The 56,226-nt window shown below is 59.7% G+C and carries 49 protein-coding genes and 1 pseudogene; 26 read left to right on the forward strand and 24 right to left on the reverse strand.

Annotated elements, in window-relative coordinates:
- Positions 1-220 precede the first annotated feature (220 nt).
- The 5 genes and pseudogenes from ACNKH3_RS08730 to ACNKH3_RS08750 all read left to right on the forward strand — a co-directional run.
- Positions 221-1,297 carry a DUF4469 domain-containing protein gene (locus tag ACNKH3_RS08730; protein ID WP_420208947.1) on the forward strand — a complete coding sequence of 359 codons (1,077 nt, stop codon included), beginning with the start codon at positions 221-223 and terminating at the stop codon, positions 1,295-1,297.
- Between the two features lie 385 nt (positions 1,298-1,682).
- A complete protein-coding gene (locus tag ACNKH3_RS08735) occupies positions 1,683-2,006 on the forward strand; it encodes a hypothetical protein (protein ID WP_420208948.1) in 324 nt (107 codons plus the stop codon).
- Positions 2,007-2,467: 461 nt separating this feature from the next.
- Complete coding sequence (locus ACNKH3_RS08740; RefSeq protein ID WP_420208949.1) at positions 2,468-4,012, forward strand: S8 family serine peptidase; 1,545 nt, start codon at positions 2,468-2,470, stop codon at positions 4,010-4,012.
- Between the two features lie 96 nt (positions 4,013-4,108).
- A complete protein-coding gene (locus ACNKH3_RS08745) occupies positions 4,109-4,525 on the forward strand; it encodes a hypothetical protein (protein WP_420208950.1) in 417 nt (138 codons plus the stop codon).
- Positions 4,483-4,888 (forward strand): annotated as a pseudogene (locus ACNKH3_RS08750) (Hsp70 family protein); the annotation flags it as partial. The gene ACNKH3_RS08745 and the pseudogene ACNKH3_RS08750, both read left to right, overlap by 43 nt.
- A gap of 97 nt (positions 4,889-4,985) precedes the next feature.
- Here ACNKH3_RS08750 and ACNKH3_RS08755 read toward each other — a convergent pair.
- The gene (locus ACNKH3_RS08755) at positions 4,986-5,723 is read right to left on the reverse strand and encodes an ElyC/SanA/YdcF family protein (RefSeq protein ID WP_420208951.1); all 738 of its coding nucleotides are present in this window, start codon (positions 5,721-5,723) and stop codon (positions 4,986-4,988) included.
- A 237-nt stretch (positions 5,724-5,960) separates the two neighbouring features.
- Here ACNKH3_RS08755 and ACNKH3_RS08760 point away from each other — a divergent pair, with 237 nt between their 5' ends.
- Together ACNKH3_RS08760 and ACNKH3_RS08765 are read left to right on the forward strand one after the other, a co-directional pair.
- Entirely contained in the window at positions 5,961-6,737 is a 777-nt protein-coding gene (locus ACNKH3_RS08760) for an ABC transporter ATP-binding protein (protein ID WP_420208952.1), read from the forward strand.
- Complete coding sequence (locus ACNKH3_RS08765; protein ID WP_420208953.1) at positions 6,734-7,576, forward strand: metallophosphoesterase; 843 nt, start codon at positions 6,734-6,736, stop codon at positions 7,574-7,576. The genes ACNKH3_RS08760 and ACNKH3_RS08765 overlap by 4 nt, the downstream gene beginning before the upstream one ends.
- Before the next feature lie 600 nt (positions 7,577-8,176).
- Here the strand turns inward: ACNKH3_RS08765 and mraY are convergent.
- The 14 genes from mraY to ACNKH3_RS08835 all read right to left on the reverse strand — a co-directional run bounded on the left by mraY (position 8,177) and on the right by ACNKH3_RS08835 (position 24,906).
- Positions 8,177-9,256 (reverse strand): phospho-N-acetylmuramoyl-pentapeptide-transferase, encoded by a 1,080-nt coding sequence (mraY, locus tag ACNKH3_RS08770; protein ID WP_420208954.1) that lies wholly within the window; start codon positions 9,254-9,256, stop codon positions 8,177-8,179.
- The gene (locus ACNKH3_RS08775) at positions 9,256-12,288 is read right to left on the reverse strand and encodes a UDP-N-acetylmuramoyl-L-alanyl-D-glutamate--2,6-diaminopimelate ligase (RefSeq protein ID WP_420208955.1); all 3,033 of its coding nucleotides are present in this window, start codon (positions 12,286-12,288) and stop codon (positions 9,256-9,258) included. The genes mraY and ACNKH3_RS08775 overlap by 1 nt, the downstream gene beginning before the upstream one ends.
- Positions 12,170-14,155 (reverse strand): hypothetical protein, encoded by a 1,986-nt coding sequence (locus ACNKH3_RS08780; protein ID WP_417917136.1) that lies wholly within the window; start codon positions 14,153-14,155, stop codon positions 12,170-12,172. Before ACNKH3_RS08780 ends, ACNKH3_RS08775 begins: the two co-directional genes overlap by 119 nt.
- A gap of 5 nt (positions 14,156-14,160) precedes the next feature.
- A complete protein-coding gene (locus tag ACNKH3_RS08785; protein ID WP_417917137.1) occupies positions 14,161-14,556 on the reverse strand; it encodes a hypothetical protein in 396 nt (131 codons plus the stop codon).
- 2 nt (positions 14,557-14,558) lie between these two features.
- Positions 14,559-15,458 (reverse strand): 16S rRNA (cytosine(1402)-N(4))-methyltransferase RsmH, encoded by a 900-nt coding sequence (rsmH, locus tag ACNKH3_RS08790; protein WP_417917138.1) that lies wholly within the window; start codon positions 15,456-15,458, stop codon positions 14,559-14,561.
- Positions 15,459-15,523: 65 nt separating this feature from the next.
- Complete coding sequence (panB, locus tag ACNKH3_RS08795) at positions 15,524-16,354, reverse strand: 3-methyl-2-oxobutanoate hydroxymethyltransferase (protein ID WP_417917139.1); 831 nt, start codon at positions 16,352-16,354, stop codon at positions 15,524-15,526.
- 9 nt (positions 16,355-16,363) lie between these two features.
- Complete coding sequence (locus ACNKH3_RS08800) at positions 16,364-16,969, reverse strand: hypothetical protein (RefSeq protein ID WP_417917140.1); 606 nt, start codon at positions 16,967-16,969, stop codon at positions 16,364-16,366.
- Positions 16,970-16,984: 15 nt separating this feature from the next.
- A complete protein-coding gene (locus tag ACNKH3_RS08805; protein WP_420208956.1) occupies positions 16,985-18,688 on the reverse strand; it encodes a hypothetical protein in 1,704 nt (567 codons plus the stop codon).
- Between the two features lie 21 nt (positions 18,689-18,709).
- On the reverse strand, positions 18,710-19,087 hold the full coding sequence (locus ACNKH3_RS08810) for a hypothetical protein (RefSeq protein WP_420208957.1): 378 nt from the start codon (positions 19,085-19,087) through the stop codon (positions 18,710-18,712).
- The gene (locus ACNKH3_RS08815; protein ID WP_420208958.1) at positions 19,068-19,901 is read right to left on the reverse strand and encodes a polysaccharide deacetylase family protein; all 834 of its coding nucleotides are present in this window, start codon (positions 19,899-19,901) and stop codon (positions 19,068-19,070) included. The genes ACNKH3_RS08810 and ACNKH3_RS08815 overlap by 20 nt, the downstream gene beginning before the upstream one ends.
- Positions 19,902-20,211: 310 nt before the next feature.
- Positions 20,212-21,207, reverse strand: coding sequence for a GGGtGRT protein (locus ACNKH3_RS08820; RefSeq protein WP_417915926.1), 996 nt, complete (start codon positions 21,205-21,207; stop codon positions 20,212-20,214).
- A 5-nt stretch (positions 21,208-21,212) separates the two neighbouring features.
- On the reverse strand, positions 21,213-21,905 hold the full coding sequence (locus tag ACNKH3_RS08825) for an iron-sulfur cluster assembly scaffold protein (protein ID WP_417915927.1): 693 nt from the start codon (positions 21,903-21,905) through the stop codon (positions 21,213-21,215).
- Between the two features lie 136 nt (positions 21,906-22,041).
- The gene (locus ACNKH3_RS08830; protein WP_417915928.1) at positions 22,042-23,352 is read right to left on the reverse strand and encodes a pyridoxal phosphate-dependent aminotransferase; all 1,311 of its coding nucleotides are present in this window, start codon (positions 23,350-23,352) and stop codon (positions 22,042-22,044) included.
- 183 nt (positions 23,353-23,535) lie between these two features.
- A complete protein-coding gene (locus tag ACNKH3_RS08835) occupies positions 23,536-24,906 on the reverse strand; it encodes a sigma-54-dependent transcriptional regulator (protein WP_417915929.1) in 1,371 nt (456 codons plus the stop codon).
- A 280-nt stretch (positions 24,907-25,186) separates the two neighbouring features.
- On the opposite strand from ACNKH3_RS08835, the gene ACNKH3_RS08840 reads away from it, so the two are divergent.
- The gene (locus tag ACNKH3_RS08840) at positions 25,187-26,920 is read left to right on the forward strand and encodes a hypothetical protein (protein ID WP_420208959.1); all 1,734 of its coding nucleotides are present in this window, start codon (positions 25,187-25,189) and stop codon (positions 26,918-26,920) included.
- On the opposite strand, the gene ACNKH3_RS08845 is transcribed toward ACNKH3_RS08840, so the two are convergent.
- Genes ACNKH3_RS08845 through ACNKH3_RS08870 form a run of 6 tightly spaced genes read right to left on the reverse strand, consistent with a single transcriptional unit; the run spans position 26,872 to position 36,369 of the window.
- Positions 26,872-27,429 carry a chemotaxis protein CheB gene (locus ACNKH3_RS08845; RefSeq protein WP_417915936.1) on the reverse strand — a complete coding sequence of 186 codons (558 nt, stop codon included), beginning with the start codon at positions 27,427-27,429 and terminating at the stop codon, positions 26,872-26,874. The genes ACNKH3_RS08840 and ACNKH3_RS08845 overlap by 49 nt on opposite strands.
- Positions 27,429-28,277, reverse strand: coding sequence for a CheR family methyltransferase (locus ACNKH3_RS08850; RefSeq protein ID WP_417915931.1), 849 nt, complete (start codon positions 28,275-28,277; stop codon positions 27,429-27,431). Before ACNKH3_RS08850 ends, ACNKH3_RS08845 begins: the two co-directional genes overlap by 1 nt.
- Positions 28,274-32,338, reverse strand: a complete 4,065-nt coding sequence (locus tag ACNKH3_RS08855; protein ID WP_420208960.1) for a response regulator — start codon at positions 32,336-32,338, stop codon at positions 28,274-28,276. Before ACNKH3_RS08855 ends, ACNKH3_RS08850 begins: the two co-directional genes overlap by 4 nt.
- Complete coding sequence (locus ACNKH3_RS08860) at positions 32,328-33,317, reverse strand: diguanylate cyclase (protein ID WP_417915933.1); 990 nt, start codon at positions 33,315-33,317, stop codon at positions 32,328-32,330. Before ACNKH3_RS08860 ends, ACNKH3_RS08855 begins: the two co-directional genes overlap by 11 nt.
- Positions 33,318-33,341: 24 nt before the next feature.
- Positions 33,342-34,355, reverse strand: a complete 1,014-nt coding sequence (locus ACNKH3_RS08865) for a polyprenyl synthetase family protein (RefSeq protein ID WP_417915934.1) — start codon at positions 34,353-34,355, stop codon at positions 33,342-33,344.
- A 58-nt stretch (positions 34,356-34,413) separates the two neighbouring features.
- The gene (locus ACNKH3_RS08870; RefSeq protein WP_420208961.1) at positions 34,414-36,369 is read right to left on the reverse strand and encodes an ATP-dependent DNA helicase; all 1,956 of its coding nucleotides are present in this window, start codon (positions 36,367-36,369) and stop codon (positions 34,414-34,416) included.
- Positions 36,370-36,496: 127 nt separating this feature from the next.
- On the opposite strand from ACNKH3_RS08870, the gene ACNKH3_RS08875 reads away from it, so the two are divergent.
- Complete coding sequence (locus ACNKH3_RS08875; RefSeq protein WP_420208962.1) at positions 36,497-38,326, forward strand: ATP-binding protein; 1,830 nt, start codon at positions 36,497-36,499, stop codon at positions 38,324-38,326.
- A 91-nt stretch (positions 38,327-38,417) separates the two neighbouring features.
- Entirely contained in the window at positions 38,418-39,629 is a 1,212-nt protein-coding gene (locus tag ACNKH3_RS08880; RefSeq protein WP_417917036.1) for a pyridoxal phosphate-dependent aminotransferase, read from the forward strand.
- A gap of 15 nt (positions 39,630-39,644) precedes the next feature.
- On the opposite strand, the gene ACNKH3_RS08885 is transcribed toward ACNKH3_RS08880, so the two are convergent.
- The 3 genes from ACNKH3_RS08885 to trpD all read right to left on the reverse strand — a co-directional run bounded on the left by ACNKH3_RS08885 (position 39,645) and on the right by trpD (position 42,159).
- Positions 39,645-40,292, reverse strand: a complete 648-nt coding sequence (locus tag ACNKH3_RS08885; protein ID WP_417917037.1) for a phosphoribosylanthranilate isomerase — start codon at positions 40,290-40,292, stop codon at positions 39,645-39,647.
- Positions 40,293-40,300: 8 nt separating this feature from the next.
- Entirely contained in the window at positions 40,301-41,065 is a 765-nt protein-coding gene (gene trpC, locus ACNKH3_RS08890; protein ID WP_417917038.1) for an indole-3-glycerol phosphate synthase TrpC, read from the reverse strand.
- A 68-nt stretch (positions 41,066-41,133) separates the two neighbouring features.
- A complete protein-coding gene (gene trpD / locus ACNKH3_RS08895; RefSeq protein ID WP_417917039.1) occupies positions 41,134-42,159 on the reverse strand; it encodes an anthranilate phosphoribosyltransferase in 1,026 nt (341 codons plus the stop codon).
- A gap of 370 nt (positions 42,160-42,529) precedes the next feature.
- On the opposite strand from trpD, the gene ACNKH3_RS08900 reads away from it, so the two are divergent.
- The 16 genes from ACNKH3_RS08900 (at position 42,530) to ACNKH3_RS08975 (ending at position 56,092) form a co-directional block, all read left to right on the forward strand.
- The gene (locus tag ACNKH3_RS08900) at positions 42,530-43,636 is read left to right on the forward strand and encodes a porin (RefSeq protein WP_420208963.1); all 1,107 of its coding nucleotides are present in this window, start codon (positions 42,530-42,532) and stop codon (positions 43,634-43,636) included.
- Between the two features lie 99 nt (positions 43,637-43,735).
- Entirely contained in the window at positions 43,736-44,437 is a 702-nt protein-coding gene (locus ACNKH3_RS08905; protein WP_420208964.1) for a response regulator transcription factor, read from the forward strand.
- On the forward strand, positions 44,434-46,188 hold the full coding sequence (locus ACNKH3_RS08910) for an ATP-binding protein (protein WP_420208965.1): 1,755 nt from the start codon (positions 44,434-44,436) through the stop codon (positions 46,186-46,188). The genes ACNKH3_RS08905 and ACNKH3_RS08910 overlap by 4 nt, the downstream gene beginning before the upstream one ends.
- Positions 46,189-46,356: 168 nt before the next feature.
- Positions 46,357-46,614 carry a hypothetical protein gene (locus ACNKH3_RS08915; protein WP_417917152.1) on the forward strand — a complete coding sequence of 86 codons (258 nt, stop codon included), beginning with the start codon at positions 46,357-46,359 and terminating at the stop codon, positions 46,612-46,614.
- A gap of 107 nt (positions 46,615-46,721) precedes the next feature.
- Positions 46,722-47,012 (forward strand): ArsR/SmtB family transcription factor, encoded by a 291-nt coding sequence (locus ACNKH3_RS08920; RefSeq protein WP_417917151.1) that lies wholly within the window; start codon positions 46,722-46,724, stop codon positions 47,010-47,012.
- A 21-nt stretch (positions 47,013-47,033) separates the two neighbouring features.
- Positions 47,034-49,655, forward strand: a complete 2,622-nt coding sequence (locus ACNKH3_RS08925) for an efflux RND transporter permease subunit (protein WP_420208966.1) — start codon at positions 47,034-47,036, stop codon at positions 49,653-49,655.
- Positions 49,656-50,119: 464 nt separating this feature from the next.
- A complete protein-coding gene (locus tag ACNKH3_RS08930) occupies positions 50,120-50,368 on the forward strand; it encodes a DUF4160 domain-containing protein (protein ID WP_420208967.1) in 249 nt (82 codons plus the stop codon).
- Positions 50,369-50,372: 4 nt separating this feature from the next.
- Positions 50,373-50,624 (forward strand): DUF2442 domain-containing protein, encoded by a 252-nt coding sequence (locus ACNKH3_RS08935; protein ID WP_420208968.1) that lies wholly within the window; start codon positions 50,373-50,375, stop codon positions 50,622-50,624.
- Between the two features lie 14 nt (positions 50,625-50,638).
- Positions 50,639-51,634: a hypothetical protein gene (locus ACNKH3_RS08940; RefSeq protein WP_420208969.1), complete on the forward strand. Its 996-nt coding sequence runs from the start codon at positions 50,639-50,641 to the stop codon at positions 51,632-51,634.
- 23 nt (positions 51,635-51,657) lie between these two features.
- Positions 51,658-52,263 (forward strand): hypothetical protein, encoded by a 606-nt coding sequence (locus ACNKH3_RS08945; protein WP_420208970.1) that lies wholly within the window; start codon positions 51,658-51,660, stop codon positions 52,261-52,263.
- Between the two features lie 14 nt (positions 52,264-52,277).
- Entirely contained in the window at positions 52,278-53,066 is a 789-nt protein-coding gene (locus tag ACNKH3_RS08950) for an outer membrane lipoprotein-sorting protein (RefSeq protein ID WP_420208971.1), read from the forward strand.
- A 14-nt stretch (positions 53,067-53,080) separates the two neighbouring features.
- The gene (locus ACNKH3_RS08955; protein WP_420208972.1) at positions 53,081-54,361 is read left to right on the forward strand and encodes a hypothetical protein; all 1,281 of its coding nucleotides are present in this window, start codon (positions 53,081-53,083) and stop codon (positions 54,359-54,361) included.
- Between the two features lie 12 nt (positions 54,362-54,373).
- Positions 54,374-54,619: a DUF2892 domain-containing protein gene (locus tag ACNKH3_RS08960; protein ID WP_420208973.1), complete on the forward strand. Its 246-nt coding sequence runs from the start codon at positions 54,374-54,376 to the stop codon at positions 54,617-54,619.
- A 176-nt stretch (positions 54,620-54,795) separates the two neighbouring features.
- Positions 54,796-55,533, forward strand: coding sequence for a formylglycine-generating enzyme family protein (locus ACNKH3_RS08965; RefSeq protein WP_420208974.1), 738 nt, complete (start codon positions 54,796-54,798; stop codon positions 55,531-55,533).
- 61 nt (positions 55,534-55,594) lie between these two features.
- Entirely contained in the window at positions 55,595-55,759 is a 165-nt protein-coding gene (locus ACNKH3_RS08970; protein ID WP_420208975.1) for a hypothetical protein, read from the forward strand.
- A gap of 24 nt (positions 55,760-55,783) precedes the next feature.
- Positions 55,784-56,092: a transposase gene (locus ACNKH3_RS08975; RefSeq protein WP_420208976.1), complete on the forward strand. Its 309-nt coding sequence runs from the start codon at positions 55,784-55,786 to the stop codon at positions 56,090-56,092.
- Positions 56,093-56,226: the final 134 nt, after the last annotated feature.

Below are 56,226 nucleotides of genomic sequence, written 5' to 3' on the forward strand. Positions count from 1 at the left end.
CTTCCGCCATATTCTCCTGATTTGAACCCCATAGAGCATAAATGGGCGCAAGCAAAGGCACTCAGAAGAAAACTTGGCTGTTCGACAGATGAGATTTTTCAGCAACCATGCTTATAGTCAATTTATTGTGCTACGGCTATATCGTCCGCAGCAGCCTTCAGCGAACAAGCAGTCAGCCGCTTGTCCGGCCCCTTCCTTTCTTCTGCGCAGGAGAACAGTCATGCCGACGATTCAATGGCGGCCCGCCGTCAACGCCCTCACCGTTCCCCAGTCCTACAAAATGCTTTTTGTGCCGCGCAACACAGTCGGCTACAGCGAGCTGGCCGCTGAAATTGCAGCGGAAAATCCGAACTGGAACGCGGAATTAGTCGAGGCTGTTATGCGGGCGGAGCGCAAGGCGATTCAGCGGCATCTGATCAACGGCGACCAAATCACGCTGGAGGATGCCTTCAGCTATCGTATTTCTTTTGTTGGTAAATTGGCCGCGCCGGATGCTCCGCTGCCTAACCGCGACGACTTGATCCAGGTCAATATCCACGCTTCAGTGCCGTTCATGCGCGAGCTGCGTCATGCGGCCCAGCTCGAACGCCTCCCGCCTGAGCAGAAGCAACCGCTGATCGCCGCTGCCGAAGACACCAAGCTCAAGCTGAAGGACGTGCTTAATCCCAAGGGCGTGCTGAAACTGACCGGCACGAATCTCTTTTTTGAAGAAGGCGAGGAAGGCTGCGGCTGCGTCATTGAGGGCACTCAAAGCGGGCGGGCCGCGCAGAGCCAATTTGCCGTGATTGCTAATGCTTCCGTGCTGCTGGTGCCGGAAATCCCGGCGCAGGCGCATCCGTGGAACAATGAGTATATCCTCTCCATCAGCACCCAGTACACCGAGCACGGCACGGTGCGCAGCGGCATCTACGGCCGCAAGCTGCGCTCGCCGCTGACCCTGACGAACTTCGGCCATCCCAATCCGCCGGATGTCGGCATCCTTACTGGCAGCGCGGACAGTCCGTATGTGAGCGTGACCGGCGGCAGCGTGAGCGCGGACAAAACCCTGCGGATTCAGGCGGTTTTAGATATCCACGCGGGTCATCTGCTCTTCAGCCTGCTCGATATGGAGGAGGGCGGGAAAGCAGGCGCAGTCGTGACGGTCACAGCGAACGGGCCGCTCACCTTGCAGGGCTTTGCTGGCTCGGCGGTCAGCAGCTTGGAGATTCGGGTGAACAGTTTTGCTGACTTGGTGAAGATGGCGAGGAATGTGTATTCAAGCAGGGTGGTGGATGTGCTGGAGGTGAGGGTGGAGTGAAAAACGAAGCTGGCTTCGCTGGAAACAGCTTGAAGCGAAGCCAGCTTCGGCAAGCCGCAAAAGAGCATTACGAGATAATCTGCAAAATCAGCTTGATATGCTCTTGGTAGTTCTGGCACGTTTATTGCTTTATTCTGCACATAGAGTGACCTTGCCGGATCGACGGTCAGCAGCTTGGAGATTCGGGTGAATGATTATGCCGCGCTGGTGAAGATGGCGAGGAATGTGTATTCGAGCAGAGTGGTGGATGTGCTGGAAGTGAGGGTGTGAGGGTAGACACTTCAACTCTATCTGGTTAAATTTGTTTTGCAACTCAACACAGGCGTGTCATTTGCCGCGCTGATAACGCCTGTTCCATCAAGCGGCTTTAAAAGGGGAGAGCATCATGGCTGTTACTGGAAAATGGACACTATTCTACGATTGGCACTGCGATGGCAGTTACAGCAGCGTGACGATGGACATTAAAGCCGATGGCACTTGGAGCGATGGTCACTACAACGGTCTGTGGGTGCAGGTCACCGGAATGTTCATGTTCACTTTCAACAACTCTGAGACGACCTACTCTGGTAACCTTGCCAGCAAATCCATCACCGGCATCATGACGACATTCAGCGGGTTGCAAGGCTGTTTTTACATGCTGCGGGAGGGTGTGCCGGTCTCATTCGCTGTACGGCAGATCAGCGAGAAAGCAGATTCAGCAGGAAAATAAAAAAAGCTCTGCTCTAATCTGACCGACAACGGCAAGGCAGGCCCGGCAGTGCAATGATGAATACACGCTGCCGGGCTTTGAAGGTTCAGCAGTCTGGAGACATGGCTTTGCTGACTTGGTGAAGATGGCGAGGAATGTGTATTCGAGCAGGGTTGTGGATGTGCTATAGGTGAGGGTGGGGTGAAAAACAAAGCGAGCTTCGCTGAAAGCAGCTTAAATCGAAGCCAGCTTCGGCAAGCCGCAAAAGAGCATGACGAGATAAGGTGTAAAATCAGCTTGATGTGCTCTTGGCAGTTCTGGCACGTTTTTTGCTTATGCTGGATTGGCTCAGATAAATGCGTACTCAGGCAATCTGGCTGGCGATTTGCTGGAAGCGAAGGGTAGGTATCGTATGCTTGTTTTTGGCTGCACCGCCGCATGACACATGTCATGCGTAAATATCATTAATAGGAGTTCTCAAAATGCCTGAAAAAGAGTATGAAGTCATTGGACATGTGTCTCCACGTTCATTGGGGCCAAGATCTCTGTTCGCGAGCGACACCACTATTACCGCAAAGAATATAGATGAGTTCCGATCAGACGCTGCTGATGTGCGCGACGCAAAACGCGCATTGACCGAAGCGGGATTCCATGTGTTTGAAGAGGGAAGCAGTGACACAACGATCTCGATAGGAGGCACGGCTAAACTCTTCCAAGAGTTTTTCAATGCTCACCTGACCACAAGATCAACAGAGAACAGTCATGGGAATGAAGTTAGTTTTTTCAGTGCCGCTGCGGATGAGAATGGCACGGAAGTAATGAACGCGCCAGGAGAATTGGCACAGTTAATTGAAGGTGTTGTTATAGCAAGACCGCCTATCTATTTCTCAGCATCTCCTTTACCTCCGATAGCTCAAATTCATAGCTCTGCCTACAGGTATTTATTCGTCCCGGACGAAGTCGCCGTGATCCTCAAGGCCGCAAGAGTGCACCGCCTTGGCATCACTGGAAAGAATGTTGTTGTAGGCATGATAGACACAGGCTTCTTTCGCCATCCTTTCTTCAGTTGGCGTGGATATCGTGTTTTAGACACACTCCTTGGCCCTGGTGCTGTCAATCAAAACGAGGATATTAATGGACATGGCACTGGGGAATCAGCAAACATTTTCTCGTGCGCTCCTGATTGCCGATTGCGTCCTGTAAAAGCTGGAAACGATGCAGTCGGAGCAATCAATACAGCACTGAACAGCTCCCCTAAGCCTCAGATTCTCACGAACAGTTGGGGATACAATGTAGATAGAAATGGATTAATCCCAGACTGGTTGAAACCTTTAGAGGCAGCTGTTGCCAATGCTGTTGCAAGCGGCGTTACTGTATGCTTTTCTGCTGGAAATGGGCATTATGGATTCCCAGGAAGTCATCCAGATGTAATATCTGTTGGCGGAGTGCATGTAAATTATCCTGGCCTTGAGCTTGAAGCATCCAGTTATGCGAGCAGCTTTGTAAGCTCATTCTATCCAGGCCGCCGTGTTCCCGATCTTTGTGGGTTAACTGGCAAACGAGTCGATATCAACGGAGGAAAAGCTCCAAGTATCATGCTGCCAGTTCAAGAAGGTGCACAGCTTGACGGTATTGAGCCGTCAACAGGGGCGGCAAATGATGGGTGGGGCCTCTTCAGCGGAACGTCTGCGGCTTGTCCTCAGATTGCCGGCATCTGCGCTCTCATGTTAGAGAAAGATCCAAATCTTACGCCTGTCCAAGTGAAGCAGAAGCTCATATCCAGTGCCCGTGATGTTACTGCTGGCACCACTCATATGGGTGACGCAGCAGGCCCCGGAAACGATCTGGCCACTGGTGCTGGGCTTGCTGATGCCAAATGGGCGTATCTCAAGACGATGGGGGATGTTGCCGCTGCCTTTTTTGCTGCCTCGAAAGAAGAGCAAATAAGCATGATGCACAGCGGGGCGATGCCGGAAGTGCCAAAAGAGTTCATTGATGATTTGATTGACACTCTTCGTTCGAGGTAAGTGCTGCTGGTTGGTTCCGGCCTCTAAGTTGAAATCTTGCTGCCTCGATAGTATCGAGGCAGCAAATACATCCTCTTCAAGCAATAGGTTAGAAAAATGAATCTATCTGGCCAAGTGATCCTCAGAAAGGCTGACGGCACATCTATTCTGAACGCGACTGTCCCGCTGACTTCAAGGAATGTAGCTGAATTTTATGTCGAGGAAGAGCGCATATTGGAAACTAAACAAAAATTAGAGCAACTTGGATTTTTTGTCGGCGCGAATGATCGCATGTCTTTATCAATAACAGGAACGAAGGAAATTTTCGCTCAGACATTCGGTATTGATGAAGCAACCATTACAAACTCCAGCGAAAACTATTCTGTCCATGCAGTTGTTATCCCAGAACCTCTGGAAGAGTTCATATCTGATGTTATCATCACGAAATCTCCTGAGTATTTTGAGGAAAACAATGAGAATCAACCTTCTTCTGCCGAACCGCGCTCAAGGATGCCAAACTTGATGATGATGTGATTCTGGTCGGCGGCATGACCCGGATGCCGAAAGTGCAGGAGAAGGTGAAGGCGATCTTCGGCAAAGAGCCGCACAAGGGCGTGAACCCGGACGAGGTCGTTGCGGTCGGCGCGGCGATTCAGGGCGACGTGATGACCAAGCTGATCGAGAAGAACACCACGGTCCCGACCAGGTCTTCTCCACCGCTGCGGACAGCCAGCCTGCCGTGTCCATCCACGTACTTCAGGGTGAGCGGAGATGGCTGCCAACAACAAGACCATTGGCCGCTTCGAGCTGAAGGACATTCCGCCTGCGCCGCGCGGTGTGCCGCAGATCGAAGTCACCTTTGACCTCGACGCGAACGGTATCCTGCATGTCTCGGCCACAGGCTGTCCTCAATGCGCAGAGCAGGGACGAACCTTTCTTTTCTGAAAGCGTTCCCAATCTGCATAACGGTTCCTCTTGTCCATCGTCAGACTGTTTATTCCGAAACCCAGCTCCACAGGCTGCCCAGCCATTCATACACAACCTGCTCGGACACCCCCAAATTGAAGCTGGACGGCAGCAGGCTGCCGGACGAGAGCCGCTGCCGGTCTTTCAGGATGAAATCGGTCGGCGCGGCCAGCGGCTGCAAGCCTTGCTTCTGAAAAATTTGCATCGCCCGGCCCATGTGCGCCGCCGAGGTGACGAGGATGAAGGGCGCGTCCTTCAGCAGCGGCGCGAGCAGCCGCGCCTCCTCCACCGTGTCGCGGGGCCGGTCCTCAATCACCAGCCTGCCGCCGTCCACGCCAAGCTGCTGCGCTGTCCTCCCGACCACCGCCGCGTTGGCCAGCGGATCTTCCTGGCTCGCGCCGCCGCTGACCACCAGCCAAGACTCCGGCAGCTCCCGGTGCAGCCGGATTCCCTCAACAAGGCGGTAGAGCGAGGCCGTGCCAAGCTGGCCGGTTTCCGGCACCGCCGGATCGCTGACATGGCCGCTGCCTAAAACCACCACAAACTTGATCTGCTGCCGCTGCTCGTCCGGCAGCTGCGCCAGCTGGAGAGGCGGATACTGCCGTTCCATGTCATGCAGTCTGCTGCGGCGGGCAGGCAGTCCGTAGCCGAAGACCAGAAAAATCGCCAAGCTGCACAGGAGCGACAGTGCTGCTATCTTGCGCAAACCGAACAGAATAAAAAATAGACCGAGCAGGATGAACAGCATCCCCAGCGGCAGAGGCATCAGGAAAGGGGTGAAAAAACGGGCAAGAGCGATCATTCGCAAAATATCAGGGCAGGAGGTTTGTTTTCCGCCAGCGTAACAAGCCCTGCGCAGGATGCGCAACAGAAAAATCGGCGGGGCCGCGAAAGATATTTCTGCCGGACGCGCACGAGCCATTGAAATTGAACGGCAGGCTGGATACAGTTCAGATGCGGCAGCGCGTTGCCGTCTCACATAAATTCTGAGCAAGAGCGTCCTATGAACCCCGTCCTGCAAATCCAGAATCTCTGCAAATCCTTCGCTGATTTCACGGCGGTGAACAATATCAGCCTTGAGGTGGAAGCCGGGGAGATCTTCGGCTTTCTCGGCCCGAACGGCGCAGGCAAGACCACCACGATCAAGATATTGGCCGGGCTGCTTCAGCCGGAGAGCGGCACGGTCATGATCAACGGCAAGTCGCTGGCCGAGCAGCCTCTTGCCTGCAAGCAGGACACCGGCTATGTTCCCGACCGGCCTTGGCTTTTTGAAAAGCTCACCGGCAGCGAGTACCTGAAGTTTATCGCCAGCCTCTACCGTCTGCCGGAAGAGCGGTTTAAGGCCGCGTCAGCGCAGTATCTGGAGCTGTTCGACCTGAGCAAGTGGCAGGATCATCTGATTGAAAGCTACTCGCACGGGATGCGGCAGAAGCTGATCATGACCTCGGCCTTCATGCTCGACCAGCCGCTGCTGATCATTGACGAGCCGATGGTCGGGCTGGATCCGAAATCCGCCCGCATCGTCAAGGAGCTGTTCAAGCAGAAAGCGGCGGCGGGCACGGCGATCTTTCTGTCCACGCATTCTCTTGAAATTGCCGAGGAACTCTGCCGCCGCATCGCCATCATCACCAACGGCACCCTGCGCGTCATCGGCACGATGGAGGAACTGCGCAGCCAGGCGGGCAAAAGCGGCCAGGCGATTGACCTGGAGGACATCTTCCTGGAGCTGACCGGCGCGTGGGAGATGCGGCAGGTGATTGAGGCATTAAAAAGCAAATGAGCGCGATCAGCCGAAGAGCCGCGCTCCGTCTGGCTGCCTACGGCCTTGCCGCCGCGCTGGCAGGCAGCTACACGGTCTTGATTGAACGTAACATCGTTCTCGTCAACCGCTATCAGATTCCGCTTGCCAATCTGCCGCCCGCCTTTCACAGCTTCACCATTGCTCACCTGACTGATCTGCATTTCGGCTCGCTGGTTTCCTCCGCCTTCATCAAAAAAGTGATGGAGCGCACCAACGCCCTGCGTCCTGATGCCATCTTCTGCACCGGCGATTATGTTCATGCCAAGAACACCACGGCGGAGATTGATCAGGTCTGGCCGCTCCTCATGCAGCTGCAAGCGCGGCATGGCGTGTTCTCGGTTTTAGGCAATCATGATCATTGGGCGGACACCGAACGCTCTCTGTATTGGCTGGAGCGCAGCGGGCAGAACCTCCGCCATCAGCACAAGGTGATTGAGCGGGGCAAAGAGCGGCTCGCCCTCGGCGGCGCAGGCGATTTGTGGGAAGATCAATTGAAGATCGACCAAGCCTTTGCGGGTACTGAGGAAAACGACTGCCGCATCCTCCTTTCCCACAATCCCGATTCTGTGGACACGCCGTTCAAGACATCGCTCGCGCTGGTGATGAGTGGCCACACGCACGGCGGGCAAGTGCGGTTGCCGTTCTACGGCCCGCCTGTGCTGCCGGTGAGCAACAAAAAGTACTCCAGCGGCCTGATTGACACGTCGAAGACCAAGCTCTTCATCAGCCGGGGCATTGGCTGGGCGATTTATCCGGTGCGCTTTAACTGTTACCCGGAAATCGCTGTGCTGGAATTAGTCAGACCGTCCGCAGCGTGATCAGTTTTTGCCGTCAGGAATGCAGGGCCGCTCTTTTTTCGGAAACTGTGCGCCAGCAGGCAACCTTTCTCAGCTATTTTTCCTGCGTGGCCTTGACCGACCTCTTGGCCATACTTCTGGGCCATCTGCTTCTTGCTCTTTGTTCCGTCTTTGTCTCCCATTTTCATCTTTTTTGGCGGCGGCATGCCAATTATTGCAAATTTATAGTTGGAGCACTATAGAATGCCTTTCGACTTCGCTCAGGGCACTTGCACAAACAAAGCACTCTGAGAGGAGTCGAAGATTGCTCAATTCCTGAGATTGCCGAAGAATGAGTTTTAGAATTATTCTGCTCCAGCTATAATTTTCTGTCTATGATTTTGGAGCGGTAACCCGAAGATGCATTGCTAATCTACCGTATTTCCTCTCGCTATGCGCCGATGATTCTGAATTTAATAAAGCGAATAAACACCTGTTTCTAAAAAATCTTTTTACTGAGGAAGGCGGTGAACCGGTGTTCCCTTGAAAAATAGCACAGCGTCTTTCACTAATTCAACAAAAGCGTCGTTGCGGAAGACATGCTTGCTGCGGTCAAACGGCTGCTGCATCATAGATTGTCTCTTACCTCAGCTTCAGCGTCGCCAAAGCCATCAAGCCAAGAATAATCGAGATGATCCAGAAACGCACCACCACTTTCGGCTCTGTCCAGCCCTTCTTCTCAAAATGATGATGAAACGGCGACATGAGGAAAATGCGCCTGCCGCCGCTGGCCTTGAAATAGCCGACCTGAATGATCACTGACAAGGCTTCCATGACAAAAATGCCGCCGACAATCGCCAGCAAAATTTCCTGTTTGATGATGATCGCCACTGTGCCCAGCGCGCCGCCTAAAGCTAAGGAGCCGACATCGCCCATGAAAACTTGCGCCGGATAGGCGTTGTACCAAAGAAAGCCAAGGCAGGCGCCGGCCAAGGCGGCGCAGAACACCGCCACCTCTTCTGCGCCCGCAACATGCGTGATTTGCAGATAATGCGCCATGCCCGCGTTGCCGACCGCGTAGGCGAAGATCAAATAAACTGAGGAGGAAATCATCACCGGCCCGGCGGCGAGGCCGTCCAGTCCGTCGGTGAGATTGACTGCATTCGACGCGCCGACGATCACGGCCACGGCAAAGGGGATGTACCACCAGCCGAGATCAGGCCGCACGCCTTTCAGGAAGGGCAGGCTCAGGCCGCCGTCGTATGCCGGATGCAGATGCAGGTACAGGCCGACCATCAGGCCGCCGAGAATTTGCAGAATCAGTTTTCCCCGTGCGGACAGCCCCTTGCTGCTGCTCTTCGTCACCTTGCGCCAGTCGTCCACCGAACCGATCAAGCCGTAAAAAAGGGTCAGGCCGAGGCAGACCCAGACCAGTTCATTGCGCAAATTGGCCCAAAGCAGCGTGGCCACAGCGATGGCGACAAGGATCAGCAAGCCGCCCATGGTCGGCACGCCGCGCTTGCTGAAATGGCTTTCCGGGCCGTCGTCGCGCACCACCTGGCCAATGCGCTGACTTTTCAGCCAGCGAATAAAGGCCGGTTCAAAGAGAAAAAGGATGAGAAAAGCGGTGAGCGCGCTGCCGATGGAACGGAAGGTCACATAACGGAAGACATTGAGCGCGCTGAAATATTCGTGCAGAGGAAAGACGAGATTATAAAACATCAGCGGGCCTCTCCGTTCAGCCGGGCCTGCGCGGCCTCCAGCACCTTTTCCATCCGCATTCCCCGCGAGCCTTTGAGAAGGAGCCAGTCGCCCGCCGTGATTTGTTTTTTATCGATTGCACCAAGCAGCCAAGCGGCCATCGCGCTGGTGTCAGAAAAAAGATGAATTTTGTCCGCCGCCATGCCCGCCCGCCGCGCTCCTTGGGCAACATATTCAGCAAAATTGCCAACAACAGCCAGCGCATCATAACTGAGTTCCGCAGCTTCGCGGCCAATTTTTTTATGCGCCTCGGCTGAAGATGCGCCCAATTCCAGCATGTCGCCAAGCAAAGCAATGTGCTGGCAATCCTTGCCGAAACCGCGCAGGGTCTTCAAAGCTGCGGACATTGAGCCGGGATTGGCGTTGTAGCAGTCATTGAGCACCTGCACGCCGCCCGGCAGCGTGACAAGCTGCATCCGCTTGTCCGTCACGCCCTGCTGGGCAGACAAAGCAGCGGCGATGGTTTCCGGCGCAATGCCAGCGGCATAAGCGACCGCAGCGGCAGCGCAGCAGTTGCTGACACTGTGCAGGCCGGGCAGAGAAATCGTGATTTCCTGCTCCCAGCCGCTGATGCGCAGGATGAAGCGCATTCCCTTTTCGCCGAGATCAGCAATGCTCGCCGCGCTGACCTCCGGCTTGAAACCGAGTCCTTCCGGCGTGATTGCGAAGCCGATGATTCGCGCTGAATTCGTCGGCAGCTTGCGCACCTGCGGATCATCCAAATTCATCACGCTGACCGTGTCTGGCCGCATTCCGGCGAACAGCTCGCCTTTGGCCTTGGCCACGCCTTCAATGCTGCCCAAGCCTTCCAAGTGCGCGGCCTGCACGTTGGTGATGCAGGCGATGTCCGGTTCCGCCGACGCAACAAGCCGGGCAATCTCGCCGGGATGATTCATGCCCATTTCCAGCACCGCCGCACCATGACCAGCCGCAACCGGCAGCAGCGAGAGCGGCATCCCGACCAAATTGTTGAAATTGCCCTGCGTCTTCAGCACCGGATTGATGCCGGTCTTCACCTCAGCAAAATGACGGCTGAAGATTGCCGCGACTAATTCCTTGACCGTGGTCTTGCCGCAGCTGCCGGTGATTGCGGCTACGATGCAATTTTTTCCAAGCAGCCTGCGGCGGTATGCGGCCAGATCGAGCAGGGCTTGCAAAGTATCCTCTACGTGAACAAGCAGCACATCGGCAGGAACCTGCACTTCTCGATGAACAATAACCGCAGCGGCTCCGGCTTTGACCGCCGTCTGCACGTAATCATGGCCATCGAATTTCTCCCCGGCTAAAGCGATAAAGACATCTCCCGGCGCAAGGCTGCGCGTGTCAGTGGAAATCTTGCCAAACGTAAACGCAGGGGAAGGCTCCCGTGCCTGCCCTCTTATTTTCCCGCCAGTTGCTTCAAGCAAATGCCGCAGATTCCAGCGCAGCAGCCCGTTGACCGCTTCAATCCGGTCATCAAAAAAATGCCGCTCTGCGCCAATGATCTGATAATCCTCATGGCCTTTGCCCGCCAGCAAGATAATGTCCTCCGACCCTGCCAAGGCGCAGGCCGTATGCAGGGCGGTTCTGCGCTCGCTTATGCAGATGAAGCCTTTAGCTGGCACGGCAACCAGCTCCTCCGGCGCGAATTCAGCCAGACCTGCGGCGCGGCAGCCCGCCGCTGCCTCGCGGATGATCGTCTCCGGCTCTTCCGAGCGCGGATTGTCCGAAGTGACGATGATCAAATCGGCATATTGCGCCGCAATTGCGCCCATCTGAGGCCGCTTGCCTTTGTCGCGGTCGCCGCCGCAGCCGAAAACGCAGAACAGCCGCCCGGCAGCTAACGGACGCAGCGTTTGCAGCACATTTTCAAGGGCATCCGGGCTGTGGGCGTAATCCACTAAAACCACCGGCTGCTGCTCATCAGGCAGACCCGGCAGCCGCACCCGTTCCAAGCGGCCCGGCACCTGTCTATCCTTTGATAAACCAGCAATAATTTGCTCTGGATTCAACCCTAAAGCCAAACCGGCTCCGGCTGCGGCAAGAATATTCAGCACATTGTGCCGCCCGGTCAGACGGGAGCTGAAAGGAAACGCCCGGCCTTTCAAACTGAGAGTGCAGGAAAATCCCCGGATGTCCTGCTGCAAATCAGCGGCGGAGACGGTGTTTGCCGGATCAAGACCGCAGGTGAATTGCGGCAGCGAAGGCAGCTCCGCCGCCAATTCCCGGCAAAGCTGCTGGCTCCAGTCAGAATCGGCGACAATCACTGCCTTGCCGTTCTCCTTGAGATAACGGGTGAAAAGCAGCTTTTTGGCGGCGAAATACGCCTCCATCGTGCCATGAAAATCGAGGTGGTCGCGGGTGAGATTGGTGAACAGGCCGAGATCGAAACGCAGTCCGGCCAGCCGCCCCTGCTGAAGGGCGTGCGAGGATGTCTCCATCACCACGTGCGTCACGCCTGCGTCGGCCATCGCCCGCAGCGTGGCTTGCAGCTCGACCGGGCCGGGCGTGGTCAGCTTGGCAGGCTCGGCGATCAGTTTGCCGGAAGAATCCGGCCAGCGGCTGTTCACTGTGCCAATCACGCCGACCCGGCAGCCGCTCTGCTGAAGCATCTGCTCAATCAGCCAGGAAATCGTGGTCTTGCCGTTGGTGCCGGTCAGGCCGATCAGCGTCATGTCTTGCGCTGGAAAATCATGCAAGGCGGCGGCCAGCCAGCCCAAGGCGGCGTGGCTGTCGCTGACCTGCACTACCGTTGTGCCGTTTAACGGGCCGGGATCATCCTCGACCACCACGCAAGGGCAGCCTTTGGAAATTACCTGCGGAATGAAACTGTGGCCGTCCGCTTTGCTGCCCTTGACCGCGACAAAGACGCAGTCTGGCCCGGCTGCGCGGGAATCAGGGCTTATTCGGCGTATCCCGTTGTCCGCTTTTCCGTGCAGGACTTTTGCGTTGAGTTCGGGCGGCAGGCTTTGCAGCAGCAGGCGCAGGCTTTTCATGGCGCGGAAAGGGTTCAAGGGTCAGTTCGCAGGTTTCAATTTTTGCCAAAGCAGTGCCGGGGGCGGGCTTTTGGGCCACGATCATGCCGCTGCCCCGGATTTGCACCCGGATGCTGCGCAGGTTGATGTGCTGAAGACCTTGGCGCAGGCTCAGGCCGACAAGGCGGGGCATGGTTTCAGCGGCAGCCGGATCGTAATTTTTTTCCTCCGCCACAGGCCGGTTCAGCTTCCGGCTGAGGAGAAAACGGCGCAGGTTGGCCTCGTTCTTTGTTCCCGGCGGCGGCGAGGGCGGTTTGTCCTCGGCTGTGAAGTCAGCCAGCAGCTCCAACAGACGGCGGCCTTGTTCCATCAGCGCGGTCTTGTCCTCAGCCTGTTCCGCATCAGGCGGCAGCGGACGCAGCGAACCGCTGTCTGCCGCCATGACCAGCAGAATGCGGGGCAGCTCCTGCGGCGCGGCGGCAATGAGAATATCTTGCAGATGCTGCTCGCTCAAGCCGTTCCGCTGTGTGGCCGCCGCAATGCTGTTGACAAAAAGAAAGCCTTCTTTGCCGCTCCAGACGGATTGATGAAGGAGCTGGCGGCGCAGCTGCACCCCGGCGGCGGGAGGCAGGAGCCGCTGCGGCGCGGCGCGGCTGAGATCACGGCTGAAAAGCCGCTGCTGATCAGGGGCATAGACTGCTTCGAGAAACCAAGGACTGATCCGTTTGCCGCTGTTGAACAGGCTGGCTGCGCCGACTGCAATATCCGCCGCGCTCAGTCTGCCGCTGTTTTCCGCCACTGAGGGCTTGGGATCAAGCGAGAGCAGATCCGGCACAGAGCGGTCAAAACCGAATTCATGCCAGCAGCGGGCCAGAGCTGCGTTCTCTTCGCCGGAGCCGGGCTGCGGGGCGCGGATTCCTGTCGGCAGAATTTGGCCGCCGCCGCTCTCCTGCGCCGCCGCCGCTTCCTCCAGCAGAGGATGCAGCAGTTCTGGAAGAAATTCAGCAGGAAAAAGCGGCCCGTCTTCTTTAGGCAGGGCTTGACCGCTGGTCTGCCAAAAATAATTCGGATCAAGACCGGGCTGCCGGACAGCGGCGAGCAGCCGTCCGGTGTCAGGATCAAGGACAACAGCCGAGCCGGAGGCCGCGCCTTTCCGCCGCCGCCATGCTTCCAGCTCCCCTTCCAGCCGTTTTTGCAGGCTGAGGTCAAGAGAAAGCAGAATGTCCGCCGCCTGCGGGCCGAGATGGGTTGCACCGGAAAAATTGATTTCTTCTGTCGCCGCAGGCCGGAATGCGCCGGGCTGGAGCAGAGGATCGAACACCGCCTCCGCGCCGCTGAGTCCTGCTCCATCGCTGACAAAGCCGAGCAGGCGGCCAGCCGCCGTGTGGCCGGGATAATAGCGGATTTCAACCGGCAGGCAGGACACGCCGGCAAGATCCAAGGATTCCGCCGCCTGCGCCTGCGCTGCGTCAATGCCGACAATCAGCTCCACCACCGGCTCTTTGCTTTCCAGCCGCCGCTGAAAGTCCTCAGCTTCGGCGCCCACGGCCAAAGCCAGCAGCCGCGCCGCCTCCTGCCGGTCAGACAGCTCCGCCGGATGCACCCGAAGAGTGTGCAGCTGATAGGAAACAGCCAGCTCCTCCATATTCCGATCATAAATGGAACCCCGCAACGCAGGCGGAGCAGACGGCGCGGGCCGCTGCGCCGCGCTCAGGCTCTGCCGCACCGCCAAACTGATTTCTGTCAGGGTGAAGGGCAGACGGCGGAGCAGCCAGATGCCGCCCGCCGCCAGCAGCAGCGCGAGCAGCAGGCAGAGAGGGCGCCGCCGCCGTTTGTTGGCCTCCTGCTGCTGCCGCAGGGCGCGGACAGTCAGCGGCTGGCGGACGGCTTTGCTGGCTTTGCGCATGAGCCTCAGTCCAGCCGGTGTTCTTGCTCTTCAGCCGGAAGATGCAGACCCAGCTTGACGGCGGCGGAAGCGACGATCCGGGCCTTGGAGGCCAGCTCGTCCCGCTGGGCGGCGAGGCGGGCGTGCTCCTGTCTGATCTCTGTCTGCGCGGCAAGAAGGCGTTCCAGCTCGGCAGTCTTCCGGCTGACGCGCCAGCTCAGAAGCTGGCTGACGATCAGCACGGCCACGCCTGCGGCCAGCAGCAGCCGGAAGAGCAGGCGGAGGAAATCGCTGGAAAGCGGCTCGCGGCTTGGGCCGGTCTGCGCCGGGCCGTTGAAGCCGAAGCCGCTGTTCGGCTTGGCGGCGGCGGGGCGCGGGGCCTCCCGCCGGACATTGCGCCCCTTGTTGCCCGCAACCATCATTGTCAGATTTTTTCCGCCACGCGCAGTTTCGCGCTGCGGCTGCGGGGATTTGCGGCGATTTCTTCTGCGCCAGGCGGCACCGGCTTTTTGGTCAGCACCCGCAAGGCGGGGTTGGCGGCAAAGGACTGCTTGACCATCCGGTCTTCCAGCGAATGAAAGGTGATGACGCAGAGCCGCCCGCCGGACGCGAGGAGCTGCGGCGCGTCCGCCAGTGCTTGGGCGAGGTTGTCCAGCTCGCGGTTGACCGCAATGCGGAGGGCTTGAAACACCAAGGTGGCCGGGTGGATTTTTTTCGGCTGATATTTGACCGGAACGGCCTGCCGGACGATTTCGGCGAGCTGACGGGTGGTCGTCACCGGCTGAACCAGCCGGGCTTCGGCGATGAAGCGGGCGATGCGCCGGGCCTGCCGCTCCTCGCCGTAATGAAAGAAAATATCGGCCAGCTCGTCCTGGTTCAGGTTGTTGAGCAGCTCCGCCGCTGTCACCGGCAGGCTGCGGCTCATCCGCATGTCCAAAGGCGCGTCGCTCTGGAAGCTGAAGCCGCGCTCCGGGCTGTCGAACTGGAGGGAGGACACGCCGAGATCCAGCAGAATGCCGTCCAACGGGCCAGTTTCCTGCGCCCGGATGCGGGCCGCCATTTCGGCATAGGAGGAAGGAATCAGCTGAAAACGTCCGCCAAATTCCGCCAGCCGCTCTTGGGCCCGCGCGGCGGCTTGGCTGTCCCATTCAAAGCCGAACAGCCGCCCGTCCGGGCCGGACTGCCGAAGAATCAGCTCGGCATGACCGCCAAGACCGAGGGTGCCGTCGGCATAGCTGCCGCCGGAACAAGGCCGCAGCCAGTCCAGCACCTCGCGGGGCAGCACCGGGACATGCCGGGCCGTATCGTCTTTTTGCGCCGTCATCCGCCTTTTTTATACCACCTGCCCGGTTCCGTCAAGGAAACAAGCGGCGGCGCAGGCGCGGAAGGTCAGCTTTCCTCCAGCAGGCCGCTGAAATCGCCGCCGCCGAAGCTGTGTTCCGGGCCGGGGAAGGTGCCGCTGCCGACCTCGCTGATGTAGCTCGTCACCGCTTTTTTGATCTCCGGGGCAAGGTTGACGTACTGCTTGACAAAGCTGGGGACAAATTTTTCAAACAGGCCAAGCAGGTCGTTGGTGACCAGCACCTGGCCGTCGCAGTGTGGCCCTGCGCCAATGCCGATGGTCGGCACAGCGACCGAGCGGGTGATGATCTCCGCCAACCGGGCTGGAACCGCCTCCAGCACAATGCTGAAGACCCCGGCGGCCTCCAAGGCTTTGGCCTCGGCCAGCAGCCTGCGGGCCGCCGCCAAATCTTTGCCCTGCATCTTGTAGCCGCCCAGCTGTCCAGCGGTCTGCGGCGTGAGGCCGACATGCCCCATCACCGGCACCCCGGCCCGCACCAGCGCGCGCACCGCCGCGCAGACTTCCTCACCACCCTCCAGCTTGACCGCCGCGCAGCCTGCCTCTTTGAGAAAGCGGATGCCGTTGGCCGCCGCCTGCTCCGGGCTGATTTGATAAGAGCCGAAGGGCATGTCGGCGATCACCAAGGCGCGGGCCGCGCCCCGGCTGACCGCCCCGGCGTGGTGCAGCATCTGCTCCATCGTCACCGGCAGGGTGGAGTCATAGCCCAGCGCGACCATGCCCAGCGAGTCGCCCACCAGCAGCGCGTCCGCGCCCGCGCTGTCCAAAAGCCGGGCCATCGCCGCGTCGTAGGCGGTCAGCACGGCGAGCCGCTGGCCGCCTTTCCGGTCGCGGAAGTCCTTGACGGTGATTCTCTTCATTGGCAGCAGTTAAAAATCCCGCTCGTGCAGCAGGGTGTAGGTGAACTTGTTGCCGAAGGCCTTTTCGCCCGCCTGGCAGATGCGGATGAAGTCAGCGAACTGCCGCTGATCAGCGAAAACTTGGCAGCCAGCCGAGAACCGCTGCCGCTGAATGTAGTCCTCGCTGGTGCGGTGGATGTTGATGTTGAACATCCCGGTCTGGGTTTTGCGCTCAATCAGATTCAGCTTCTCGTCGCGGTTGCTGTCGCGGTAGACCGTGACCGGCTTCAGCCGCTGGCAGAGGGCGAGATGGCCGCTGTCCAAGCCCCGGTTGTGGATGTCGAGCTTGTACGCGCCCTTGTACTGCCCTTCTTTAAGAATGGCGGCCCCGGAGCTGTTGACCGGATGCCGCAGATAATACACGCTCGGATCTGTGGTGATGGGATAATAACTGATCTCCCAGCTGCCTTGGAACCGCTGGAACACGGTCAGCGTGTCGTTGAACGTGCCCGGCTCCGGGTCGCTGGCGCGGATGCCGACGATGTTCAGATTCCAGTCCATGCCCGGTGTGTCATAGACTTTGTGGCCTTTGGCCTTCATCACCTCAATCAGCTTTTCCACCGACGGTCGGAACATGATGTTTCCTCCTGCTCAAACACCGTACTGCTGCTTGAGCCGTTCGATCAGCTGGCCGATGTGGATGTCCGGCGGATTGAGCGGCCCCCAGTCAACAGTGGTGTTGGCGCTGCTGTCCGGGGTGATGACATTGCGGAGCCGCTGCTCCTTGTTGTACCAGTCGCGCTTGACCGAGCCGTCTTGACAGGCAGTGCTCTGCGTGTCGCCCCAGCGCAGCTCCGGGCAGTGGTAAGGATCAAAGGAGAGCTTGAAAAGCCTATCCATGATTTCGGCCAAAGTCAGCAAGACCGCCGCTCCAGCGGAGCTGGTGTAGCTGATCCGCAGCCGCGCCGAGCTGTCCTGCCAGATTTCCGCATAGCGGCGCACTAACTGGCTGGCTGTGCCGCTGAAGAGGTAGGGATGGCTGCCCCGCGCCACCGCCTCCACGCTCATGCTGATGAAACTGTGTGTTTCCTTCACCTGCGCCCGCAGCCGCGCGTCGCGGCCCGGCGTGGAGTAAGTCTCCCATTCGCCCTCGGCACCGTAGATGTTGCGCGGCAGGCTGCCGGGATGAGTCTTGCGGTGGATGCCGTTGTCAACAGCCGCCTTGACGGAATCCACCCGCTCCTTCAGGGCCTCGTGCAGGGCGGAAAGCTGCTGGCCAAGCTCAGTGACCGGATCAATCCGCGAGCCGCTGGAGGCCAGCCGCTTTTTCACCCATTGATGGTAGTTGAGATCGAAACCATCCACACGGTAGTTGCTCTGGCACTGGCTCTGGCCGGAATCAAAGAATTTTTCTGCCTGATTGGCGGCGAGGACGATGCTGCTGCCGCTCACTGTCTGCCGCCGCCAGCGGCGGAAGCCGCCGCCGCTCTTGCAGGAGCCGCGTGAAAGCGACTCGCCGAAGCGCTTGCTGGTCAGGCTGTTGTCCGGGTGGCCGTCCATCATCCAGACCGTGCCGTCCGCATCCACCCGCCCCACCACCAAAACGTGGCCGTTGGCATCATAATAAACAGTGCCCGGCGTGACGCTCTCCCGGCTGACTTCGGCCAAATAGGTGTCGGTCTTCTCCGTCGTCCATGCATAGCGGAAAAAGCCGCTGTGGACGCTGTTGCTGACAGCCCGCGCCAAGCTGGAGAAGCTGGCGTAGTCGAGGAAAGACTTGCGGCTGCCCGGCAGGTTGCCGCTGGTGTAGCGTCCGCCGGAGATGGTCGAGTTGAAGGAGAAGGGCAGCTTCTTTTTGTAAGCGAAATAGGCCCGGAGCAGATAGGGCAGGTCGGCGCAGTCGCTGAAGACGGAGAGGGTTCTGTCCTCGTCCGAGTAGAGGCTGTTGGCTGCCGGATTGCGCAGGCAGGCCGTCAGCGTGGCACCTTTTTTGGCGTAGAGCTGCTCGACCCAGCGCGAAAACTCGGCCTCATAGCTGTCGCTCCACTGATTCCGCACTGCCCACGCGCCGTTGAGGTTGACACTCCCAGTGCCCGCATCGCCGCCGCTGGTGGACGGCTCCGCCGCTGCGGTCAGCCGCCGCCACGTGCCGCCGCCGACATCAATTCTGCCGTCCGGCCTGCTCATGAAAGCGGTCTGGAAGGTTTTAATCGCCTGCACAAGCTGCGCCGAGCAGGTGTCGCTGACCGCCAGCGGCGCGGGGAGGATTTTGTTGAACAGGGCATAGACTGTCCGCACATCTTCCGTGCGGTTGACTCCGCCTTCGCCCACTGAGCCAGAAATCGAATACGGCATGAAAGACCTCGTTGTTGAGATTTATTCCCCGGCTGTCCCCAGCCAGAAATCATGCAGCACGGCGGTCAGCCCGCCCTGCGCGTCCCGGTAGTCCACCACCAGAGTCGGCGGCGGGCCGCTCTGCTCTGCTCCCTCCCGGCGGGAGGCGTAATACTGCTGCCCCTCGATGGGCGAATAATCCGGCTCTCCGAGCAGGCCCTCGACCTCGGCCTGCGGCATTCCCCGGCGTAGGTGCCGGTGAATGACCTCCAAGCTGTCGGAATCCTTGCGCTGCCGGTAGCTGGCCGCCGCCTGCGCCAGCTCCTGGCCGCCGCAGGCTGGCAGCGGCAGCAGAAAAAGAATGGTCAGCAGGAGCAGAACGGCCCGGCGGCAGGCTTTGTCAAGGCGCGGCGAAAACATAGCCCCACGCCTTGAGCTGACTGATGAAACGGCCAAGATCGCTGGCGGTTTCGCTCTGAACGTGCATCAACACCCGCAGCTGCCCGCCGCCGCCTTTATCGAGCTGCTTTTTGATCATCCGCAGCTTGGCCGGATCCATCGTGCCTTTGGGACTCTTCCAGTCCTCGGTGTCAACATCCCAGTTTTCAATTTTCAAGGAAAGGCTGGCTGCAACTCTGGCTAACTGGGGATCGTATGGCGGCCAGCCGCCTGCGCCGTAGGGCGGGCGAATTTTGGTCGGGGTCGTACCGGCAGCCTTTCTGATGCTGGCCTGCGTTTTTTCCAGCTCCAAGCGCACCGCAGCTTCAGACGCGCTGGCCAAGTTGGCATGGCTGTAGGAATGATTCTGCGCCCGGTGGCCGCGCTGGACGATCTCCTTGGCCGCAGCGGGAAAGCTGTCCACCTCTTTGCCCAGCACGTAAAATTCCGCTTTGACTCCGGCTGCGTCAAGGGCGTTTAAGATCGAATGCAGGGCGGATGTCGGAGCCGGGCCGTCGTCAAAAGAAAGGAGCAGCGGCGGCTTGCCTGAACCCTGCCCGGCGGCAGCGGCGTTGAGCTTGCGCCACGTTGTGCCGCCGACATCGATCCGGCCGTCCGGGCGGGAGAGAAAGGATTTTTGAAAATCGAAAATCGCCAAGATCAGCTCCGCTGTGCACTGGTCACTGGCAGGCAGGGGCGCGGGCAAAATTTTATTGAACAGAGCGACGACAAGCCGCACATCGCTTGGGAAATTTTTTCCGTTCCGTCCTACGGAACCGGCAAGAGAAACAGGCATGGCGCGCCTCCTGAGCTGGGAATCCGAACTGAAATCTCGCAGGCTTTCATTAATATTATTGCAACGTTAAGCTGACAGGCACTGCAGGAGCAATGAGCTGCCTGAGCGGAACCGAAGGCGGCGGTTTCGGCTCCGCTCAACCACCTTGTCCAGCTCCGCTCAACCGCCTTGACGCAATGGAGCGGGAACGTCAACGTAACATTGCAGGAACACTATAGACCCGCCAAGGAAAAAAAGTCAACAGGATTGCGCAAGAAAAAAAGGCGGATACGCTGGCCGCGCATCCGCCTGTCCGCTGCGGCTGAAAAAATCAGCCCGCCTGCTGCAAAGCCACTGCCACGGCCACTGATGCGCCAACCATCGGGTTGTTGCCCATGCCGATGAAGCCCATCATCTCGACGTGCGCGGGAACGGAAGACGAACCGGCGAACTGCGCGTCGCTGTGCATCCGGCCCATGGTGTCGGTCATGCCGTAGGAAGCCGGACCAGCGGCCATGTTGTCCGGGTGCAGGGTGCGGCCAGTGCCGCCGCCGGAAGCGACCGAAAAATACTTCTTGCCCAGCTCAAGGCATTCTTTCTTGTACGTTCCGGCCACCGGATGCTGAAAGCGGGTGGGATTGGTCGAATTGCCGGTGATTGAGACATCCACGCCTTCAAGATGATTGATCGCCACGCCTTCCCGCACATCATCCGCGCCGTAGCAGCGCACTTTGGCCCGCTCGCCGCTGGAAAACGCCTTTTCCTCAACGATGTTGAGCGCGCCGCTGTAATAATCGTACTGCGTCTTCACATAGGTGAAGCCGTTGATGCGGGAAATGATGTAGGCCGCGTCTTTGCCGAGGCCGTTGAGGATGACCCGCAGCGGCTCAGTGCGCACCCGGTTGGCGGACTTGGCGATGCCGATGGCGCCTTCCGCAGCGGCAAAGGACTCATGCCCGGCGAGAAAAGCGAAGCATTTGGTCTCCTCGCTGAGGAGCCGGGCGGCTAAATTGCCGTGGCCGATGCCGACCTTGCGGTTTTCCGCCACTGAGCCGGGAATGCAGAACGCCTGCAAGCCAATGCCCAGCGTCGAAGCAATCTCAACGGCCTTCTTCTGCCCTTTCTTCAGAGCGACAGCCGCACCGGCGATGTACGCCCAGCAGGCGTTCTCAAAGCAGATCGGCTGCACGCCCTTGACAATGGCATAGACATCCACGCCCGCATCCAGCGTCATCTGCTTGGCCGCATCCAAATCCTTGATCCCATGCTCGGCCAAAGCGGCGTTTATCTTGCTGATTCTCCGCTCGTATCCTTCAAAAAGCGCCATGATGTCTACTCCTTCCGGGGATCAATTGTTTTGACGGCCTCGTCGAAGCGCCCGTAGGTGCCGGTGGCCTTGGCCATCGCCTCTGCCGGATCGACACCCTTCTTGATCGCGTCCAGCATCGGCCCGATTCTGAGGAACTTGTAGCCGATGATCTCGTCGTTGGCATCCAGCCCCAGCTCCATGATGTAGCCCTCGGCCAGCTCCAAGTAGCGCGGCCCTTTCAAGCGGGTGCCGTAAGTGGTGCCGGTGACGGTGCGCAGCCCCTTGCCCAGATCCTCCAAGCCCGCGCCGATGGGCAGGCCGCCCTCAGAAAAGGCCGACTGAGTGCGGCCATAGCTGATCTGCTTGAAGAATTCACGCATGGCCACGTTGATCGCGTCGCAGACCAAGTCGGTGTTGAGGGCCTCCAGAATGGTCTTGCCCGGCAGAATCTCCGCAGCCATCGCTGCGGAATGGGTCATGCCGGTGCAGCCGACCACCTCGACAAGAGCCTCCTCGATGATGCCGTTTTTAACGTTCAAAGTCAGCTTGCAGGCGCCCTGATGCGGGGCGCACCAGCCGACCGCATGGCTCAGGCCGTTGATTTCGCTGATTTGACGCACCTGGTTCCATTGCCCCTCCTGAGGAATGGGCGAAGGCCCGTGATTCGGGCCTTGGGCGACGCAGTGCATCTCTTGGACTTCGTGGGAATATTCCATAACGCTTCTCCTCAGTGAAAAAGAAAAATGACAAGCTCCGCCCATGCTGCCAGCCGCAGCGGCGGAATGCCGGCATCTTCCGCAACAAACAGGCTGAAACCTGGCGGAGGACGGCCAGGCCGCCTCCGCCGCTAGGTCAGACCGAGGCGGTGTACTTCCGGATGGACTCGGCGATGGTGCGGAAGATGCGGGTGAATGTCTCCTCGTCGCGCTCCAGCAGGGTGATGCGGAAGCCCTGCAAGGAGGTGGCGAACGATGAGAGCGGCACCACGCAGATGCCGGTCGAGCCAAGCAGGTAATAGACAAAGCGCTTGTCCGGCTCCACGCCAGGGCCGCTGACCATTTTTTCCACGGTCGCGCGCACCTCGTCCTTGACAATAGGCAGGCTCTGCTTGTGATTGAGCAGGCCGTGCTCAAAGACCACGCTCATGTAGAACGCGCCGTTGGTGCGGTTGACCAGGACTCCTTTCAGCCCTTTCAGAATGTCGTAGGCGATGTTCGAGAATTTCTCATAGCGGCGGACGCGCTCATTGAGATACTTCGGATATTCCGGGTGCGTCACCACCTTGGGCAGGACCAGCTGCGGCAGGGTGGTGGAGCAGACCTCCATCATCTTGGCGTTGAGGATGGACTGAATGTATTTCTCGAACATGCAGTCGTGATGGCCGTTGTAGATCTCCATCCAGCCGCAGCGACCGCCCGGCCACGGCATCTCCTTCGACACGCCGCGCAGGCAGATCGCGGGCACGCGTTTGCCGATCACCGTGGCCAGCGGCACCGCTTTGGTGCCGTTGTAAACCATGTTCTGATAGACCTCGTCGCAGACCAAGAAAAGGTCGTAGCGGTCGGCGATGTCCACTATCGCCCGCAGGACGCTTTCAGGATAGACTGCGCCGGTCGGGTTGTCCGGGTTGATGATCAGGATGCCCGCGATGGCCGGGTTGTATTTGACATGGCACTCCAAATCATCCAAGTCCGGGTACCAGTTCTTGTTCGGATCAAGAATGTAGGTCAGCGGCGCGTCGCCGGCATGGGCGGCCTCGGCGGACGAATGCGTCGTGTAGCTCGGCGTGGGCACGATCACCCGCGCCGTGGGCCGGAGGAAGCCGAAAACTTTGGAGATCGCGTCGCCAAGGCCATTGAAGAAGAGGATGTCCTCCGCTGTGATCTGCGCCCCGCCCAAAGCGTTGGTCTGAGCGGCGATGAACTCGCGGGTGGACTGCACGCCGCGTGTCGGCGAATAGCCGTAGCTCAGGTTCTCCTGGGCCGCCTCCGCGACGATGTCCTTCATCCAGCCGGGAATCTGCTCGCCCTTGGCGATCGGGTCGCCGATGTTCTCCCAGTTCACCTTCACGCCCAGGGCCTGAAGCTGGTTGCCGACATTGACGATGTTGCGAATCTCATAGGTGAGTTCGCCAGCGCCGGCATGGACTATGTTCGTTCGCATGACCAGTCTCTCTCTCCTTTGCCGGACAGCCCGGCAGCTCATTGCTCAGGTTTGCAGCTCGGAAGGCTCCGGCGGCAACGCCGTCCTTCTGCCTGAAAGCTCAAGTCTTTACCACAGCCGGAGCGGGCCGTCAACCGCCTGATGGAGGAAATTCGCTTTCAGTCCGCCGCGCCGGGCGGAGGTTCAGGGGAGGCCGCTGTCAAGCCCGTGCTTTTTCAGCTTGTTCAGCAGCGTTTTGCGGGTGATCTGCAGACGGCGGGCGGCCTCGCTTTTGTTGCCGCCGGTGGCCGCCAAGGTCTTGACAATCAGCTGCAGCTCGGCCTCTTTGAGCGTGCCCTGCGGCTCCGCCGCCTCCTGCCGCAGGTGCATTTCCGCCCAGCGCTGCACCGCCAGCGGCAGGCCGCTCACGTCCAGATACTCGCCGCGTGTCAGGATCACGCAGCGCTCGATGGCGTTTTCCAGCTCGCGGACATTGCCTGGCCAAGGGTAGCGGCTGAGGATGTCCATGCAGTCAGGGGTGATTCCCTTGACCAGCCGCTTGTTGCGTTTGGCGCAGCGGCGGATGAAGAAATCGGTGAGCAGGGGGATGTCGCTTTGCCGCTCATGCAGGGAAGGCACGTCCAGCGTGACCACGTTCAGACGGTAATACAGATCCTCGCGGAAGCGGCCCTCCTGCACCTCGGCCTCCAGATCGCGGTTGGTGGCGGTGACAATGCGGACATCGACGCTGATCACCTCCTGCCCGCCGACGCGCTGCACCTCATGCTCCTGCAGCACGCGGAGGAGCTTGGCCTGCATGGCCGGGGTGGTCTCGCCGATCTCGTCAAGAAAAAGAGTGCCGTGCTGGGCCTGGACAAAACAGCCTTCCCGCCGTCGGTCCGCGCCGGTGAAGGCCCCTTTCTCATGGCCGAAGAGTTCCGACTCCAGCAGGTTCTCGGCCAAGGCCGCGCAGTTCACCTTGACGAACGGGCCGTCCTTGCGCAGACTGCGGTAGTGCAGGGCCGAAGCCACCAGCTCCTTGCCGGTGCCGGATTCGCCGCTGATCAGCACTGTGGCCTCGGTGGGCGCGACTTGCAGGATCATTTCCCAAAGCTCCTGCATGGGCGGCGAGGAGCCGATGATCCTGCCGTCCTCGTCAAAGGGCTGGCCGCCGTGCGGTTCCGGCTCGTCCGGCGGCAGGCGGTGGCTCATGGCGATTTCCGCCGTCTCACGGAGCCGCTCCAGATCAACCGGCTTGGTCAGATAGTCGTGCGCGCCTTCCTTGATGGCCTCCACCGCGAAATCAATGGACGAGGAGGCGGTGACCATCACCACCGGAATGGCCGGATTGATGGCCCGGATCTCCCGCAGCGCTCTGAGGCCGTCCATCTGCTTCATGCAGACATCCATCAGCACAAGGTCGAACGGCCCCTTCCGCACCTCATCCACCGCCGCCTGGCCGTCGTCAGCTTCGACGCAGCTCCAGCCCCAGCGGCTCAGAACGGCATTGAGGGCGTAGCGGTTCGACTGCTCGTCATCCACAATCAAAACTTTTGCGGCTTTTGGTGTCTTCATGATTTCAGCCCGCTTCAGCACTCTCCTCCCAGTTTAATTATTACAGACAGAGTAGGGGGAAAACAATGCGCTGTCCATAAAAAACATGCTGGCGGGGCGAATTCCGGCAGGCCGCGCCGCCGCCTGTTTTGTGGTTGACAAACCGGACTGCGGCAGCTATCTCTGTATGCGGCGGCCTGCTGTTCCTCCGGGCCGCCTCTCTTAAGTGTTCAGTTCAGGATGCGCTGTCAGCGTCCCTCCGCATCTGCCGCGTCAACCCAAGCCTTTCAAGGAGCCGCCCATGAGCAGCAAGGCCGCCTGTTTTTTTCTTCAGCTCGCGCTGATCCTCAGCCTCTCCGCCGCCCCCCTCAGGGCGCAGCCGCAGAAGGACAGCGGCAGCCTGCCTGAAGATTCGCGCGTGACCACCCTCTCCGCAGTGGCTGAATCAATAGTCTCGCTGACCGAGGAACTGCGGAGCAAGGAAAAGGAGCTTGAAGCGGCGGGCGGCGAGGAGCGGAAAAAGGCTGTGCAGGCGGAACTGAACAGCCTCAGCCAGCAGCTGAACAGTTTTGAGGAAAATTTCGAGAGCATCGCCACAGGAGTGAACTGGAGCGAGCTGAATGCCGCCAAGGAGCAGGACTTCAACTGGCAGAAAGAGCTGCGCGACATCTTTCAGCCCGCTCTGAAGGGGATGAAGAAAATCACTGAGCGGCCCATGCAGATTGAGAAGCTGCGCGGCGAGCTGGATTTTCATCAGAAGCAGCTTGCCGCGACGCAGCGGGCGGCAGCCAGCGTGGAGCAGCTGCTGCCGCTGGCGGAGCGGGCGGACCTGCGCCGCAGGCTCCGGACGGTGCGGCAGAAGCTGACCGAGCAGGAAAAGCAGCTGTCCAGCCAGCTGGCGGTCATCACCCACAAGCTGGAGGAGCGGCTGAACGAGAAAACCTCGCTCTGGCAGTCCAGCCAGGAGCTGCTTCAGATGTTCTTCAAAAGCCGGGGCAGAAACCTGCTGCTCTCCATTTTGGCTTTCGCCGCCGTCTTTTCGCTGCTCCGGCTTGGCTACCGCTTCCTCCGCAGGCTGATTCCGGCCTACAGGGAGCCGGTGCGGCCTTTCTACCTCCGCCTGTTCGAGGTCTCCTATCAGACCCTGACGTACGCGGGTGCCGGAGCCGCCCTGCTGCTGGCGTTGTACGTCCTCAACGACTGGATACTTCTCAGCGTGATGCTGGTTTTTTCTCTCGGCATCGCCTGGGCGGCCAAGCAGGGCGTGGCCCAGTTCTGGGAGCAGACCAAGCTGGTGCTGAACATCGGCGCGGTTCGGGACGGCGAGCGCATCGTCTACAACGGCCTGCCCTGGCGGGTCGCCTCGATCAGTCTTTACAGCCGTCTGGAAAATCCTGACCTCAGCACGCCTTTCATCCGGGTCCGGCTGAAAGATCTGATCGGGCTGGCTTCACGCCCTTATCACCCGCAGGAGCCGTGGTTTCCCTGCCGGACCGACGACTGGGTGCTGCTCTCTGACGGCTCTTTCGGCAAGGTCGGCATCCTGACACCTGAATTCGTCCAGATTTTTCTCGGCGATCTGCCCAAATTTTACCGCATGCAGGATTTTCTCAGCATGACTCCGGGCAATCTCTCCAAAGGCTTCTTTCTTGTCTCAACTTTCGGCATTGATTACGCCCATCAGGCCATCTGCACCGGCGAGGCGCCTGAGCTGCTGAAGGAGGCCCTGCGCCAGCGGCTGACTGAGGAGGGCTTCGGGGCCGACATCACCGACATAGTGGTGCAGTTCAAAGAGGCCGGGCTGTCCTCGCTCGACTTTCTGCTCGTCGCCTGCTTCAGCGGCAAGGCCGCGCCTTTCTACGGCAAGCTGAGCCGCCTGCTCCAGCAGATCGCGGTGGAGACCGCCACCGCCCAGCAATGGAGCATTCCCTTCCCGCAGGTTTCCTGCTCCTTCCGCGAGGGCGGGCCTGTCCTGCCCGGCGGAATTCAGAGCGTGTTGAGCAGTCGGCCCAGTGCCTCGACAGGCAGCGCCTGATCCGCCGGGGCGCAGAGCTGGGCGCAGCGCGGCATTTCCGGGAACTGGGCGGTTTCCGGCTCCTGCACCAAGGCCAGGCCGCCGCAGTCCTTGATCCGCTTCAGACCCCGCGCGCCGTCGCTGTTCGCCCCGGTCAGCACTACGCCGACCAGCGCGGGGCCGTAAACATCCGCCGCGCTCTCAAACAGCACGTCAATCGAGGGACGGCAGAAGTTGACCTTCTCCTCGACCGAGAGGGAAAAGGTCTCGTCCCGCTCGATCAGCAGATGATAATCCGGCGGGGCGACATAGACACGGCCGGGCAGAATCTTTTCTTTTTCAACGGCTTCCTGCACAGCGAGATGGGTGCAGGAGGCGTAAAAACGGAAGAGGTAGTCGCCCTGCTCTCGGTGCAGATGCTGGACGATGATCAGCGGCAGCCGGAAGCCGGGACTCAGCTGGGCCAGCAAGGCTGCGACCGCCTGCATCCCGCCTGCCGAGCAGCCTGCCACAACCGCCCTGCGCCTCATCATCGCCGCTCCGCTCCGCTGTCCCGCACCCGCTTGCGGTAGATTCTGTTTTTGCTGTCAATCTCCTCGCAGCGGCTCTCGCTGGAGGAAAAACGCAGGCTTTCCTTGGTGCCGAGGCAGAGGAAGCCGCCCCGGATCAGGCTGCTGTCTAAAAGCCGCAGCACCCGGTCTTTCAGCTCCTGATTGAAATAGATCATCACGTTGCGGCAGAGGATCAGGTGCATTTCAGCGAAAACCTGATCAGAGGCCAGATTGTGGTTGGCAAAGGTGATGCTTTTTTTCAGCTCCCGGCTCATGATGATGTGGTCATGGGAGGCGTGGCAGTAGCGGCTGAAAGAGTCGTGCGGCCCGCTTTTCTGGTAATTCTCGCTGTATTCCCGCACCTGCCGCAGCGGGTAGATGCCTTCTTTGGCCACAGCCAGAGCCTGATCATTGATGTCGGTGGCGTAGATGGTGGAATGCGCGGCCAGCCCCTCCTCTTTGAGGAGAATGGCCATGGTGTACGCCTCCTCGCCGCTGGCGCAGCCCGCCACCCAGACCCGGATGTAGGGGTAGGTGCGCAGCAGCGGCACCACGTTCTCCCGCAGCGAACGCCAGAATTCCGGGTCGCGGAACATGCCGGACACGGTGATCGAAAAGGCGGCCAGCAGCTCTTGAAAAAAAGCAGGATCGTGCAGCGCCTTGGGGATCAGTTCGCCTGCCGAAGCCAACCCGGTCTGCTCCATCAGCTGCCGCAGCCGCCGCACCACGCTGGCGCGGGCATAGCTGCGGAAGTCGTAGCCGTAGCGGCGGAAGACGGCCTCCAGCAGCAGGTCAATTTCAAGATTTTCCAGCTCGTTCTGATTCATGCCTGCCGGTAGAGCCAGACCCGCATCATCGACAGCAGCCGTTCCAGATCAATCGGCTTGGCCAAATAATCGCTGGCTCCGGCCTCGATGCACTTCTCCCGGTCCTCCTTCATCGCCTTGGCGGTCAGGGCGATCACCGGCAGGTCGCGGAGTTCGCGCTGCGCCCGGATCCGGCGCGTGGCCTCGTAGCCGTCCATCTCCGGCATCATGATGTCCATCAGCACCAGATCAATCCGCCCGTCTTCCGCCAGCGTTTTCAGGGCTTTTTTGCCGTCCTCGGCAATGACCACCTCCATTCCCTTTTCCTCCAGAATGCCGGACAGGGCGAAGACGTTGCGCATGTCGTCGTCAACCAGCAGGATGCGCTTGCCCTTGAAAATATTCTCCTGATCGTAGAGGCCGGTGATGATCTCCTGCTTCTTGTCCGGCATCTGCTCCACCACCCGGTGCAGGAAGAGCGAGGTCTCGTCCAGCAGCCGCTCGCGGGAGCGGGCGTTTTTGATGATGATGGATTCGGCGTACTTGTTCAGCTCCTTCTCCTCCTCGCGGCTCAGTTCCCTGCCGGTGTAAATGATCACCGGCGGCACCTTAATCTTCTGCTCGCCCGCCAGCCTGCGCAGCAGCTCAATGCCGTTGCAGTCGGGCAGGCCCAGATCCAGCACCATGCAGTCAAATCGCTCGCTGCGCAGGAGGGCGTGGGCCTCCTCGCCGGTCTTGGCCTCCTCGATGACTGTGTCCTCGCTGCCCACCAGCTCGACCAAGGCGGCGCGCAGCGCGTCGTCGTCCTCCACCACCAGCAGCCGCTTGACCTTGCTGCTGCTGATTGACTCAAAGCGGGCCAGAGCCTCGGCGATCTGCTCCTGATCCACCGGTTTGGTGAAGAATCCGACCGCGCCCTGCCGGAAGGCTTCGCGGCTGCCCTCCTCGACAGACATCATGTGCACCGGGATGTGGCGGGTGGCGGGATTGGTCTTCAGGCTGGTCAGAACAGTCCAGCCGTCAATGCCGGGCAGCTTGATGTCCAAGATGATGCCGGTGGGCTGATGCCGCTCCGCCAGCTGAAGGCCCTCCTCGCCGGTCTCGGCGGCCAGAGCCTTGAAGCCGCGCCGTCGGCACTGATCCATGAGAATTTTGGCAAATTTACGATCGTCCTCAATGATCAGGATGCTCCGCGCTCCCGGACTGAGGCTGCTGCGGTCGTCCTCGGCGGCCTGCGGCTGCTGCGGGCGGGGCGGCAAGGAGAGCGCGGCAGGCCGCTTCAGCTCCGGCGGCGCGGCGGCTTTCTGCTCTTTGCCGCTGTCCTGGATGCCGTGCAACGGCAGATAGAGAGTGAAGACCGAGCCTTTGCCCGGCTCGCTGACCAGCTGAATCTCGCCGCCGAGCAGCGCGGCCAGCTCCCGCGAGATGGAGAGGCCGAGGCCGGTGCCGCCGTACTTGCGTCCAGTGGAGCCGTCCGCCTGTTGGAAGGCCTCGAAGATAATCTTCTGTTTGTCCGCCGGGATGCCGATGCCGGTGTCGGCCACGCTGATGGCGACCGTCTCCTCGGCGGCAAGCTCCTCGCGGCGGAAACGGACTCCTGCCGCCGGAACAGCGAAGGCCAAGCGGACGCTGCCCGCCTCGGTGAATTTGATGCTGTTGCCGATGAAATTTTTGACAATTTGCTCCAGCCGCTTGCGGTCGGTGAGCAGGGCCGGAGGCAGGGCCGGATCAATGCTGACCGAGAAATCCAAGCCTTTCAGCTCGGCCATGTGGTTGAAAAGATTGCGGGCGTTCTCGGCCACTTCGGTTAAAGCCACCTCTTCAGCCTCCACCTCCACCCGGCCCGCCTCGATTTTGGACAGATCAAGTATCTCGTTGATCAAATTGAGCAAATCTTTGCCCGATTCAACAACCACCTTGGCAGCCTCCTGCTGGTGTTCAGTCAAATTGCCCTGCCTGTTGTCGGCCAAGGTCTGGGAAAGCAGCAGCAGGCTGTTGAGCGGGGTGCGCAGCTCATGGCTCATGTTGGCCAAAAATTCGGACTTGTACTTGGAGGCCAAGGCCAGATCGCGCGAACGCTCCTCGATCTCCTCGCGGGCGGCGATCAGCTCCTGATTGCGGTTTTCGATCTCGCTCTTCTGGGCGATCAGAGCTTCAGTCTTCTCCTTGAGGCGGGAATTGGTGGTCTCCAGCTCGGCCTGCTGGCTTTCCAGCTCCTCCTGGAATTCCTTCAAGGCCACGGTCTGCGCCTCCAATTCCTCATTGGTGGCTTTCAGCTCCTCGCCCTGATGACGTAATTCCTCGGACTGCCGCTGCGTCTCCTCCAGCAGCTCCTGCACCTCCTGGCGGCGGCGGGCGACATCAAAGACGATGGCGATGCTGTCCCCGGCCTCGCGGAGGAAATTCATATCCTCATCGGAAAATTCTTTGAAGGAGGCCAGCTCAATCACCCCGACCAGACGCTCCTCGTGCAGGAACGGCGCGGCCACGATGTTGCAGGGCGGCGCGTCGCCGAGCGAGGAGCTGATGCGGACATAGCCTTCCGGCAGGTCAGTGACCGAGATGAGCGATTTCTCCAGCGCGGCCTGCCCGGCAAGACCCTCGCCCAGCTCGATGGAGGAGCTGAGGCCCTTGCGCTTGCTGAAGGCGTAGCTGCCCGCCATGACCAGTTTCTGGCCGCTCTTGTCCGTCAGGTAGAGGGAGGCCATCTGCGCGCCAAGGAAGCGGGCGAGAAAACTGCTGATTTTCCGCGCCAGCGTCCGCGCGTCGAGCTGGCCCCGCGTCTGCTCGGCCAGCTCGGCGATGCCGGTTTTGTGGCGGAAATTCTTCTCCACCGAATCCACCATGAAATCAAGCGCGTCGGCCAGCTGGCCGATTTCGTCCGAGCGCCGCAGGTTGAGCCGCTGCTTGAGGTCGCCGGCGGCGATGGTGTCGGCCACGCCGGCGGCGTAGATGATCGGCCTGCTGATCGAGCGGGCGATGAACCAGGCCACCGCGCCCACAGCGGCGAAGGTGAGGAGCAGGGCGGCTGAGAGCCAGAGCAGCACCTGCCTGCCCGCCTTGGCGCTGGTTTCGTCCATCACGGTTTTGTAGCGCAGCGCCTCGCTTTCATTGACTTCGCAGATCAGCGCCCAGCGCACGCCGAACACGTCGAGGGGACTCCAGGAGGACAGCACGGTGTTGCCGAGGTAGTCTTTGATGATGCCGGTGCCGCTTTTCCCTTGCAACGCGCTGCGGCTGGCCTCGGTGCTGACCTTGTTGCCCTGCCGGAACGACTCCACCCGGCTGTAGCGTTCCGGGGCGAGCATGGAGTCGGAGCGCATGAAGCCGTCCTCGCCGACCAAATATGCTTCGAGCGAATGATTTCTTGTTCCGGTCATTCTGATCATCGTCCGCAGCGCCTGGGTGGAGGGCTGCACGGCCAGATACGCCTCGTCCTGCCCGGCGTTTTTGATTCTGGTGATCAGAAAGGCGGACGGCTCGTTGTTGAGCGGCGCATAAGGCGCGTAGTCGCCGAAGGCGATGTTCTGGCCGGGGTTCTGCCGCAGCTGGGCAAAGGCCCGGCCCAGCGGGCTGCTCATCAGCGGCGCGCGGCTGAGAGACTGGCCGAGATCAGAGGCTTTGCTGAGGGAATAGATGATTTTTCCCTCCGCGTTGATCAGGAAGAGATTGTTCCAGTCAAAATCGCGGCAGACATCTTGGAAGAGGCCGTCGCTCTCATCCGCCAGCTTCTGCCAAGTCTCGGCATCCGCCTGATCCAAGGCGCGGAAGATTTGCAGCAGCCAGGGGTTGTCGCGGAGCATGGACATCTCCCCTTCCATCTTTTTGAAAAAGGAGGCGACCTGCTTCTCTTTGATCTCGCAGATGATTTTCAGCTCGTCGTAGGCGGCCTGCTCCACAGCGGCGACTCCCTGTCCGCCCACGGTTTTCAGCCCCTGCGAGGCGATCAGCCAGAGCGTGAGGCCGATGAAGAGCAGGGGAATCAGGCCCACGCCGAGGTGCGAGGCGATCATTCTGGCGTGCAGGCCGCGCCTGACGGCGGCGCGGCTGCGGCTGGCTGGCTGGCTGCTTTTATTGTTCATCGCAATGCTCCGCAGTGCTGTTGTACACAACCACCCTGTTTCTGCCTGACTCCTTGGCAAGATAGAGGGCGCGGTCCGCGCAGCAGATCAGGTCGTCCGGCTGCTGCGGCTTATGGTCCTGATAGGAGGCGATGCCGATGCTCACGGTCATGCCGATGCTGATCTGAAGCCCGGCAAAAGGCTGCTCCGCGCAAAGGGCGCGGATTTTTTCAGCGGCGGTCAGCGCGCCGCTGAGGCCGGTTTGCGGCAGCAGGACGATAAACTCCTCGCCGCCGAAGCGGAAGGAGAAGTCTGAGCGGCGGATTCCGGCCAGTATCCGGGCGGCGAACTCCTTGATCACGAAATCGCCGAAGTCGTGGCCGTAGGTGTCGTTCACTTTTTTAAAATGATCCAAGTCGAGCATGAGCAGGGACAGCTCGGTGCCGTAGCGGCGGCTCCGCTCCGCCTCCCGCTTCATCACCTCAGCCAGCTTGCGCCGGTTGCAGAGGCCGGTCAGCTCGTCATGCGTGGCCATGCGCTCCAGCAGGCGGTTCTGCTCCAAAACCAGCTGCTTGGCATGCTCCAGCTCGCTGATGGTCTCTCTGAGCTGCTGCTGCTGCCGGTAAATTTCCATAAAAAAAAGCACCTTGCCAAGCAGAATTTCCGGGTGGAAGGGCTTGGTGATGAAATCCACCGCTCCTGAATTATAGCCTTTGAAAATATGAAAACTGTCAGAATAAATGGCGGAGAGAAAAATAATCGGCAGGCGGCTGGTCTTCTCCCTGCCCCGGATCAGCCGGGCCAGCTCGTAGCCGTCCATCTCCGGCATCTGGACATCAAGAATCGCCAGCGCAAAGTCGTGATGCAGGAGCTGCCGGAGGGCCTCGTTGCCGCTGTCAGCCTCGACAAATTCCGCCGCCGCCTCGTGCAGGACGGTTTTCAGGGTGAAGAGATTGTTCGGCTTGTCGTCAACAATCAGTATCTTGATCGGCTCGGCCATTGTCCTGTCCCGCGTTGAGTCTTGTCACCGGTCCCGGCTGAGGACATAGCCAGCCAAGCTGCGGAGCGCAGTCACGCCGTCCTGCTGCCAGTCCTGATCAAAGCAGGCCAAGGCCGCCAGCCCTGCCGCCATTTCCTGCTCCGCCCGCTGGCGGCTGTACGTGAAACTGCCCAGCCGCTCCATCAGCTGCCGCACATAGGAGCACGACGCGCTCAGACTGCGGCCTTCTTGGACGATCAGGAAAAGCTGGTCGTGTTCTTGATGCCCCGCTCTGCTCAGGGCATGAATCAGCGGCAGGGTCATTTTGCCTTCAAGCAGGTCGTTGCAGGTCTTCTTGCCGGTGGCCAGCTCGTCGCCGAGATAATCAAGCAGATCGTCGGCGATCTGAAAGGCCCGCCCGATTTTTTCGCCGTACAGTGCCAAGGCCGCGACTTGATCCCGGTCGCCTTGGCCGTGCAGCGCTCCGACCGCGCAGGCTGCCCGGATCAGTCCTGCGGTTTTCTTGTCGATAATATCAAAATACTGCGCCTCGGTCACTGCCGGATTGGCGACGCGGCGCATCTGGAGGAATTCGCCGTCTGCCATGCCTGCCGCCGCCTCGCTGAAAATTTCCAAAGCCTGTGGCCCGGCCAGCGAGCCGATCAGGCGCATGGAGCGGGCGTGCAGCCAGTCGCCGGTGAGAATCGCCGCTGGCAGGCCGTAGCGGCTGACCACCGATTCCTTGCCCCGGCGGCTGTCAGCGTGGTCAAGCACGTCGTCGTGAATCAGTGTGGCGGTGTGCAGATATTCAAAGGCGGCGGCGATCTGGCCGAGCGTCCGCGCCTCACCTTTGCCGCAAAGCCGCGAGCAGAGGACAGTCAGCAAGGGCCGCAGCCGCTTGCCGCCGGAGAGCAAAGCGTAGCGCAGCACCTCAGCTAAAAGCGGGTCGCAATCGCTCAGGGTTTCGGCAAGTTCAGCGCGGATGACGGTCTCGATTTCGGCGGCGTTCTGGGCGATCAGGGCAAACAGGGCGGCGGTTTCCGCTGCGGAGGGCTTCATCTTTTTCCCTTGGCTGGGTATAATTGAAAAATCGGGCCGCACTGGCGGCGGGCTGAAGTCATGGGGCAAAGAACTTTTCCACATCCCGCAGGTTGCGGGTCAGGGGCGAGGGCGGCAGACTGGCAATGAATCTGCCGCCGTAGGGTTTGGTGAAGAGGCGCACGTCAAGGACAGCGGCCACGCCCCGGTCTCCGGCCCGGCGCATCAGACGGCCCACGCCCTGCCGCAGGCTGAGGATGGCCCTCGGCACCTGAAATTCAAAAAAAGGATTGCCGCCAGCGGTCTTGATCCGCTCAATCCGGGCCAGCAGCACCGGATCGGTTGGCACCTCAAAAGGCAGCTTGTCAATGATCACCATGCTCAAAGATTCACCCGGCACGTCAACGCCCTCCCAGAAGCTGGCCACGGCCAAAAGCACCGAGTCGGTCTCTTTGGCGAAGCGGTCTAGCAGAAGCTGGCGGGAGGCTGAGCCTTGGCGGAGCAGCGGATAGGGCAGCGCGTCGCGCAGACTGTGCCAGGCCTGCTCAAGGGCCTGAAACGAGGTGAAGAGCACAAGTGCCCGTCCGCGCGAGCAGATGAGCAGCTTTTTCAGCTCCTGATGCAGCCGCTCCCGGTGGCCGGGGGCGTTGGGTTCGGGAAAACTGCTGTCCGGGACATACAGCAGCGTCCGGCTTTTATAATCAAAAGGCGAGGGAAAAATGCAGGCCGGGCTGTCTTCCGGCAAGCCAAGCCGCTGACGGAAATAGCCCGCGCTGAGGGTGGCTGAGGTAAAGACGCAGTGCCGCATTTGAGCGAAGAGCGTTTTTTGCAGGTCAGCCGCCACATCAATCGGCGTGGCCGCGAGGCTCAGATTTTTTTCGCTCCGCTCAAACCAGCGCACATGGCTGCTTTGCTCGACATCAAGCTGGGCTGTGATCTGCGCCAGATTTTCACCCAGCTCCTCGCAGCGCGGCAGAAGCTGCTTCCACGGGCCGTCGTCGTTTTTTTCGCCGGTCAGCTCTATCTGCTCGGCTAAGAATTCCAAATCAGCCAGCAGGGTGTCTTTGAGCAGATCGAGCGCAGGCTGGGCGGCAAAAAGTTCGGGCAGAGGAAAACGGCCTCTGGCAGGGGGGAAGAGGCTGAAAAATCGTTCGCCGATGCCGGTCAAATTTTCAAAGGCGGTGAAGAGTTTTTTATGCTTCCGCTTGCCGCCGCTGTCCTTCGCCGCTTTTTCGACATCAGCGATCAAATCCAGCAGCTGGTAGCGCGAGAAGGACAGGCCGAAGAACTGGGCGGCGATGTCCTCCAGATGGTGCGCCTCGTCAAAAACAACGCTCTCGCAGCGGGGCAGCACCTCGCCATAGCCGCTCCGGCGCACGGCCAGATCAGAAAAGAGCAGGTGGTGGTTGACGACTAATATCTGGCAGGAGGCGGCTTCGCGTCGGACTCTGTTCAGATAGCAGCGGCTGTGGTCGGGACAGTCTGAGCCGAGGCAGAAATGGGTCTGGCAACAGATTTTCTGCCAAAGCGGCGAGCTGCCGGAAAGGCCGGGCAGCTCGGCCCGGTCGGCGAAGACCGTTTTCTTCAGCCAAGCGCGGAGCTTGGCCGTGGAAACGCCGCCGCTGTCCTCGACGGCGAACAGCTCCAGCTGGCCGCCTGCAATGAGCTGGTGCCAGCGGTGCAGGCAGAGATAATTTTGGCGGCCCTTGACGCACATCGCCTTCAGCTCCGGGGCGAGCTGCTCGCGGACGAACGGAATTTCGCGGCTGAGGATCTGATCCTGCAAATTGCGGGTGTTGGTCGAGACCAGCGTCTTCCGCCCGCTGAGCACCGCCGGGATCAGATAGGCCAGTGTCTTGCCTAGGCCGGTCTCAGCCTCCAACAGCAGACAGGCCGCAGGCGGGCCGTCCTGCCGGGCCAGCAGCTCCGCCACGGCTTCAGCCATCCGCCGCTGGCCGGGCCGGGCCTCATGTTCCGGCAGATGCCGGACAAGAATGCCTGCCGGGCCGAAGATATGCTCCATCGTCTCGCTCATGCCTCCTCCAAGGCTGTCAGCATAGCGTTGACGTTTTTCGGTTGTCAACAGCAAAGGCATAAAGTAGTAATGATTCATGGAGGAATACCCCTCGCGCCGCAGAACCTTTCACCAGAGAGAAACGCTCATGTGCGATCCTGATGCCCTCAAGTCCGTCGGTCTCCTTCACGACGATGTCTATCTGGAGGAGGACGAGGTGGTGCTGGCGGTGGATGATTTTGTCCAAATTGCCGGAATCATCAAGGCCTATCTCCAGCACCGCCACCTGAAGACAGTGACCGCCGGCACCGCCGCCGAGTTCCGGCAGCTGCTGCCGCAGGTCCGGGCCGCCTTGGTGCTTTTGGACATCAACCTCCCGGACGGCAGCGGCGTGGATCTGATCTCGGAGATCAAAGCCGCCGACCCGGACACGGCGGTGATCATGCTCTCCGGCGTGACCGACCTCCAGACCGCGCTGAAGTGCATCCGGCACGGCGCTGACGACTACCTGACCAAGCCGGTGCAGTTCGAGCCGTTCTGGGAGACCGTGCGCAAAGTGCTGGAGAAGCGGCGGCTGAAGATCAGCAACCGCCGCTACCAGAAGCAGATTGAGCAGGGCAGTTTCCGTCTTCGGCTGCTGCACGAGCTGGCAGTGAAGATGAACTCCGCCTACCTCAGCATGACCGCCTTGGATGAGATTCTGCGGGCGATTTTGGTCGGCATCACCGCTGAGGAGGGGCTGGGCTTCAACCGGGCCTTTCTCGCCCTTTTTGACGACAAAGAGCAGGTTCTGGAGGGCAGGCTGGCCATCGGGCCGGGCTGCCGCGAGGACGCGCGCCGGATCTGGCAAGAGATCAGCGCCAAGGACTTGGGCTTTCATGACCTCATGGACGCGGTGCGCAGCCACGGCTTTCATGAGGACAGCGAGGTGAACCGGATCGTCCGCGCCCTGCGGATTGAATCCGCCGACAAGGAGCATCTGCTCTTCCGCGCCGCCGCCGAACGCCGGACCATCAACGTCTGCCAAGGGCAGTCCGACTGCTGCCCGGCGCCGGTCGAGCTGATGGGCCTGCTGGAGGAGGACAGCTTCGTTGTTGTGCCGCTGTATTGCCAGAACGCCGCGCTGGGAGTGATTATCGCTGACAACTTTGTCACCGGCAGGCCGATTGATGATGACGCGGTCAAAGCCTTGGAGAGCTTCGCCAGCCAGGCCAGCCTGGCCATTGAGCACTGGCGCATCTACATGCAGATGGAGCGCAAGATCAAGGAGCTGGAGGCTGTGACCGAGGAGCTGGGAAAAAATAAGGATCTGCTGGTCGAGGCCGAGCGCTATGCGGCGGTGGGGCAGGTGGCGGCCCAGCTTGCCCACAACATCCGCAATCCGGTCACGGCCATCGGCGGCACGGCACGGCTGCTGGCCCGCAAGATCGAAGACGCGCAGCAGCTCAACTTTCTCGGCATGATGATCAACGAGACGGTCAAGATTGAGCAGACGCTGGAGGATCTGCTCAATTTTGTTGACAAAATGCCGCCGGAAAAAGAGCAGGCCATGCTCTATCCCTTAGTGGTCAAGTCGCTGATGCTCTTTTACAGCTCAATGCAGAAGCAGGGCGTGGAATATGAGGTGCAGATGCCGGACCGCCAGCTGGAATGGCGGCTCGATCCTGCCCAGATCAGACGGGTTTTTGTGCATCTGATCCGCAACGCGGTCGAGGCGATGGAGCAGGGCGGCAGGCTGGTGGTCGAGGCCGCCGCCTTGGACGGACGGCTGCGGATTTCAGTGCGGGACACCGGCCTTGGCATCGCTGAGGCGGACATCCGCCGGGCTTCAGATCCCTTCTACACCACAAAAACCGCAGGCACCGGCGTGGGTCTGACCTTGGTGGAGCGGATCGTCAAAGAGCATGGCGGCGAGCTGCTCATCCGCAGGCAGGAAAGCGGCGGCACCGAAGTCGCTTTCACCCTGCCGGGCGGCTGAAGCGCATTTGCAGTTGCCAAAAGGGTCTGAACCTGATACAGAAGGAGGGCATTTTCTCCCCTGACAAAATTTTCTTCAAAAGGAACACATCATGGCCCAGGAATCTCTCATCCGTCTTGCCGGACGGGTGCTGCAAGTCCCGCCTTCCCCAACCCTCGCCGTCAACGCCAAAGCCAAAGCGCTGAAAGCTGCGGGCGAGAACATCCTCAACTTCAGCGTCGGCGAGCCGGACTTCGACACGCCGGAGCACGTCCGCGAGGCGGGCAAAAAAGCGATTGACAACGGCCAGACCCGCTACACCGCTGTGCCGGGCATCCCGGAGCTGCGCGAGGCGGTCGCCATGCGCTTCAAAGCGGATCACGGCTGGGATTATCATCCCGATCAGATTCAAATCTGCTGCGGCGGCAAGCACGGCCTCTACAACATTTTCCAAGCCATGCTCAATCCCGGCGATGAGGTGCTGGTGCCTGCGCCGTACTGGGTCTCTTATCCGCCGATGGTGCAGCTCGCAGGCGGCGTGCCGGTCGAGGTGCCTTTGGACGAGGCTGCCGGTTTCGACCTCAATCCAGCCACTCTTGCCGCCAAGGCCACAGAGAAAACCCGCGCCATCTTCCTCAACAGCCCGTCGAATCCCGCCGGCTCAATCTTCTCGGAAAAAGCACTGCGGGCCGTGGCCGACATGGCCCTTGAGCGCGGCTGGCTCGTGGTCAGCGACGACATCTACGAGACAATCTGTTATCTCGACGGCAAGCTGCCGCACATTCTTGATGTCGAGCCGCGCTTGAAAGAGCAAACTGTGGTGCTCAACGGCGTGTCCAAATCCTTCGCCATGACCGGCTGGAGAATCGGCTACTGCGCCGGGCCGCTGCATCTGATCAAGGCGATGAATAAAGTGCAGAGTCATTCCACCTCCAATCCGTGCAGCCCAGCGCAGTACGCCGCTTTGGCCGCTCTGACCGGCCCGCAGGATTTCCCCGGCGAAATGAAAAAAGCCTTTCTGCCCCGCCGCGATTTCTTTGTCCGCGATCTGGAGTCCATCGCGGGCGTGACCTGCGTCAATCCCAGCGGCGCGTTCTATGTCTTCCCCAACTTCTCCGCCTATTACGGCAAGTCCTTCAAGGGCAAGGCGATCAAGGATTCCGTGGCCATGGCGGATTACTTCCTCGACGAGGCCAAGGTGGCCTCAGTGCCGGGCGCGGCTTTCGGCGCAGATGCCTTTGTCCGCTTCTCCTTCGCCACCTCAATGGCGGTGATTGAGGAAGGCATGGCCCGGATCAAGAAGGCCTTGGCGGCCTTGAACTGACAAGTCACTGCTGCTTCAGCAGCCGTCGAACTGACGGACAGCCCGGACAAAGGCCCGGACGAGCGCATGATCTTTGCGGCCCGGACTGCTTTCCACGCCTGAATTGACATCCACGCCGTAGGGCTGCGCAGCCGCGATTGCGGCGCGGATGTTGCTGGCATCCAGTCCGCCTGCGAGGATGAAATTCCGTTGCAGGTTGAGCCGGGGAATCAGCGGCCAGTCAAAGGTCTGGCCGGTGCCGCCTTGCTGGCCCTTGCGGTAGGTGTCTAAGAGAAAAGCCCGGACGTGGGCATGATACGGGGCCACGTCCTCGGCTTGCAGCTGCGGCCCCACGCGCAGGGCCTTGATGATTTGACAGGGCGCGGCGGCGCGGGCCAGCCGCTCGCAGTAGTCTGGCGGCTCCTGCCCGTGGAGCTGGGCGCAGCTCAGGCCGCAGAAGCGGATGATCTCTTCGGCCTCGCCGCAGTCGCGGTCTACAAAAACCCCCACGGTGTTGACAAAGGGCGGCAGCTGCTCGATGATCAGGCGGACTGTCTCCGGATCAACATAACGCGGGCTTTTTTCATAAAAGATGAAGCCCAGCGCGTCCACGCCCGCCTCGACAGCAGCCAGCGCGTCGTCCAGATTGGTCATGCCGCAGACTTTGATGCGGATTCGGCTCATGGTCGTCATCAAACGGAAAGGAAATCCCGCAGCGTTCCGGCCTGTTCCGCGCTGCGCATCAGACTTTCGCCAATCAGCGCAGCCCGCACTCCCGCCTCTTTCAGCCGCAGCATGTCCGCCCGGCTGCTGATGCCCGACTCGCTCACCACCGGAATTTCTGCCGGAATCAGCCGTTTGAGGCGGAAGGTGGTCTCCAGATTCATGCTGAAATCCTTTAGATTGCGGTTGTTGATGCCCACCAAATTGGCTCCTGCGGCCAATGTCTTCTCCAGCTCGGCCTCGTCATGTACCTCGGTCAGTACGTCCATGCCGCGCTCCTCGGCCTGCTGACGGAAATCGCGCAGCTGGGCTTCATCGAGCAAGGCGGCGATGAGCAGTATCGCGTCCGCGCCAAAGACGGCGGCCTCTTCGATCTGAATCGGGTCAAGAATGAAATCCTTGCGCAGCACGGGCAGCTCGACCGCGCCGCGCACCAGCGGGATATATTCAATTGCGCCTTGAAAAAAATCCCGGTCGGTCAGTGCGGACAGAGCCTGCGCGCCGCCGTCGCGGTAGTTGCGGGCAATGGCGCAGGGATCAAAATCAGGCCGGATCACGCCTTTGGAGGGCGAGGCTTTTTTCGCCTCGGCGATGATAGCCACGCCGGGCGCGGCAAGCAGGGCGCGGATGAAGCCGCGCGGCGGAGCGACGCTGCCTTCCGGCGGACGGATGCCGCCGCGTTTCAAAGCAGCGATTTCTTCCCGCTTGCGGGCGGCGATGGTGTCGAGAATCATGATTGCAGATGAAAATTATTAGCCAAATTTGGGAATGCCGATCAAGCAGGACGGCAAAAAATTTCAGATCAGGCGGTCTTGTTTTTACAGAAAGCCGCAAAATTCTCCAGCTTGCGCAGGGCCGCGCCGCTGGTGATCACGGTTCTTGCCAAATCAATGCCGCCGCGCAGGTCAGCGGCCTTGCCTGCGGCCATCAGCGCCGCTCCGGCGTTGAGCAGGGCCATGTCCAATTTCGCGCCGGGCGCGCCGCCCAGCACAGCCCGCACCTGCTCCGCCGACTCCGCCGCTGTTTTCCCGCCTTTGATCTCGGCGAACTCCGCCCGCTTCAGACCAACCTGCTCCGGCTCGACCGTGCAGCTTTCCACCTTGCCGTCGCGGGCATCAGCAATATGCGAAGTGCCGGTCACGGTCAGCTCATCCATGCCGCCTTCGCCCCAGACCACCAGAGCGCGTTTCATGCCCAAGCGGGCCAGCACGTGGGCGATGGGCGCGGTCAGCTCTTTGGCGAACACGCCGGTGAGCTGCACGTTTGGCTGCGCCGGGTTGGTCAGCGGGCCGAGAATATTGAAGATGGTGCGGATGCCCAGCTCGCGGCGCGGACCGATGGCGTGTTTCATCGCCCCGTGCAGCATGGGCGCGAAAAGAAAGCCGATGCCGACCGTGCGCACGCATTCCGCCATGCGCTCCGGCGGCATGGTCAGGTCCGCGCCGAGTGCTTCCAGCACGTCTGCGCTGCCGCAGCGCGAGGACACGGCGCGGTTGCCGTGCTTGGCCACTGGCACGCCCGCTCCGGCGACGATGAAAGCCGCAGTGGTGGAGACATTGAAGGTTCCGGAGCCGTCGCCGCCGGTGCCGACGATGTCCATCAGCAGGCCGTCTATGCCGGTGTCGACCGCAGCGGCTTTCTCGCGCATCACCCGCGCCGCGCCGGTGATTTCGTCAATGGTTTCGCCCTTCATGCGCAGGGCGGTGATGAAGGAGCCGATCTGCGCGTCCGTGGCCTGGCCGCTCATGATTTCCTGCATGACGGCGGTCATCTGCGCTTCTTCCAGATGCTGGCCGGTGACAATTCGGGCGATGGCTTCTTTGATCATGATGCGCTCCTGAAGGTTGCGGGCTGACTGATGCCGCCTACTCTACCAAAAATCGCGGCGGAGGCAAAGCCTGTTCACAGGGCCGCGCCGCAAACGCGGTCTTTTTTCATCAAGTTCTCATGCCGCCATAACCAGCTTCTAACACAGGCCGGGTAAATCATCGGCAGGAGAGTGCTGCACCAGTTCCCCGTGCGGCAAGGCAACCAGCGCAGGCTCCGGCGCTGTGCCGCAGCGGGGGACTGCTCCGGCTGAGGCAGGGCTGTCCTCCCCGTTGATTTTTTCTGGAAAAAAGGCGCGGGCGGGGGTATTATATCCGGAAGAAGCAGCTTGCTGCATCCAATAATTCATTATTAAGCAGGAGAGAAGAGAGATGAAGAACGCGCAGATAACGCTGGCCGCTGGGGCAATGCTGCTGGCCGCCGCCACAGGAGCTTCGGCTTTGGAAGTCAAAACCGGCAGCGACAAAGTCACTGCCACTCTGTACGGCCAAGTCAGCCGGGCGGTCATGTTCGCCGATGACGGCTACGAAGACAAATTCTTCCATGTCGACAATGACAACTCCAGCACCAGAGTCGGCCTCAAGGGTGAAGTCGCAGCAGCAGAAGGTCTGACCATCGGGTCTGTGTTCGAGGTGGAGTGGCAGGAAAATCCCTCCAACAGCGTGTCCATGGCGGAAGAGAGCATTGCCGGAGAGTTTCTTTCTCGGCATTTTGACATCTGGTTCAAATCGCAGCTTGGCAAGCTCTCCATAGGCAAGGGCAACACCGCCTCCACGGACACCTCCGAGGTTGACCTCTCCGGCACCGCAGTGGCCTCGTTCTCCGACTTGGCTGTGGGCACAGGTTTCGCGTTCTATGACGCAGCCAGCAGCAGCTACCCGGAGAACGGCATCACTGTGGGCAGTGTCTTTGACTCCATGGACGGCCTCAGCCGTCTGAACCGGGTCCGCTACGACTCTCCCTCCTTCAGCGGCTTCAGCCTCAGCGCCGCCGCAGCCGAGAGCGATGCGTCTGACGTGGCCCTCAGATACGCGGGCGAGATCAACGGCGCCAAGCTGGAGGCTGCCGCCGCCTATGCCAATCCGAACAAAGGCTACGGCCAGATCAACGGCTCGGCCTCTGTGCTTTTCCCCTTTGGCCTGAACCTGACCTTCGCCACTGGAACCCGCGATTTAGACAACATGCCTGAGGGCGGCGATGATCCGACCTTCATGTACGCCAAGATTGGGCACATCTGCAAGGACATGTTCGCTGTCGGCTCCACAGCGGTTTCAGTTGACTACGGTGTCTATGAGAACGTGAAAAAGCAGACCACGGGCGAGGAAGGCACTGTTTATGGTGTGCAGTTAGTGCAGAGCTTGGCCGCGTGGAACACTGATCTCTACGCAGCTTATCAGAACTTTGAGCTGGAAGATGCCAGCGGCGCGGACTACGAGCCGGTCAGCGTCATGATGGCCGGCGCACGGATCAAGTTCTGATCCGCCCGCGCTGTGCTGCCGGGGTGAAAAACATTTCGCCCTGCTGCTCCAAGGCCATGCAGGGCGACCTGCATGGCCCTCTTTTTTTTCTCCGCAACCATGGCTAAAGAAAAAATACTGCTGGTTGAGGACGCGGAAGACATACTCGAATTAGTCCGCTACAATCTGGCCAAGGAAGGGTGTCAGGTGAGCTGCGTCATGTCCGGCGAAGAGGCGTTGCAGGCTGTCCGCCAGACCGCCTTTGACCTGATTCTGTTAGACATCATGCTGCCCGGCTTGGACGGGCTGGAAGTCTGCCGCCGTCTGCGCCGGGACCCGGCGACCGCCCGCGTTCCGGTGATCATGCTCACCGCCAAGAGCGAGGAGACGGACATGGTGGTCGGCTTGGAGCTGGGCGCGGACGATTACGTGACCAAGCCTTTCAGCCCTCGCGTCCTGACCGCCCGCATCCGCGCCGCCCTGCGCCGCTCGCGGCAGCCGGACGAAGACGGCCAGGCCGAGATACTCAGCTTCGGCGGCTTGCAAATTGACTGCTCCCGCCACGAGGTCTCGGTCAAGGGCGAGACCGTGCGGCTGACCGCCACCGAATTCGGCATCCTGCTCTGCCTGAGCAGGCGGCCCGGCTGGGTCTTCAGCCGCTATCAGATCGTGGAGGCGGTGCGCGGCGAGGATTACAGCGTCACCGACCGGGCTGTGGACGTGCATATTGTCGGCCTGCGCAAAAAACTCGGCGAACTGGGCGCCTGCATCGAAACTGTGCGCGGCGTTGGCTACCGCTTCCGGGCGCAGCACGAGGGATGAAAACCCTGCTTTGGAAGCTCTGCTCCTCCTATTTTCTTCTGGCGGCCTTGAGCCTTGCGCTCTGCCTTGCCGCCGCGTCGCTGCTTCTCAAACAATCCGTCATCAGCCAGGCGCAGGATGAGCTTGCAGCGCAGGCCCGCCTGTTGCGCGTCCGGCTGGAGCGGCAGGAGGCTGCGGCATACGGCGGCATCTGCGCCGAGTTCAGCGCGGCACTGGGCAGCCGCTTCACCGTTATTTCGGCTTCTGGCCAAGTGTTGGCCGATTCGGAAAAAGACCCGCTCAGTTTCGACAACCACGCCGACAGGCCGGAAATTCTCGCGGCACTGGCCGGAGCTGTCGGCGTTTCCCGCCGCCGCAGCCACAGCTTGGGCAAGGAGCTGCTTTACGTGGCTGTGCCGCTGCGCCGGAATGGCGAAATCTGGGGCGCGGCGCGGGCCGCGCTGCCAGCAGAGCTGCTTGATGAACGGCTGGCTTACCTGCGCGGCACGCTGCTGCTGGCCACTGTTCCTGCGCTGCTGCTGGCCGCCGCCGCCAGTTTCTTCCTTGCTCTGCGGGTGAGCAGGCCGCTGCAAGAGATCGAGCAGGGCGTGCTGCGCTTCACCCAAGGCAGCCTGCGGCACCGCATCCGCATCACCGGGCCGCTGGAGATCACCAATCTGGCCGAGTCCTGCAACCGCATGGCCGCCCAGCTGGACGAGCGGAGCGGGAGCCTGCAAAAACAGCTTGCCCTGCTCGAATCCACCTTCCGCAGCATGGCCGAGGCGGTGATCGTCCTTGACCCGGAAGGCCGCATCCGCCGTTGCAACCAAGCTGCCGGGCGGCTCTTCGGCTTTGATACTGCCGCCGCCGAGCAGCGCGACATTCAGGAGATGATCCGGCTGGCTGACGTGCAGCAGTTCTTTGAAAAAACCATGCAGCAGGGCGGGGGGGCGACCGAGGGCATCATCACCATCAGCACGGGCCGTGAGAAAACCCTCAGCGCGAACGGCGCGCGGCTGCGGAGCGAGAGCGGGGCGAACGCGGGCGCGCTTCTCGTCTTCCACGACATCACCCGGCTCAAGCGGCTGGAGACCATGCGCCGCGATTTTGCCGCCAATGTCTCGCACGAGCTGAAGACCCCGATCACCGCCATCAGCGGCTTTGTCGAAACCCTGCGCGACGGCGCGCTGCACGAGCCGGACGCGGAACGCTTCCTTGAGATCATCGCTCGCAATGTCCAGCGGCTGCGCACGATCATCGAGGATCTGCTGGCGTTGGCGCGGCTGGAGCAGGAGGAGGAGAGCGGCCAGATCAGCCTGAGCTGGAAGGCGGTGCGGCCTGTGCTGGAGAACGCGGCGGCCATCTGCGCCAATGCGGCGGCGGAGAAAAGTATCACTTTAGAGCTGGACTGCCCGGACTCGCTCAGGGCCAAGCTCAACGCCCCGCTGCTGGAGCAGGCCGTGGTCAATCTCTTGGACAATGCTGTCAAGTACAGCAGCAGCCAGAAAAGCCGCGTCATCCTGCGGGCAGCGCAGGAGCAGGGCGGCATGCTGATCGTGGTGCAGGACTTTGGCTGCGGCATTGCCCGCGAGCACCACGCCCGCCTTTTCGAGCGCTTTTACCGGGTGGACAAGGCCCGCAGCTGCAAGCTCGGCGGCACCGGCCTCGGCTTGGCCATTGTCAAGCACATCGTGCAGGCGCACCATGGCGCAGTCAGCGTCGAGAGCGCGCCGGGCAGAGGCAGCGTCTTCACCGTGCGGCTGCCGGGCTGATGAAACGCGGACGAATCAACCGCCTCTTGCCGCCGCATTTTTTGCTCAGCTGCTTGCTGCTCACATTGGATGTGCTGACATAAAAAATTGCCTGTTGTTTTCCGCGCTGATTGAGTATATTTTTTCAGCAGAATGCAGCTATGATTTTTTTAAGCACAGGAGCGCGCCATGTCGTTTCTTATTGAATACCGCCCATATATCTTGATCGCCGCGCTGGTCGCCATGATTTTTCTGCCGAGCGAATGGCGGAAAAGAAAACTTTTTCAGTTTGCGGCCTTCCTCCTTGCCTTCTCGGCAGGGTATGAGCTGATCATGCACGAGCCGGTGACACGAATGCCGGGCACCATCAACCGCGCCTTGAACGAGAAAGGGCCGGATCATACTCAAAATCCGAAATATTACAAAAGCCCGGATGCCAATCTCTGAACCGTCCGCTGCTTGACGGGCGGCATCGCCGCAGAAAAACTGTTGACATCTGTTCATCGACAGGTTAAGTTTTTAATTAAGAACTTAAACAATACGGCTGTGACGCTATGGCGGACAATCAAGACATCAACGAGCTGGCCCTGCTGCTGAAATCCATTTCCCACCCCATCCGGCTGCAAATTCTCTGCCTGCTTCAAGATGGGGAGCTGTCAGTGGGCGAGCTGCGGGAGGGCATGGCCACCAGCGGGGCCAACATCAGCCAGCATCTGAACATCATGCGCAATCAAGGGCTGATCGCCTCCCGCCGGGAGGCCAACTTCATTTACAACCGCATTGCGGATCAGCGGATCATTGAGCTGATGCAAACTATGAAGCAGCTTTTCTGCTCCATCGCCTGAACGGAACACAGGAGGAAAACCATGCAGTTGCTGGACAAAGCAGTCGGCTTCTCCATGCGGAAGCCAAAGATCGTGACCGCCGTCATGGTCGCGCTGACGCTGATCATCGGCGCCTTCATCGTCAAGGTGCATGTGGACACAGACCCGGAGAACATGCTTTCGGAGCATGAGCATGTCCGCGTCTTCCATGACCAGACCAAGAAGGAGTTCGGCCTGCACGACGTGGTGGCTGTGGGCGTGGTCAACGAGCGGCACCCGGACGGCGTGTTCAACCCGGAGACCTTGCGCAAGGTTCACGCCCTGAGCAAATTTGCGGCCACGCTCTCTGATCCGAAGGATCCTTCCCGGCATGTGGTGGGCCGCGACATCATCGCCCCGGACAATGTGGACAACATCCTTCAGGCCGGGCTGGGTCAGGTGCGTTTTGAATGGCTGATGCAGGAGCCGCCGACCACCCGCGAGGAGGCTCTGAAAATCCGCGACTACGCCTTGGCCAATCCGCTGCTGAAAGGGACGATGGTCTCTGAGGACGGCAAGGCTTTGGCTATTTATCTGCCGATCACCAAGAAGGATTTTGCCCACACTGTGGCCGAGCGGCTGCGGGGCGAGATCAAGAAGCTGGGGCCTGCGGCGGATGATGAATTTCACATCACCGGCCTGCCGGTGGCCGAGGACACCTTTGGCAAGGAGATGTTCGTCCAGATGGCGATCTCCGCGCCCATGGCCATGCTGATGATTTTCCTGCTGATGTACTATTTCTTCCGCAATGTGCAGCTGATTGTCGCGCCGATGATCATTGCGGTTTGCTCGGTGATCATCACCATGGGCCTGCTCATCGGCACCGGCCACACCCTGCACATCATGAGTTCAATGATTCCGATCTTCATCATGCCCATCGCGGTGACAGACTCGGTGCATATTCTCTCGGAATTCTTTGACCTCTATCAGCGGAAGAAGAACCGGCGCGAGACGCTCGTTCATGTGATGAACGATCTTTTCAAGCCGATGTTCTTCACTTCAGTGACCTCCTCCGTCGGCTTCATCTCCTTGGCGTGGACACCGATTCCGCCTGTGCAGGCCTTCGGCACCTTTGTCGGCATCGGCATCATGTTCGCCTGGGTGATGACGATGCTCTTTGTTCCGGCCTACATCATGCTCATCCCGGAGGAGCGGCTGGCCAATTTCGGCGCTCCGGCTGATCATGCCGACCACAGCAATTCCCTGCTCAACCGCCATCTGCGCTGGGTGGGCAAGACTTCCACCGGCAAGCCGTGGCTGGTGATCGGGGTCAACATCGGCGTGATGCTGGTCGGCGTGATCGGCATGTTCATGATTCAGGTCAACGACAATCCGATCAAATGGTTCAAGAAAAGCCATGAGGTGCGCGTGGCGGACCGGGTGCTGAACAGCCATTTTGGCGGCACCTACGAAGCCTATTTAGTGCTCTCCGGCGAGACTAAAGATTTGACCGCCGCTGAAGCAGCCGGGCTGCTGAAGAAGGAGCTGGAGCCGCTCTCCGGGCCGCTCCAGGAGACCGCGCTGAAGACAGTCGAGCAGCAGGCCCAAGCAGCGAAGAGCGGCGCGGAGCTGTTAGACAATCTGACGGAAGCATGGAACGCCGAGCTGGACAATGTTGCGACGGATGATGACGCAGGCTATGATTTCTGGACAGCGGCGGTCAACACGGTTGAAAAGGTGCGGGCGCACAAAGAGATCTTCAAGCGGCCTGAGCTGCTGCGCTGGGTCGCCGACTTTCAGGCGCATATCGCCAAACAGGGCGGCGTGGGCAAGTCGAACAGCATCAGCGACGTGGTGAAAAAGGTGCATCAGGAGCTGTACGAGGGCGACCCGCAGCAGTTCATCATCCCGGCCACGGTCAACGCGGTGGCCGAGACCCTGATTTCCTTCCAAGGCAGCCACAAGCCGGATGACCTCTGGCACCTTGTCACCCCGGACTACACCAAGGCCAACCTCTGGATTCAGCTGAAAAGCGGCGACAACAAGGACACCGAGGTGGTGCTTCAGGATGTGGAGAAGTATTTTGCCAGCAATCCGCCGCCGGTGGCGCTGAAGCACGAATGGGCGGGCCTGACCTACATCAACGTGGTCTGGCAGGACAAGATGGTCTTCGGCATGATGGAGTCCTTCCTGTCCAGCTTTGTCGTGGTCTATGTGATGATGGCCTTCCTCTTCCGCTCGCCGGTCTGGGGTCTGCTGGCGATGGTGCCGCTGACTTTCACCATCGGCTTCATCTACGGCTTCATTGGCCTGATCGGCAAAGACTACGACATGCCGGTGGCGGTGCTCTCGTCGTTAGCTTTAGGTCTGGCGGTGGATTTCGCCATCCACTTCCTCCAGCGCGCTCGGGAGACCATGCGCAAAACCGGCGACTGGGCGGTGACGGTCAAGGAGATGTTTGACGAGCCTGCGCGGGCGATACTGCGCAACATCATCGTCATTGCGGTGGGCTTCACCCCGCTGCTGCTCGCGCCGCTGCTGCCCTACAAGACCGTGGGCATGTTCCTCGCCTCAATCATGTTCTACTCCGGCTTTGCGACGCTGTGGATACTGCCCGCCCTGCTGACAGTGATGAAGGGCTGGGTCTTCAAGAAGGAGCTGGAGGCGGTCGCGGAAAAGGGCTGAGGGAACATCTCGGCGGATGCGAGGGCAGCTATGTCGGCTGCCCTCGCATGAAGAGAGACAACTTGCGGGAAAAACGCACGGCCCAATGCAAACGGACGGGCCGCTGCTTTTTTGAAAAGAAGCTCTCCGTTCGTTGAGAGAGCGCCTTTTCTTAAAAAGAGAGGTAGCTCTTTCGTAAAAAGTAGTCGTGCCTTTTAAAAAAGTACTACGCCTCTTTTTAAGGTGAGCTGTCCTTTTTTGAAACTGACAAGGCCTTTTTTAAAAAGAAGCAGCCCGCTCGTTAAAAGTAGAACGCCTCTTTTAAAAAGAGGAAGCACTCTTGTTAAGAGTGGCCTTCCGAGAAAGAAACGAACCTTCTCTTTTAAAGAGAGGGCAGCCCCTTTTTTCGAGAGGGATTGAGCGCGCAAAAAAAGGAAGGGCACCTATGCTGACAGAAAGCGCGGCAGGTCGGAAGGGGAAAAGTCATGCCTGAAATTGCACGATTCTACGGCATCATTATCAAATTGTTTTTCGGCGACCACCCGCCGCCGCATTTTCATGCCGTGTACGGAGAACACATTGGACTGTTCAATATAGAAACACTTGAGATGATTGAAGGAGATCTGCCGAACAGAGCGAAAAAATTAGTTTTTGAATGGGCAAGTCTTAATCAGAACGAATTGATGAACATGTGGAACGAACAAGAGTTTCGCAAACTGCCGCCATTGGAGTGATACCATGAACTGCCCGAAAGTGCGCTCAGTCAAAGCGGCAGACAATCATGCCTTGATCGTTGAGTTTGATAACAACGAGAAGAAAAGGTATGACGTAACCCCGCTCCTTGAAAAGGAGATGTTTGCTCCCTTGAAAAATGCCGCTCTGTTTAAGGCTGTTCGAGTGGAGCAGGGCGGCTGGGCTGTTGCTTGGAATGATGAAATTGATCTTAGTGAATTTGAGCTGTGGAGTAAAGGAAAAGAAGTAGTCTGTTAAACAGGTTGGAGAAAATGACTTGGTTTGAAGAATTGACTGGCTTTCAGGAAACAGGGCCGGATGCTGTTCGCCGGAATCTCATCGTGGACGGACCAAAGCTGATCTCCAAGGCGAACGGCAGGACAATGGCTTGGGGGCGGCTGGAAACACCGACGCTGGGCGAGCTGCGGGAGCGTGTCCGCTTCTGCGCTGCTGCGCGGGGCAAACTCGCAGTGCGGGAACTCGTTGCCGATGCGCAGAGTCTGCACAGAGAGCAAGCCAATGCCGGAGCTTTGTTTCAGGTGGCTTCTCAGTTCAATCTGCTGGAGATGATCTCGCCCAGCGTCAGCCCGGAACAGGGGGTGGGCAGGTATGAATATGACCGCACCCAAGGGCCTTCCTGCGCAGTAGCTGCTGGCGCGGGCACAATTTACCGGAATTATTTCGCGCCAGTCAACGGCCAGCAGGGACAGACGGCAGAATGCCAGATTGACTGCCTTGCCGATCTCGGCAAAGTCTTGGGCAATGCAAACAGCAGGCTCTGGCGGATGCGGAACGGCTATGCGCTGCCATCCGAACAAGGACTGCGCGAAATTGCTGACAAGCTGCAAGCAAGCGACGAAGAGGAACGTGACGCGCTGCGTCAGCTGCTCCGCATCGGCATTCAATGGGACACGCAAGTGACGCTCGATAAGTGCTCCCATCTGGTTTCACAGGTTTATTGTTCCGCCCTGCCGGTCGCATACACGAGTCACCCGCCCGAATTATGGGAGCCGTTTGCCCAGCTGGTGCTGGAGGCCGCTTACGAGGCAACGCTTTGCGCGGCACTGCTGAATCACGAGCAAACAGGATCGAGGCAGGTTTATCTCACTCTGCTCGGCGGCGGAGCCTTTGGCAACCAGACAGTTTGGATTATGGACGCGGCCAAGCGGGCTTTGACCATCTTCAAGGCCTGCGCCCTTGATGTGGCGATTGTCAGCTATCGTTCCTCAAACGCGCATGTCCGCCAGCTTGCGGCGCAGTTCTCCTGACAAAGAAAGAATGCAGGAATAAAATGTCCTACAGTGATTTCAAAACCCTTGATCAGGCGCATAAAGAGCTGGGCATCAGCATTCAAGATGCCGACGGGCTTTATGCAAATATTGGTACAGCAGAAGTCTCGCAGTGGTTTGTTGAAACCATGCGCATGGCCTATCCGAAGGCAGTCCGCATCAACACGGAAAGCGCACGGCAGGCTTTGATTGTCAATCATGTGCTGATGGAGCTTGACCGGCAGGTTCCTGTCAGCTTCTTTCTGCAAAACACCTTCAATGTTGACGCAGGGAAAGGCCTGACAGGCAACCCGGACGGACTGATCAGCAGAAGTGAGAATCAGCTCTACATCACCGCGCCGGCTGTCATGCTGGTGGAGGCGAAGAAATCAGACTTGGGCAGCGGTTTGGCGCAGTGCGTCGCGGAAATGGAGGCGGCGCGGATATTCAACGAGCGGGAAGGAAATCCTGTCTCGCCAATTTACGGCGTGGTGACCGACGGGGTGCTCTGGCAGTTCCTTTCGCTTCAGGAAAATATTGCCACGATTGACAGCTGTCTCTATCCTTTTGAGGACGGAAGAAAAATTGTCGGTATTTTAAAATCGTTTGTTTGTGATAACGTTCATTGAACAGGAGGAAAATCATGAAGAAAAAAACTATGTTCTTCGGTCTGCTTGCCCTGCTGGCAGCGGCTCCGGCTTTCGCCGCTGATCCCAGCGTGGATGAGATCATCAACAAAGCCAACGTGGCGGCCTATTACGGCGGCGATGACGGGCGGGCTGAAGTGAAAATGACGATCAAGGACAGCCAAGGCCGCGAGCGCGAGCGGGAGTTTGTCATTCTCCGCAAGGACAAGGAGGACGGCGGGGCGCAGCTCTTCTATGTTTATTTCAAGAAGCCGAGCGATGTCAGCAAAATGGTCTTCATGGTGCATAAATCCACCGACAAAGACGACGACCGCTGGATGTATCTGCCCGCCTTGGACCTAGTCAAGCGCATCGCTGCTTCAGACAAGCGCACTTCATTTGTCGGCAGCAATTTCATGTATGAAGACGTTTCCGGACGCAATCTGAGCGAGGACAGCCACGAGCTGGCGCAAAGCACTGACACGCATTATCTGATCAAGAACACGCCGAAGAAGCCGGGTGAAGTGGAGTTCTCCTCCTACACCGTGCAGATTGATAAAAAGACTTTCCTGCCGGTGAAGGCGGTGTATCTTGATAAGAACGGCAAAGAATACCGCATTGTCGAGGCGGTGAAGACGGAACTGATTGACGGCATCCCGACAGTGACGGAATCCAAAGTGACAGATATCGCCGCTGGCAGCTCGACGGTGTCAACGTTCAGCAATGTCAAATACAACATCGGCCTGAAGGAAGAGATCTTCACTGAGCGCTACCTGCGCCGTCCGCCTGCTGAGGTGCGGAAATAGGAGGGAGATTGATCATGAAAAAGAAAATTGCCGCCGCCCTGCTGCTCTGCGCTCTGCCGCCTTCAGTTTGGGCGGCGGATGAGAAGCAGTCTTTGGCTGACCGGCTTTATGACAAATACGAGGTGGAAATGCTCGGTTTCGCCGAGACCCGCCTCGGCGCACGGCTGGTGGATGACGAGCATGAGGACACCATGAGCATCGGCGAGGCGCGGACGCAGCTCCGCCTCAGCCGCGATTTTGAGTCCTTCCTCGTTCAGTTCAAGGGCGATCTGCTCGCCGATGCAGTGACCGAGGAGCTGGACGCGGACATCCGCGAGCTGAATGTCTCTTTCCGCCCGACGGACTGGGCCGATGTCAAAATTGGCCGCATGGTCTCCACTTGGGGCACGGGCGACATGATCTTCATCAACGACATGTTCCCGAAAGACTGGCAGTCCTTCTTCATTGGCCGCGACGACGAATATTTGAAGCAGGCTTCTAACGTCGTCAAAACCGGCTTTTTCTTCGGCGATTACTCCCTTGATCTGGTCTACGCGCCGCTTTTCCAAGGCTCGGAGTACATTGACGGCGAGCGGCTTTCGTACTACAGCCCTGCCGTCGGCGGCATCGTCGGCCAGAACATGGTGATGGAGGACAAGGAGCCAAACCGCTGGTTCCGCGAGGACGAGTTCTCGGCCCGCCTCGCCACCAGCTTTGATCAGATTGAAGCCGCCCTCTACGCCTACAGCGGCTTCTGGCAGGAGCCGGAGGGCATGGACATGGCTTCGGGCAAGGCCATCTATCCGCCGCTCAATGTCTATGGCGCATCAGCCCGCTCGCCGCTCTTCGGCGGCATCGGCAATGTTGAAGTCGGCTATTACGACTCCAGCGACGACGACGGCGGCAGCAATCCGGCTGTCCGGCCTTCCGAATACCGCTTCCTGACTGGTTTCGAGCGGGAAATCGGCCAAGAGCTGACCGGCAGCGTGCAGTATTACATTGAGGCCATTGACGGATACAGCAGCTATGAGCAGGCCCTGCCTGCCGGAATGCAGGCGAGGGATGAATACCGGCATCTGCTCACCCTGCGCCTGACCAAGCTGATGATGAATCAGAATCTGACGCTGTCGCTTTTCGCCTATTATTCGCCCACGGACAACGACGGCAGCCTGCGGCCCAAGGTCAAATACAAGCTCACCGACCAATGGCAGATCGACGGAGGCATGAATCTTTTCTTCGGCGAGGACGAGCACACCTTCTGGGGACGATTCCAAGACAACAGCAACGCCTACATAGGCCTGCGCTACAACTTCTAAAGGAGAAACTCCATGATCATCACCGACTGGATTCACAGCATCGCTGGATTTTTCATCATCCTCGGCCTGACCTTGGGCTTTGACTGCGGCGGCAACCCGCTCTTTGTCCACCAGTATTTCCTCTTCCTGCCGCTCTTTGTCGGCCTCAATCTTTTTCAGTTCGGCATCAGCAAGTTCTGCCCGCTGGGTCTAATCCTGAAAAAGCTGGGCGTGCCGGAAACGCGGGAAAACTGCAAGACGGGCTGCGGCTGCAAGTAAGCCCTCCGTTCATCCCGGCAGGAACTGACGGCGGGCCAAACGGCCCGCCTTTTTTTTCAACGGCGTAGCGTTATAGCTGGAGCGGCGCGAGCTGCCCGGCGGCGCGGCCCAAAAAAGACAAATTTGGCTGCCGGAAGAGGAAATCCGCAGACTGCGAGACAGGATGAATTGATGCCATGACCATGCCGACCATAACACCGCCCCTGCCTGATCTTGAGCTTTGTTTGGTGGAGGGCGGGGAATTTATGATGGGGGATGACAACGGGGAGTATGATAATGAGAAACCGGCGCATCAGGTGCGGCTGGATGATTTTTATATCGGCAAGCATCCTGTCACCCAAGAACTCTGGCAGGCGGTGATGGGCAATAATCCTTCCCATTTCAGAGGAAAACGCCGTCCAGTGGAGCAAGTATCTTGGATTGATGCGCAGGACTTTCTTGACCGCTTGAATTCGCGCACTGGAAAAAAATTTCGTCTGCCGACCGAAGCGGAATGGGAATACGCGGCCCGTGGCGGCAAATACAGCCAAGATTACAAGTACGCAGGCAGCGACCGCGCCAAGCAGGTTGCTTGGCATGACGGAAACAGCGGCAATGAGACGCATGAGGTCGGTTTGCTCCTGCCGAACGAGCTGGGGCTTTATGACATGAGCGGCAATGTCTGGGAGTGGTGTGCGGACTGGTTTGCTGCGGACTATTACGCGCAATGTCATCAGCGCGGCACGGTGGATAATCCGCAGGGGCTTGGCATAGGCGTGGGCCGGGTTCTTCGCGGCGGCAGCTATTTCCTCAATTCGCAGAGCTGCCGCGCTGTCAATCGGGGTGTCATTCCGCCGGAGTATCGCTATGGCGACATTGGCTTCCGCCTTGTTCTCCCCCTTCCAAGCAGGAAGCTGAACCGGCTGTTCCCGTGAGCAAAAAAAGAGGAAGAGCGGCACCCCGAAGGGGCACGATTCATCAGCCCAAGGCAACGCCTTGGGCGCGGTGGTGCGGATGTGGCGGATTGACGGACGAGCGCCCGGAGCGGCGCTCCGGGCTGGGGAATGGAACTCCTTCGGAGTTTTTTTAGCTCCCGGTTGCACCCCGAAGGGGCAGGATTCATCAGCCCAAGGCAACGCCTTGGGCCGTGTGGGTGTGTGACCGTATGAAATTGAACAGCAGATCATGCCGCAATCCTTAGCTAAAATCTACCTCCACCTTGTTTTTTCCACCAAGGAGCGGCTGCCGTTTCTTGCCGATGACAAGGTGCGCAGTCAAACGCACGCGTATCTTTCCGGGGCATGTCGGCAGCTCGGCGCGCCGTCTATTTTGGTTGGCGGTGTCGAAGATCACGTCCACATTTTGTGCTGCATGTCCCGGACGCTCACTGTGGCGGATTTGGTGCAGGAAATCAAGCGCGCCTCATCCAAGTGGCTCAAACAGCAGGATGAAAAACTGGCTTGTTTTTATTGGCAGAACGGGTACGGTACCTAATGTGCAACTCTTAAAAAAATGCCCGATCCATGGGGCGCATCCTGTAGAATAGCGGTATCTAAGCCATATTCACAAGGAGCGCGCCATGGACCGGGACAGTTTCATTATCGCTGTTTTTCTGACAGTCTGCAACC

It is taken from the genome of Candidatus Electronema sp. JC, assembly GCF_048287365.2.
Classification (GTDB): Bacteria; Desulfobacterota; Desulfobulbia; order Desulfobulbales; family Desulfobulbaceae; genus Electronema.

Excerpts from the sequence above, each read along its gene's own strand:
- ACNKH3_RS08835 (WP_417915929.1), bottom strand. The coding sequence starts at position 24,906 with ATGAAGACACCAAAAGCCGCAAAAGTTTTGATTGTGGATGACGAGCAG.
- ACNKH3_RS08745 (WP_420208950.1), top strand. The coding sequence starts at position 4,109 with ATGAATCTATCTGGCCAAGTGATCCTCAGAAAGGCTGACGGCACATCT.
- ACNKH3_RS08730 (WP_420208947.1), top strand. The coding sequence starts at position 221 with ATGCCGACGATTCAATGGCGGCCCGCCGTCAACGCCCTCACCGTTCCC.
- ACNKH3_RS08920 (WP_417917151.1), top strand. The coding sequence starts at position 46,722 with ATGGCGGACAATCAAGACATCAACGAGCTGGCCCTGCTGCTGAAATCC.
- panB (WP_417917139.1), bottom strand. The coding sequence starts at position 16,354 with ATGAAGAGAATCACCGTCAAGGACTTCCGCGACCGGAAAGGCGGCCAG.
- ACNKH3_RS08875 (WP_420208962.1), top strand. The coding sequence starts at position 36,497 with ATGTGCGATCCTGATGCCCTCAAGTCCGTCGGTCTCCTTCACGACGAT.
- rsmH (WP_417917138.1), bottom strand. The coding sequence starts at position 15,458 with ATGACGGCGCAAAAAGACGATACGGCCCGGCATGTCCCGGTGCTGCCC.
- ACNKH3_RS08845 (WP_417915936.1), bottom strand. The coding sequence starts at position 27,429 with ATGAGGCGCAGGGCGGTTGTGGCAGGCTGCTCGGCAGGCGGGATGCAG.
- ACNKH3_RS08735 (WP_420208948.1), top strand. The coding sequence starts at position 1,683 with ATGGCTGTTACTGGAAAATGGACACTATTCTACGATTGGCACTGCGAT.
- ACNKH3_RS08975 (WP_420208976.1), top strand. The coding sequence starts at position 55,784 with ATGCCGCAATCCTTAGCTAAAATCTACCTCCACCTTGTTTTTTCCACC.
- ACNKH3_RS08800 (WP_417917140.1), bottom strand. The coding sequence starts at position 16,969 with ATGTTCCGACCGTCGGTGGAAAAGCTGATTGAGGTGATGAAGGCCAAA.
- ACNKH3_RS08780 (WP_417917136.1), bottom strand. The coding sequence starts at position 14,155 with ATGCGCAAAGCCAGCAAAGCCGTCCGCCAGCCGCTGACTGTCCGCGCC.
- ACNKH3_RS08760 (WP_420208952.1), top strand. The coding sequence starts at position 5,961 with ATGAACCCCGTCCTGCAAATCCAGAATCTCTGCAAATCCTTCGCTGAT.
- ACNKH3_RS08810 (WP_420208957.1), bottom strand. The coding sequence starts at position 19,087 with ATGTTTTCGCCGCGCCTTGACAAAGCCTGCCGCCGGGCCGTTCTGCTC.
- ACNKH3_RS08930 (WP_420208967.1), top strand. The coding sequence starts at position 50,120 with ATGCCTGAAATTGCACGATTCTACGGCATCATTATCAAATTGTTTTTC.
- ACNKH3_RS08885 (WP_417917037.1), bottom strand. The coding sequence starts at position 40,292 with ATGAGCCGAATCCGCATCAAAGTCTGCGGCATGACCAATCTGGACGAC.
- ACNKH3_RS08830 (WP_417915928.1), bottom strand. The coding sequence starts at position 23,352 with ATGCGAACGAACATAGTCCATGCCGGCGCTGGCGAACTCACCTATGAG.
- ACNKH3_RS08840 (WP_420208959.1), top strand. The coding sequence starts at position 25,187 with ATGAGCAGCAAGGCCGCCTGTTTTTTTCTTCAGCTCGCGCTGATCCTC.
- ACNKH3_RS08965 (WP_420208974.1), top strand. The coding sequence starts at position 54,796 with ATGACCATGCCGACCATAACACCGCCCCTGCCTGATCTTGAGCTTTGT.
- ACNKH3_RS08910 (WP_420208965.1), top strand. The coding sequence starts at position 44,434 with ATGAAAACCCTGCTTTGGAAGCTCTGCTCCTCCTATTTTCTTCTGGCG.
- ACNKH3_RS08925 (WP_420208966.1), top strand. The coding sequence starts at position 47,034 with ATGCAGTTGCTGGACAAAGCAGTCGGCTTCTCCATGCGGAAGCCAAAG.
- ACNKH3_RS08860 (WP_417915933.1), bottom strand. The coding sequence starts at position 33,317 with ATGGCCGAGCCGATCAAGATACTGATTGTTGACGACAAGCCGAACAAT.
- ACNKH3_RS08880 (WP_417917036.1), top strand. The coding sequence starts at position 38,418 with ATGGCCCAGGAATCTCTCATCCGTCTTGCCGGACGGGTGCTGCAAGTC.
- ACNKH3_RS08820 (WP_417915926.1), bottom strand. The coding sequence starts at position 21,207 with ATGGCGCTTTTTGAAGGATACGAGCGGAGAATCAGCAAGATAAACGCC.
- ACNKH3_RS08905 (WP_420208964.1), top strand. The coding sequence starts at position 43,736 with ATGGCTAAAGAAAAAATACTGCTGGTTGAGGACGCGGAAGACATACTC.
- ACNKH3_RS08785 (WP_417917137.1), bottom strand. The coding sequence starts at position 14,556 with ATGATGGTTGCGGGCAACAAGGGGCGCAATGTCCGGCGGGAGGCCCCG.
- ACNKH3_RS08900 (WP_420208963.1), top strand. The coding sequence starts at position 42,530 with ATGAAGAACGCGCAGATAACGCTGGCCGCTGGGGCAATGCTGCTGGCC.
- ACNKH3_RS08870 (WP_420208961.1), bottom strand. The coding sequence starts at position 36,369 with ATGAGCGAGACGATGGAGCATATCTTCGGCCCGGCAGGCATTCTTGTC.
- trpC (WP_417917038.1), bottom strand. The coding sequence starts at position 41,065 with ATGATTCTCGACACCATCGCCGCCCGCAAGCGGGAAGAAATCGCTGCT.
- ACNKH3_RS08755 (WP_420208951.1), bottom strand. The coding sequence starts at position 5,723 with ATGCCTCTGCCGCTGGGGATGCTGTTCATCCTGCTCGGTCTATTTTTT.
- mraY (WP_420208954.1), bottom strand. The coding sequence starts at position 9,256 with ATGTTTTATAATCTCGTCTTTCCTCTGCACGAATATTTCAGCGCGCTC.
- ACNKH3_RS08740 (WP_420208949.1), top strand. The coding sequence starts at position 2,468 with ATGCCTGAAAAAGAGTATGAAGTCATTGGACATGTGTCTCCACGTTCA.
- ACNKH3_RS08945 (WP_420208970.1), top strand. The coding sequence starts at position 51,658 with ATGTCCTACAGTGATTTCAAAACCCTTGATCAGGCGCATAAAGAGCTG.
- ACNKH3_RS08850 (WP_417915931.1), bottom strand. The coding sequence starts at position 28,277 with ATGAATCAGAACGAGCTGGAAAATCTTGAAATTGACCTGCTGCTGGAG.
- ACNKH3_RS08815 (WP_420208958.1), bottom strand. The coding sequence starts at position 19,901 with ATGCCTGTTTCTCTTGCCGGTTCCGTAGGACGGAACGGAAAAAATTTC.
- ACNKH3_RS08805 (WP_420208956.1), bottom strand. The coding sequence starts at position 18,688 with ATGCCGTATTCGATTTCTGGCTCAGTGGGCGAAGGCGGAGTCAACCGC.
- ACNKH3_RS08855 (WP_420208960.1), bottom strand. The coding sequence starts at position 32,338 with ATGAACAATAAAAGCAGCCAGCCAGCCAGCCGCAGCCGCGCCGCCGTC.
- ACNKH3_RS08765 (WP_420208953.1), top strand. The coding sequence starts at position 6,734 with ATGAGCGCGATCAGCCGAAGAGCCGCGCTCCGTCTGGCTGCCTACGGC.
- ACNKH3_RS08825 (WP_417915927.1), bottom strand. The coding sequence starts at position 21,905 with ATGGAATATTCCCACGAAGTCCAAGAGATGCACTGCGTCGCCCAAGGC.
- ACNKH3_RS08955 (WP_420208972.1), top strand. The coding sequence starts at position 53,081 with ATGAAAAAGAAAATTGCCGCCGCCCTGCTGCTCTGCGCTCTGCCGCCT.
- ACNKH3_RS08940 (WP_420208969.1), top strand. The coding sequence starts at position 50,639 with ATGACTTGGTTTGAAGAATTGACTGGCTTTCAGGAAACAGGGCCGGAT.
- trpD (WP_417917039.1), bottom strand. The coding sequence starts at position 42,159 with ATGATCAAAGAAGCCATCGCCCGAATTGTCACCGGCCAGCATCTGGAA.
- ACNKH3_RS08865 (WP_417915934.1), bottom strand. The coding sequence starts at position 34,355 with ATGAAGCCCTCCGCAGCGGAAACCGCCGCCCTGTTTGCCCTGATCGCC.
- ACNKH3_RS08950 (WP_420208971.1), top strand. The coding sequence starts at position 52,278 with ATGAAGAAAAAAACTATGTTCTTCGGTCTGCTTGCCCTGCTGGCAGCG.
- ACNKH3_RS08915 (WP_417917152.1), top strand. The coding sequence starts at position 46,357 with ATGTCGTTTCTTATTGAATACCGCCCATATATCTTGATCGCCGCGCTG.
- ACNKH3_RS08935 (WP_420208968.1), top strand. The coding sequence starts at position 50,373 with ATGAACTGCCCGAAAGTGCGCTCAGTCAAAGCGGCAGACAATCATGCC.
- ACNKH3_RS08960 (WP_420208973.1), top strand. The coding sequence starts at position 54,374 with ATGATCATCACCGACTGGATTCACAGCATCGCTGGATTTTTCATCATC.